Source organism: Streptomyces sp. NBC_01092 (assembly GCF_045039535.1).
Taxonomy (GTDB): Bacteria; Actinomycetota; Actinomycetes; order Streptomycetales; family Streptomycetaceae; genus Streptomyces.
On record NZ_CP108659.1, the window covers coordinates 5,522,904 to 5,579,576 of the forward strand.

Genomic DNA, 56,673 nt, shown 5'->3' on the forward strand with positions numbered 1-56,673 from the left:
GTTCGAGGGACCGTACAAGCGGAGGCACGCGCAGTCAGGTAGCCCGCGTCGTACAGGCTCCGGAGCACGCGGACATCGCCCTGCTCGTTCTGTCCGAGCGGGTCTCCGGCGCGCCGATCGAGGTCGCCGACGGCAGCCCGCAGACGCAGCAGGCGGTCCGGCTGATCGGCTGGGGCCAGGACTGCCCCCAGAAGGGCTGCTCCACAGCACCGCCCCGGCAGTTGAAACAGCTGGAGACCAAGGTGCTGCCGGCACAGGACTGCCCCGGGATCAAGGGGGGTGGGGAGTTGTGCTTCGCCGGCACCCCGACGGACACGGCCTGCTACGGGGACTCCGGCGGTCCGGCAGTGGTGAAGGACGGGGCCGGCCGGCGGCTTGTCGGGGTCACCAGCCGGGCGGGCGACGACTCCCGTCCCTCATGCGGTGACAGCAATGTGATCTACACCGATGTGACTGCCTTCCGGGACCTGATCGCCGCTCACGCCGACGACGTCGGCGGCGGACCGCCCCCGTCAGGAGCCGAATCGCCGCAGGTGCCCGGGGGGAAAACCGGCGGGACACCGGGCTTTCCCGGCCTGCCGGGTCTTCCGGGTCTTCCGGGGGTGCCAGGGGGAGCAGGAGGAGCCGGGGGCACTGGGGGCCCGGGCGGTCACGGCGGTCCGGGGCTTCCGGGGTTGCCAGGGTTGCCGGGTGGTCCTGATGGTCCGGGGTTTCCGGGCGGTCCGGGGTTCCCGGGTGGTCCCGATGGTCCGGGGTTTCCGGGCGGTCCGGGGTTCCCGGGTGGTCCCGATGGTCCGGGGTTCCCGGGCGATCCGGGATTCCCGGTAGGGCCGTTCGGCTGACCCCGGCATGGTGAAGAGCTGCTCCGGCGGATGTTCGTCTCATCCGCCGGAGCAGCTCTTCGTGCGTTTGCGGAAACCTTCCGCGTCGGCGGGACGAGTACGGGCCCGAGCAGGACGATGCCCGTCACCGAGCGACTGTGCTTGGTGACGGGCATCGTCCTGCAGCGTGTGCTCCACGGGGGTGGACGCGGGTATGGCCCGAGTCCCCTGGGCTGCCGCGGTGTCACGGGCGCCGACCGGCGGTCGCATGCCGGTAGAGACGGGCGACGCGCTGCCGGACGGCGGCATCGAACTCGGGGGTGGGCTCCACGAACGTGTGACGGACTGACTCCTCGGCGACAGCGTACGGGGGCTCGTACAGATCTCTGTCGTCGGTGTAGTCCCCGCCAGTGAGCGGTGCGTGCAGGTAGCTGTCGACCCAGGTCATGGGGGTCTCCTCAAGGGTTGGGAGTCGGAGGAACGGCCGGTGGAAGGACCTCCGGGCACACCCGCATCACACCGGCGACGGAAGTCCGACGCATCCACCTGAGGGCGGGTCGGCCCGGCCCGGAAGTTGGGCTTGGCACGAAGGAGGGGACGCCGGTCGGGAGCCCTGCTGGTTTGTCAGATTTCGACAAGACAGGGCCCAACAGGCGCAAGCAGCTGAGTGGCGTGCCGACACCGGGCGTACTCCACGCCACACACCCTCACTGGCCGTTGGAGAACACATGAGATCGAGTGCCGGGGGAGAGGCCGGGGGCGCGACCCACGGCGGCAGCGTCGCCGTGACCTGTGAAAAGGACGGGCAGTCGGCGCGTTCCGCCCGACGCCGGACGATCCGCCCCCGTGCCGAACGGCAGGGAGAAGGCCTGTCGCGGCCGCACCCCCGGCAACGGCACCGGCGGCGCCGGCCGAGCCCGCGGCCGACGAAACGCGGGCGCTTCTACGACGCCGCACTCGCCGTCGTGTCAGCCGGCTTCAACCTGCTCATGCTGCTCGTCGTCCTGCCCGTGGCGCATGCGGCCGACCCCGCGCTGGACGTGCCCACCGGTGGCCGGCTGGCCGTGATCGTCACGGTGGCGGTGCTCGGATCTCTGAGCGGAGCGGTGCGCAGGTCGAGACCGCTCGTGCCCGCCGCGCTGGCGGTGGCGGACACGACGCTGCAGGGATCCAGCATCCTCCTCCCCGCCAGCGTCTACACCCTCGTCATGCACAGTAGGCGCCGCTGGGCCGCGGTCGCCGTGGCCGCCGGGCTGGTGCTGCCCTGGCTCCCGTTGTCGCCCGTCTTCGGTAGGGTCCCCGCCGATGCGCCGTGGGTCGCGGTGCTCGTGAGCAGGACAACGCACTCCCTGATCATGGTGGGCGTTCCCCTCCTGGTCGCCTGGGCGGTGCGCGGCCATCGGCTGCACATCAGCGTGCTGCACGACCAGGCGCAGCGGCTCAAACGCGAGCAGGAGCTGCTGGCGTACAACGCGGCTCTGAAAGAGCGGGTCCGGCTGGCCCGGGACCTGCACGACGTGGTGGCCCACTACATCGGCCTCATCGTGATCCAGGCAGGGACGCTGGAAGTCGGCGCACAGGCCGCCGGAGAGCGGACCGGCGCCCTGATCGGCGGCCTGGGGCGCCGGGCCATGACGGAGCTTCGGGACCTGGTCGACGTACTGCGTGATCCGGCTGCCGACAGCCGCAGTTGCGCCGGCGAGGGGTGGTTGAGGGACATTGCGGAGCTGGTGGAACGCGTCCGCCAGGCACAGGTCGACGTTTCCTGGCGAACGACCGGAGAACTGCCGGACGCGGGCGCTGCCGCCTACAAGACGCTTTACCGAGCCGCCCAGGAGGGCCTTTCCAACGCTATGAGGCACGCTTCCGGTTCCTGGATCCGACTGGAGGTGACAGGTGACCGGAACAGGCTGGAGCTGACCGTGTGCAACGGACCACCGGCCGTGCCCACTGCGGCGGCCCGGCTGCCCAGCGGCGGGCGCGGCCTTGCCGGAGCGCTGGAGCGCGTCAACGAGCTCGGTGGCCACCTGAACTGGGCGCGCACCCCCGACGGGGGCTTCCGGATGCACGTGAGCATCCCGGCGCATGCCGAACTCCAGGAGCCTCACCCCACGACAAGGCAGACCGGTACGCATGACCGTACGGAAGAGGGGAAGGGGCCTTGATCCGAGTGCTTCTCGTGGACGACGAGACGCTGGTCCGCCAGGGGATCCGTCTGGTGCTCGAGTCCGTCGACGACATCACGGTGGTGGGCGAGGCCGCCGACGGCTCCGGCATCGGCCATCTCGCGCGACTGCACCGACCCGACGTCGTCGTCATCGACGTCAACATGCCCCGCGTCGACGGGCTCACCGCCATCCGCGGGATGGCCCGAATGCGGGGCCGGCCCCGCGTCGTGATGCTGACCGCACACGCCCTGGACGACCACCTGTACGCCGCACTGAGCGCCGGCGCCGACGGTTTCATCCTCAAGGACATCGCCCCACAGGAACTCATCGCCGCCATCCGCACCGTCGTGGCCGGAGACGCGCTGATCTCGCCCGCGATGACCCGCGGCCTCATCGAGCGCTACACCCACTCCACCAGCGCACGCGGCGGTCAGGCTCGGGAGCGGATCCGTTTTCTGACCCCCGGCCAGCGGTATCTCCTCGCGCTGATCGCACATGGCATGTCCAACGCCCGGATCGGCCAGAACCTGGGCACGACCGAGTCCCGTGTCAAAGCCGAGGTGAGCCACCTGCTGAAGGTGCTGGATCTGAGCAACCGGGTACAGGCGGCCACGCTGGCCTGCACCGCGGGCCTGCTCGACCAACCGCTCGGGCCGCCGCCCCACACAGCCTGACGGGCGCAAGCGGCGCAGCGCAGGAGCGCACGGCTACGGCGTCTGCCGTTGCCGTGCGCTCCTGGCCCAGGGGCGTTCTGGTCCCGCCGATCCGCTAGTCGGTGGGCCGGCCGGACACAATCGAGGAGATCTCGTCACCTTCCTCGGGCGTCGCGGCGAAGTTCATCCAGCCGCCCGCGCGGAGCCCGGCCCAGAAGACCGTGGCCGCGTAGGGGTGCCCCGAGGCCCTCATGTCATCCCACAGCTGGTCGTCGGCTTCGCGGCGCAGCGCGGACGGGTCCTGCTGGGTCCGGGCTGCGATGTTGGGGCCCACCGTGTACGCGAAGTCGTGCCGGATGCACGCGTCGACGATCTCCTGCGGGAGGTTCATGACCTGGCTGATCCCTGTGCAGCCGTTGGCGTAGAAGCTGTTCCTGAGACCCTGGTCCTGCGTGCTGGACGACGGCGCGCTCAGCGCGGCCTGCCGGATCTGCAGAAACTCGGACAGGGGCGCCTTCTTGAGCCTGTCGAAGAGTGCCGGGGAGAACACCGACCCGGGGTGAGCGGCATCCGGGGCCACAGCACCGTGGTTGTCGAGCCGCGGTGCCTCGTTGCCCCACAGCGCCCGCCCGCCGCGATGCTCCTGCTGCATGGCCCACTTGAGAGAGGCGTCGCGGTTCGCCCACAGCACCTCGAGGTCCGCGGTGCTCAGCGTCTTGACCCGCTCGGGCTCCCCCGCCAGCTCCTGCTGGACCTGCACGAGCCGGCTCGCAATCTCTGACGTCTCTCCCCCAGCGCCGATGCTGCTGCCCGCGCAGTCCTCGGCCACTCCCTCCGGGGAATCGGCCGGGGAACTCTCGCTGTTTCCGGCGGACTTGTGTCCCTCGGCCTGGTAGCTGCGACCGGAGCCCTCAGAACCCGGCGCGGTGTGCTCCGGGTCCGGGGCGGCCGGGCCCGGGGCAGGCAGGGGCGTGGGTGCCTCGGTTTCCGGCGCGACCGTCGCCCCGCCGACCGGTGGGGTGTGCGGCCCCGCCGAGCAGTCGACGGACACCGCACCGCCCGGGCCCGCCGAGGCCTCGGCGCTGCTTCCGGCGCCGGGCTCGTTGGCGAAGGCGCCGGGCAGCGCCAGTGCTCCTGCCGCGACCACGGCCACCGCCGAGGCCGCAATCCACTTCTTCCTGTTGACGGGTCGATACGCTCGACGACTCACTGCTTCCTCCTGCGCGTAGGTGCCCCGCCGGGCGGGGCTCGCTTTCCTGACGCAGGGAGCAAAGCGCCGACGAACGGTTCGGCTCGTCGGCCCTGAAGGGGATTCCGGTCGTGACGAAAGTGTCTTCGGGCAGTCACTGCGGCGGCTGCCGGAAACGGCGGCTGCGCAGGGCCAGTTCCAGTGCGAGGCAGATGTCCGGTTCGGACAGCGCGTGCCCGAACAGGGCATGCAGTCGGCGCATGCGGTAGCGCACTGTCTGCGGGTGAACGTTCAGCGCCCGGGCGACCTCCGGCGCAGCACGCCACTGAAGCCATGCCAACAGCGTGGCCTCCAACTGCTCCCGGCGTAGCGGAGTGCACCGGTTCAGCGGCTCCAGCAGGGCCGCGGCGAGTGAGTCCGCCACCTGCCGGTTGTTCGCGAGGATCCAGCCGGCCGGATGGTCCACGGCGCGGTGGACGCCGTGCGCATTCCGCCCCAGCTCCGTCAGCACATACTCCGCCCAGCGCAACGACGTTCCGGCGAGCGCGAGGGGGACGCTCGGGCCGACGACGGCCGGGGAGCCACGGAAGGCAGCGCCGAGCGTGGTGGCCGCGTTGCGGCCGGGGGCGGAGCCGGATTCGACGACGAGCACACGCACCCGGTTCGCCGACACCTGCCGCAGCAGGCGACAGCCGTCCGGGACATGGATGCTCGTATGGATGTCTCGGGAAACGACCGCCTGCACGGACTGGGGCAGCGGCCAGCAGGCGGCCGCCGCCAGCTGTTCCAGATCGCGACTGTGCAACCTCTGTTCACCGGTGAGAGCCGTGAACAGTCGCTGCCGGGCGGCGCACAGGCCACCACCGGAGGGCGGTTCGGGCGGATGGGGGGAGGCGTTCTCGGGGCCCTTGGACGGGCGGGTGACGCGGGGCGTGGACTCAGGGCGTGGGAACAGTGGGGGGCTCCCTGGTGAGGCTGATCTTGGGGTCGCGTCATTACCTCAGGCCTCCGGACGCCACCGCCAGAGGTGTCGGCACACCCTGTGTTGAACGTGTTGAACGTTGAACTTCTGGGTGGCTCTCAAGGAGCGCGGGGAACCGCCGTCAATGGACGTAGGGGCGCGCCGGCACCGGGCTCTGCGGCAGCAGGCCATGCGCCTGTTGCAGCAGGTCGGCGGCCGGCCTGGCCCGGCCGAAGGCGCCGACCTTGCGCAGCAACTCGCCCAGAAAGCCTGCCATGTCGGCGCTGCGGAGCCGGGAGAAGTCGGGGAGGAGCTGCTGGAGCGTGGCACATGCTTCGTCCAGGAGCCCCAGCCGGAGCTGGGCATCGGCCGTGCCCGCCACGACGGCGACGCGAAAGCGGCGGTCCTCCTGCGGGACGCGCGGCAGCGTTGTACGCAGCGCCAGCACTACGTCGGCGGGCCGGTTCTGGAAGACAAGGACCCCAGCCCGCTGCCAGTGGCATGTGTACAGCTGGGCCTCAGCGATGGCGGATGAACCCTTGCAGCGGGACAGGTTCTGCTCGGCGCTGTCCAGGCACCGCTGGGCGGCCCGCACGTCGTCGACGGCCGCGTACGCTATCGCGAACTCGCCCTGGGCGAAGGAGACCGTGTCCGCATCGCAGGCGGTGAGCAGAGCCTGGCCCGCGTCGGCCAGGTGGGCCGCCTTGCGGTACTGGCCCAGATCGCGCGCCGCCGTCGCCGCCCTGGCCAGTACCGTGACATACATCGTCCGGTCGCCCGCGTCCCGGGCCAGCTGCGCCGCGGTGCCCAGATAGCGCTGGGCGAAACCGTAGTGGCCGTCCTCGAAGTACATCAGCGCCAGCCGCAGCGTCAGTTCGGCGGCCCTGGACATGAGGGCCGTACGAACTCCGTCGGCCATGGGGGATCGCAGCCAGACGGCGACGTCGTCCGCGAGGCAGGCGGCGAGCGCGCTGGTGCCGTGGCCGCCGCCGAACGCGTCCCAGACCTCGTTGTAGAACCGGCTCGTGGCTTCCAGGGCGTCGACCTCACCCATCCCGACCCTGCAGGGCGGACCTCCGGTGGACGGCCGTTGCACCGGACCACCCAGGCCGGTGCCGCCCGCGCTGCCGTCGTCCGCCCAGTCCGGCGACGGCCAGTCGCCGGCCAGGAGGCTCCGGCGCATCGACTCCCTGAGCACGGGGTCGAGATAAGCCTCTCTGAGTTCTCCGAGCCTCACCAAGGGATCGGGGGATCCCGGCAATGCGGCCCCGGGCATGCCCGCGGGCGCCAGTCCGGTGTCCGTGACGGTGACGGTCCGGCCGAGCTTGCGCGAGAGCGCCTCTGCGGCCAACTCGGGGACGGGCGGCCGGGGACGGACGCCCCGGATCCACTGGGCAATTGCCGTCCGGTCGTAGCGCAGCCGGAGCCCAGACGAAGCGCCGAGGGTGTTGACGGCGCGGGCCAGCGCCTCGTACGTCCAGTCCGACTCGCGGATCAGCTCGCGCAGCCGGTCGTTCGGAGTGCGGTGATCGGTTCTGCCCATGGCCTGTTCTCCAGGGGTGCGAACGGCATCGGAAGCGGAGGCACGAGCGACCGCAACGCGGGACTGGGTGCCTGCCGCCCCCTCTGACGGGCTTGCGACCAGTGACGTTCCATGAATTCTGTGGTGATGTGATGCTGAAACGGCAGCGATCAGTGAGTGACAGGCCGGCGCGGGTTCTGGGCCTGGCCGAGGTCGTCGACCACAGACCTCGGACCGGCCGACGGCAAAGGCAGCAAAGACGACAAAGTGGTGTGCACCCGGTATATGGGGTGCACACCACATTTCATTGCCGACCGTACTGGAGAGCCGTAGGGGAATGCCCTCCCTCGTCACCGGCTCGCGTCCGTCACCGGCCCTCGTCCGTCACCGGCGTCACCGGCCGTCCGTCACCTGCCGTCGTCCCGACGCGCGGCCTCCTCCTCGGCCTCCTTCGCCTGGACCTCGGGGTCCAGGTCCGACTGACCGCTGCCATCCACGGACGTGAGGCGGCTCGACTCGGGCACTTCCGTCGCGGCCGGCGGCTCGACCAGCCAGTCCGGGTTGGCCTGCTTGTCCCACCACTTCCACACGGCGACGGCGCCGCCGGCGATGACACACAGCACGGCCACCATCTTCACCGCGCGGCCGGCCCTGGCACGCCGTTCGTGCTTGCGGACCAGTCGCTGGATCTCCTGCGGCGAGACCTGACCGCGCAGCGCGGCCAGTGCGGCGGCACCGCGCGCGGAAGCCTCGTCCCGCACGGGCCCGGCCGCGGCGACCGCCTGCTCGATCCTCGGCTTGGAGTAGTCGGCGGCCTGCCGTGCCGCCTTGCGCGTACGGATGGCAGCTTCGTGAGCGGCTTGGTCGACCTTCGGCGGCACATGGGTAAGGGCCTGCTCCAGCCGCGGTGCCAGATACGCGTCGTACTGGAGACGGGCTTGCGCGCGGGCCTGCTCGGTGGCCTGCGACATCATCGGCGCCAGCCGTACGCGTGCCTCGTGCGCATACAGTGCGGCCCTGTCCTTGGCGGTGTCGGCGTAGGGCGCCACCACTTCCGCGGCGTGCAGCACGCTGTCCTTCGCCGAGCCGGTCGCGGCGCGCACGCTGTCGATGCGGGTCACGGGATCCTCCTCCTCGGTGGCGTACGGTAATTCGACTTTCCACCCTTTTACGGATCATGCCTGTCGGAACGCTCCGCGGCATGTGAGGGCGAGCATATGGGTGCCGATGAGCTTGATCAAACGCAATAGCGGACCAATGCGGTGCAACGGTGGCTTGTCGTCGACAATGCCACGGTTCGCTGCCTCGCGCCCCCGCCAGGGACCCACTCGCCCACTTTTCTGCGAGAGAAGCGCCCGGTTGCGTGCCGGTGAACGAGTGCCGGGCGACGGACGCCGCAGTCCATGCGAGGATCGGGGAGTCACAAGAAGACAACGGAAGGCAGATCGTGGCTGAGCAGCTTTACGCCACCCTGAAGACCAACCACGGCGACATCGAGGTCCGGCTCCTCCCGAACCACGCGCCGATCACGGTCAAGAACTTCGTCGAACTCGCTCAGGGCGAGCGTGAGTGGACGAACCCCGCCACCGGCGAGAAGTCGACGGCCAAGCTCTACGACGGCACGGTCTTCCACCGGGTCATCAGCGGCTTCATGATCCAGGGCGGTGACCCGCTGGGCAACGGCACCGGCGGTCCCGGTTACCAGTTCCAGGACGAGTTCCACCCGGACCTCGGGTTCGACAAGCCCTACCTGCTGGCCATGGCCAACGCCGGCCCCGGTACCAATGGCTCGCAGTTCTTCATCACTGTTTCCCCGACGACGTGGCTGAACCGCAAGCACACGATCTTCGGCGAGGTCAGCGACGGCGCCAGCCAGAAGGTCATCGACGCCATCGCCACCGCGCAGACGAACCCGCGCACCGACCGTCCCCTCAAGGACGTCGTCATCGAGTCGGTCGTCGTGGAGACCCGCGAGGGCTGAGCGACACCTCCCACGGGGAACCAAACGCCCCGCTCGTCCGTAAGGATGAGCGGGGCGGTGCATGAGGACGTGCATCGCGCACGACGACCTAGGGGACCTCATGGACCAGCAGGCAGGCAGCCCGCAGGACGCCCAGAGCCTGCCCGGCTGTTACCGCCATCCGGACCGCGAGACCGGCATCCGCTGCACCCGCTGCGAGCGGCCCATCTGCCCTGAATGCATGGTCAGCGCCTCGGTCGGTTTCCAGTGCCCCGACTGCGTCCGCGGCGGCTCGGGCACCGGGCACGCCCCCACCGCCGCCCAGCCCCGCACGATCGCCGGCGGCACCATCGCCGCCGACCCGCGACTGGTCACCAAGATCCTGATCGGGATCAACCTCGCGGTCTTCATCGCCGTCCAGGCCAGCACGACGTTCCTGAACGACGTCGTCCTCATCGGCACCTGGCCGCCCGCCCCCTACAACCCCACCGAGGGTGTGGCCGAGGGCGAATGGTGGCGCCTGGTCACCTCGATGTTCACGCACGAGGCCATCTGGCACCTCGCCTTCAACATGCTCAGCCTGTGGTGGCTCGGCGGCCCTCTCGAAGCCGCCCTCGGCCGCGCCCGCTATCTCGCGGTCTACTTCTGCTCGGGCCTCGCGGGCAGCGCCCTGGCCTATTTGCTGGCCTCCCCGAACACGGCCACGCTCGGCGCCTCCGGCGCCATCTTCGGCCTCTTCGGCGCGACAGCCGTCCTCATGCGGCGCCTCAACTACGACCTGCGGCCGATCATCGCGCTGCTGGTGATCAACCTGATCTTCACCTTCAGCCCAGGATTCAACATCTCCTGGCAGGCCCACATCGGCGGCCTGGTCGCCGGCGTCGTCATCGGCTACGCGATGGTCCATGCCCCGCGTGAGCGCCGGGCACTGGTCCAGTACGGCACATGTGCGCTGGTCCTGGCCGTTGTCGTCATCCTGACCGTGCTGAGGACGGCCCAGCTCACTTGAGCCAGCACGTTATCCACGTGAGCGGCCCTGTTGTCCACAGCGTGTGGCGGATCTTGTGCGCACCGTGCGGGAACAGTCACGCCCCCTGCCTTCTACCCGCGTTACTGCAGGTCAGGCAGGGGGCGTACATGTGTTCGGAATGCCTTCGGGTGACCGGTGTGGCAGTCATACCGGCGTCAACGCCCGATGGGTTATCCACAGATCGTCGTCTTTTCCCCAGTCAGCTTGTGGAAATTGCTGCAAGGCTGTGGATAACTCAGCGGATAGTCCTGGGCAGAGCTGCGTTCACCACGACGTGGCCGAGGGTTCGGGTGCTACTTCCACTGTGTGGAGACGCCGAATCCGGCGGCGATGAAGCCGAAGCCCACCACGATGTTCCAGTTGCCCAGCGCCTCGATGGGCAGCGAACCGTCGGTCACATAGAAGACGACGATCCATGCCAGACCGAGGATGAACATGGCCAGCATCACAGGTGCGACCCAGGAGCGGCTGGTCAGCTTGATGGCGGTCGCCTGCTTCGACTGCGGCGGCGTGTAGTCGGCCTTCTTGCGGATACGTGACTTCGGCACGAGGGTCTCTCCTGTCGATGCGCTGCGTGGCCGCGCAGGGAACTTGGTCGGGCTCGGGGCAGCGTACAAGGGGACTCTGATTGCTCCCCCGGGCGTCCGTTAGCGTAGTGCTTCCGCGGCGCCGAAGGAGATAAGGGTACGTTGAGCAATTCTGCCGACTCTCCCCCTACGGGATCCAGCCCTGCCCGCGGCCGTTTCCGGCCGGTGCGGGTGCTCACCGCGGCGGTCTTCGCTCTCGCGGGGCTCATTTTCTTCACCAGTTTCAACACGGCCAAGGGCACCAATATCCGCACGGATGCCTCATTGCTGAAGCTTTCGGACCTCATTCATGAGCGTAGTCGTGGGAACGGTGAGCTGGGCGAGGCGAACGCGTCCCTGCGTGACGACGTGGAGGCACTCGCCGAGCGGGACGACGGCAGTACCAAGGCGGAGGACGAGAAGCTGGCCGGGCTGGAGCACAGTGCCGGGACCCAGAAGCTGACGGGTGAGGCCATCACGGTCACGCTCAATGACGCCCCGCCGGACGCCACCGCCAAGCTCCCGGGGTATCCCGAGCCGCAGCCGGACTACCTGGTGATCCACCAGCAGGACCTGCAGGCCGTGGTCAACGCGCTGTGGCAGAGCGGCGCCAAGGGCATCAAGGTCATGGACCAGCGGCTGATCTCCACCAGCGCCGTGCGCTGCGTGGGCAACACCCTGATCCTCCAGGGCCGGGTCTACTCACCGCCGTACAAGATCACGGCGGTCGGGGATCCGGAGAAGATGCAGCAGGCGCTCGCTGCCTCGAAGGCGATCCAGAACTACATGGTCTACGTCAATGTCTACGGCCTCGGCTGGAAAGTCACCGAGGACGGGACGGTGACTCTGCCCGGCTACTCGGGCACAGTGGATCTGCAGTACGCCAAGCCCGTGGAGTGATCTTCCCTGGAGCTGCCGGTGCGCGTCGTCGTGAGGACCGTCAGCGAACTGTGCATCACCGTCGGCGCCGTGATCGTCCTTTTCGTCGTCTACGTCCTTTTCTGGACCGGTGTGAAGGCCGACACCGTCATGGACGACCAGATCGATCAGTTGCAGGAGCAGTGGGCGCAGGGCGCCGTGGGCCCGACGGACGCGGCTCCCGGCGGTGCGGCGAGTCCGGATGCGACCGCTAGTCCGCCGAAGCCGGCGCCTTACGCGGCGGACAAGCCCTTCGCGATCATGTACATCCCACGTCTTGGTTTCACGTGGAACAAGCCGGTTCTCGAAGGCACGGCCACCAAGACCCTGAAGAAGGGCCTCGGCCACTACGCGAGCACCGCCCAGCTCGGTCAGAAGGGCAACTTCTCGGTCGCCGGTCATCGGCGCACCTATGGCGATCCGTTCAAGGACTTCCCCAGGCTGCGGCCCGGTGACGCGGTGGTGCTGACCGACGGAAGTACCTGGTTCACGTATCGGATCGACAAAGGCCCCTACAAAACCCTGCCCACGGACGTTGAGGTGATTGGCCCTGTGCCCCGTAACTCGGGGTACACGCGTGAAGGCCGGTATCTGACGCTGACCACGTGCGATCCCGAGTGGGGGCACAGTCATCGGCTCATCGTGTGGGCCCACCTGGATTCCACCCAGCCTGTGGAGGCCGGGAAACCCGAGGCGTTGCGCCGTTAGTCTGTTGGCTGTACGGCGTGAGTCTGGGTGCCGTGGTGCGACGGAAGGGACGGCATGTACGGCTGGATCTGGCGGCATCTGCCGGGGAATGCGTGGGTGAAGGCGCTGCTCTCGCTCGCGCTGGCCATGGCCGTCGTCTACGTCTTGTTCAACTACGTCTTCCCGTGGGCCGAACCGCTCCTGCCCTTCAACGATGTGACGGTGGACAACCAGTGAGCGCGCGCATTCTGGTCGTGGACAACTACGACAGCTTCGTCTTCAACCTGGTCCAGTACCTCTACCAGCTGGGCGCCGAGTGCGAGGTGCTGCGCAACGACGAGGTGTCGACGACGCACGCCCAGGACGGCTTCGACGGCGTACTGCTGTCGCCGGGCCCGGGGACGCCGGAGGAGGCGGGCGTGTGCGTGGACATGGTCCGGCACTGCGCCTCGACCGGGGTGCCGGTCTTCGGCGTCTGTCTCGGCATGCAGTCGATGCAGGTGGCGTACGGCGGTGTCGTGGACCGTGCGCCGGAGCTGCTGCACGGCAAGACCTCGCTGGTCGAGCACGAGGGCAAGGGCGTCTTCGCGGGCCTGCCGACGCCGTTCACGGCGACCCGCTACCACTCCCTGGCGGCGGAGCCGGCGACGGTCCCGGCCGATCTGGAGGTCACCGCGCGCACCCACGACGGCATCATCATGGGCCTGCGCCACCGCGAACTCCCGGTCGAGGGCGTGCAGTTCCACCCCGAATCGGTGCTGACCGAGCATGGGCACCGGATGCTGGCCAACTGGCTGGTGGAGTGCGGCGACCAGGGTGCGGTGGCGAGGTCGGCGGGGCTCGCCCCGGTGGTGGGCAGGGCCACGGCGTGACCGCCCTGCGCCCTGAGCGCGAGTCCGGCGCCGCGTACGGGGAGTCCTTCACGGACTCCTACGGCGACGCCGGCGACCAGGGAACCTCGTACGGGCAGCAGCCGTACGAGGGGTCCGATGCGCTCGGGGAGTGGTACGGCGGGGAGAACTACGGAGCCGAGGGGTACGGCAGTCAGGGCTACGGCGGCGAAGTGCCGCCCGCGGCCGCCGTCCAGGAGCCGTACGCCGAGCCGTACATACCCCCGCCGGACGACGAGACCGTAGCCCTGCGGATCGCGGATCCGCCGCCCCGTGGCGAGGCCATACGGCCCTCTCCCGCCTCTCCCGCCTCTTCCGCCACTTCCGCCTCTTCCACCCCGACGGGCGGCCGTGCGGCCCGCAGGAAGGCCGCCAAGCGGCGTCATGGGCGTCATGGCGGCTCCCGCCCGCTGTCGGAGGCCGACGAGACGGGCTCGGAGAGCTCCGGCGCCCCCCTGTCCCGCATGGAGGCCCGCCGGCAGGCCAAGGCGCGTCGGCCCAGCCCGGCAACCGTCGCCAGCCGGGCGATCGGTGAGGTATTCATCACCACCGGCGTGCTGATGCTGCTGTTCGTGAGCTACCAGCTGTGGTGGACCAACGTCCGGGCGCACGCACAGGCGGACAAGGAAGCCAGCAGCCTCCAGGACGACTGGGCGAGCGGCAAGGGCAACCCGGGGACCTTCGAGCCGGGGCAGGGCTTCGCCCTCCTGCACATCCCGAAGCTGGACGTCGTCGTCCCGATCGCGGAGGGCATCAGCAACAAGAAGGTGCTCGACCGGGGCATGGTCGGCCACTACGGCGAGGGCAAGCTGAAGACGCCGATGCCGGACGCCAAGACCGGCAACTTCGGCCTGGCCGGCCATCGCAACACCCACGGCGAACCGTTCCGCTACATCAACCGGCTCGCCCAGGGCGACGCGATCGTCGTGGAGACGCAGGACAAATACTTCGTGTACAAGATGGCGTCGATCCTGCCGGTGACGTCGCCGAGCAATGTGAGCGTGCTGGATCCGGTTCCGCCGGGGTCCGGTTTCACCGGGCCGGGCCGCTACATCACACTCACCACGTGCACGCCGGAGTTCACCAGTAAGTACAGGTTGATCGTCTGGGGCAAGATGGTCGAGGAACGGCCGCGCAGCAAGGGCAAGCCGGATGCGCTCGTAAATTAAGGGCAGATGAACGTGGCAGCGACCACCGACGGCACGGAAGAGCACACGGCCGACCCCGCGTCATGGCACCCCCCGGCTCGCCGTCGCGGCATGGGCCGGATCGCGATGGCGGTCAGCGTCTTCGGCGAACTCCTCATCACGGCGGGCCTGGTGCTGGGCCTGTTCGTCGTCTACTCACTGTGGTGGACGAACGTCATCGCCGACCGGGCGGCGGACAAACAGGCCGACAAGGTCCGTGACATCTGGGCCCACCAGGACGAGGACTCCGGCCGTCCCGCCGAGTTCGACGCCAAGAACGGCATCGGCTTCCTTCACGTCCCCGCCATGACGAAGGGCGAGATCCTCGTCGAGAAGGGCACGACGTCGACGATCCTCAACGACGGCGTCGCCGGCTACTACACCGACCCGGTCAAGGCGTCCCTGCCGATGTCGGACAAGAAGGGCAACTTCTCCCTCGCCGCGCACCGGGACGGCCACGGCGCGAAGTTCCACAACATCCACAAGCTCGAGAAGGGCGACCCGATCGTCTTCGAGACGAAGGACAAGTGGTACGTCTACAAGGTCTACGCCGTCCTCGCCGAGACCTCGAAGTACAACGTCCAGGTCCTTTCCTCGGTCCCGAAGGAATCGGGAAAGACCAAGGCGGGCCACTACATCACGCTGACGACCTGCACGCCGGTGTACACGAGCCGGTACCGGTATGTGGTGTGGGGCGAGCTGGAGCGCGTGGAGAAGGTGGACGAGGAGCGGACGCTGCCTGAGGAGTTGCGCTGAACTGACTGGCCCCCTTTGAGGGGGCCAGTCTCGTAGCATGACGGAGGCCCGAAGCCGCAACTTCCCTTTGCGACTTCGGGCCTCTTTGCGTCACGTCGTGATTACTCCAGGACCGTCAGCGGTTCCCCTGCGCTCCACACCTCAAGTACCCCACGGTGTACGGCGGTGATGCCGGCCTCGGCCGCGATGCTCAGGGCCTCGGGGGTGAAGGGGCACGTCGCCACGTAGAGCGCCACGTCCGCGCTGTGCAGAACCTTCGCCGACCCGATGAACTTCTGGACATCGGGGCTGGTGATGTTCAGGTAGGGCGCGAACCTCTTGCACTGGGCGACGAGGCGTCGGCCGTCGGGCGTGAGCGCGATGACGTCGACGCCGCGGTCGCCGCGACCGCCTTGTACGACGACGTTCGTGCAGCCGTCACGGCTCAGGAGTTTGGCGATGTGACGCTCGAACGTGTGGCCGTTCATGGCGTCCATGGCAGCCATGACTCCCACGGCGGGCCTGTCGTCTCGCACCCCTTCGAGCCTCTGCAGTCGGGCGTGGTGCTGGTGGAGCCGTCGCTCGATGCGCTGGACACCTGCGCGGAGCGCGATCAGCTCCCTGCTGTGCTCGCCGGACGTTTCGATCAGGGCGTTGAACATGGGGACGACGGTCTTGCCGAGGATGTGGGTGATGCGTTGGTCGATACGGTCGTCGAGGGAGGCGACCTCAGTCGGGGCAGGGTTATCCACAGGCTGTGTGCGGGCCTGGTACTCCATGTCGAGGAGGTACACACGTACCTGACGTGCGATTTCGCTGTCCCGGAGCAGCATGGCGATGTTGAGGACGGCTCGGCGTGGGTACAGCGCAAGGGACCGAGAGCGCGACGGAATCCCACTGACCTCCTTGAAGGAGGCCAGTTCTGTACCTGCCAATACGCGGTAGCCGTTGGCCACCAGTTCTTCTCGGTGATCGAGCACGAGTGACTCGATGGCCTTGCGGCTCACTTCGAAGTACGCCGCCACCATCGCCGTCGTCACATGCATTCCGTCCGGCAGCAGCGAGAGCGCCTTGACTCTGTCGAGCACGTCGGTTCGTTCCAGCACGCTGTCGCGCAGGCTCTTCGACTCCATCAGTGCCGATTCGTTGATCATGTTCTGCCCTTCCGTTCCCGGTGTGGCCGCATGGTCGGGGCAGAGTTGTGACTCCCCACCCCACCCGATCAACGAGTCATGAAGTGTGAAGACACGATCGATGCACGCACGTGCATACGGTGAAATGGGCGGAACGTGGGCGCCTCTCGAGCAGTCCGGCAAGAAGGGCAACCTCTCCCTCGCCGCGCACCCGGACGGCCATGGCGCGAAGTTCCACAACATCCACAAGCTCGAGAAGGGCGACCCGATCAAGGCGGGCCACGAGCGTTGTACGAGTCGGCCCCGGCACCCTGATGAGGGTGCCGGGGCCGACTCGTGATCCCGGAAACTCTTCCGTCAGCCTCAGCCTCAGCCGAAGATGCCGCCGTCGTTTCCGCCGTTGTTGTTCCCGCCGTTCTGGCCGAAGCCGACGGTGGTCAGCGTGACCTGGGTGTTCGCCGGGTCGTCGACCTGCTGGTTGCCCTTCGGGTCCTGGTCCGTGACGAAGGCCGTGTCGCTCTGGTCACTGCCGTTGGCGAACTGGATGTTGGTGAAGCCGGCTGCCGCCAGAGTCTGCTTGGCCTGGCCCACCGTCTGACCCACGACGCTCGGCACCTGGGTCTTCTGCTGGGCCTGCTTGCCGATCTGGATGGTCACCGTGGAGTTCTTGTCGGCCTCGCTGCCGGCCTGCGGCGACGTCCCGATGACCTTGCCGACCTGGTTCGGGTCCTGGGTCTCGACCTCGACGCAGTTACCGACCAGGTTGTTGGCCGTCATCTGGGCCTTGGCGGCATCGCAGGTCTGGTTGAGGACGTCCGGGACGGTGGACTTCTCCTCCGCCTTGGCGACCGTGAGGGTGACCTCCGACCCCTTCTCGACTTCCTCGCCCTTGACGGGGTCCTGGTCGAGGACGGTGTTCTCCTCGTCCGGGGACTCCCGGAACTCCGTCTTCACCTTCAGCTGGTAGTCGTCACCCTCGAGCTTGTCCTTCGCCTCGTCCAGGTCCAGGCCGATCACGCTCGGCACCGTGACCTTCGGAGCGCCCTTCGACACCACGATGTCGACCGCGGTGCCCTTGTCGACCTCGGTCTTGGGCTGGGGGTTCTGGTCGCAGATGTTGCCCTTGGGCTGGTCCTCGCACTCCTTCTGCGTGACCGTCCCCAGCTTGAGATCGCTGTTGGTCAGCAGGTCCTTCGCGCTGGCCTGGGTCTCGCCCACGAGTGACGGGACCGGCACCTGGGAGTTGCTCGCGCTCTTGCCGTCGAAGACCCACTTGCCGATCAGGATCGCGCCGACGAGGACCAGGATGGCCGCGACGGCCAGCAGGATCGTCGAGGTGTTCGACTTCTTCTGGCGGCGCCGGCCCGGGCGGTCGTCGTAGCCGTAGCCGCCGTCGTCCGGGTTCATCGGCGGCAGCATCGACGTGGCGCCGGCGTCCGCGGAGCGCAGGGCCGTGGTCGGCTGGTCGTCCGGGTAGCCGCCGTAGCCCACCGAGCCCATGGCCGCCGTGGCGGCGACGGGCTGGCCGTCGAGGCACGCCTCGATGTCGGCACGCATCTCGTCGGCCGACTGGTAGCGGTAGTTGGGGTCCTTGGTCAGCGCCTTCAGGACGATCGCGTCCATCTCGGGCGTGATCTCCGGGTCGAAGACCGAGGGGGCCTGGGGCTCTTCCCGTACGTGCTGGTACGCCACCGCGACCGGGGAGTCGCCCACGAAGGGGGGCCTCACCGTCAGCAGCTCGTAGAGCAGGCAGCCGGTCGAGTACAGGTCGGACCGGTTGTCGACCTGCTCGCCCTTCGCCTGCTCCGGCGAGAGGTACTGGGCGGTGCCGATGACCGCCGACGTCTGCGTCATCGTCATGCCGGAGTCGCCCATGGCGCGGGCGATGCCGAAGTCCATGACCTTGACCTGGCCGTTGCGCGTCAGCATGACGTTCGCGGGCTTGATGTCACGGTGCACGATGCCGCTGCGGTGGGAGTACTCCAGCGCCTGGAGGATCCCGATGGTCATCTCCAGGGAACGCTCCGGCAGCAGCTTGCGGCCGGAGTGGAGCAGCTCACGGAGCGTCGAGCCGTCGACGTACTCCATGACGATGTACGGGATCGACACGTTGTCGATGTAGTCCTCGCCCGTGTCGTAGACCGCCACGATCGCGGGATGGTTGAGCGAGGCGGCCGACTGGGCCTCCCGGCGGAAGCGGGCCTGGAAGGACGGGTCGCGCGCGAGGTCCGCGCGCAGCGTCTTCACCGCCACGGTGCGGCCGAGCCGGGTGTCATGCGCGAGGTAGACCTCCGCCATGCCACCACGACCGAGCACCTGGCCCAGCTCGTACCGGCCGCCGAGGCGACGCGGCTCTTCCATAAGCTACCTACCAGCCCTCTCCGTCGGTCCCGACCTCACCCTTGTGGGTGGGGCGGCCTGCCGTCCGGGCATACCGTACCCGGCTCATCTTGTGTGACCTGGCCAAGCCCGTAACCCGATACAGGACCGGTATCGCAACGTGCACCGATGTGAAGGGGACGTGAGCAGGTTCACTTCTTGCTGTTGATGACCGCCTCCATGACGCTCTTGGCGATGGGTGCGGCGAGACCGCCACCGGAGATGTCGTCGCGGACGGCGTTCTCGTCCTCGATCACGACGGCCACGGCCACCGGCGAGCTGCCGTCCTCGGCCTTGGCGTAGGAGATGAACCAGGCGTAGGGGTTCTCGCTGTTGTCCACACCGTGCTGGGCGGTACCGGTCTTGCCGCCCACCTTCACGCCGTCGATCTGCGCGTTCTTGCCGGTGCCGTCCTCGACGACCGTCTCCATCATGTCCTGGAGGATCTGCGCGTTGTCCGGCGACAGCGGCTTGCTCATCTCCTCGGGGTCCGTCTTCTCGATGGCGTCGAGGTTGTTGGTCTGGAGCTCGTCGACCATGTACGGCTTCATCAGGGTGCCGTTGTTGGCGACGGCCGAGGCGACCATGGCCATCTGCAGCGGGCTGGCGGCGGTGTTGAACTGGCCGATGGAGGACAGCGCGGTCTGCGAGGGGTTCATGTCGTCGGAGAAGACCGACGCGCTGGTGCGGATCGGCGTGAACTGCTCCTCGGTGAAGCCGAACTTCTTGGCCGTCTCCAGCATCTTGTCGTTGCCGAGGTCGGAGCCGACCTTGCCGAACACGGTGTTGCAGGAGTACTGGAGGGCGACCCGGAGCGTCGCGTCCTTGCAGGGGATGTTGCCCTCGTTCTTCAGCACGGTCGTGGTCTCCGGCATGGTCCACGGCAGCGGCGTCTTCGTCTTCTCGTCCGCTTCCGTGTACAGGCCGTGCTCCAGCGCCGCGGCCGCGGTGACCACCTTGAAGGTCGAGCCCGGCGGGTAGACCTCGCGCAGCGCCCGGTTGAGCATCGGGTCGTCGGGGTTGGTCTTCTTCTGGAGCTTCTGCCACGCGTCGGTGTCGGTCGTCGTGGAGTTGCCGGCGAAGGACGAGGGGTCGTACGACGGGAAGGACGCCAGCGCGAGGATCTTGCCGGTGGACGGCTCGATGGCCGCGACGGCACCCTTGCCGCCCTGGCGCTTCAGACCGTCGTAAGCGGCCTTCTGCGCGGCGCCGTTGAGGGTGGTGACCACGTTGCCGCCCTCCCTCTCCTTGCCCGTGAGCATGTCGAGGGTGTTGCGGAAGAACAGCCGGTCGTCGTTGCCGGTGAGGATGCCGTCCTCGATGGACTCCAGCTGGTTGGCGCCGAAGGCCTGGGAGGCGTATCCCGTGACGGGCGCCCACATGGGGCCGTTCGTATAGGTGCGCTTGAACTTGAAGTCGGTGCCGGAGGTTTCCTTCGAGCCGGTGATCGTCTTGCCGTCGACGATGATGTTGCCGCGGGGGGTGCCGTAGCGCTCGATGGTGACGCGGCGGTTGTCCTTGTCGGTCCTGAGCTCGTCGGCCTGGACGTACTGGATCCAGTTGTCGCGGATGAGCAGAGCCAGGACGAGCAGTCCGCAGAAGATCGCGATCCGGCGTAGGGGCTTGTTCACGGACGGACCACCTGGGTCATCTCGGCGTCGGGGTTGGGCGCGGGGGCGGGCGCGGGGCGGCGGGCCGTGTCGCTGATGCGGAGCAGGATGCCGATCAGGGCCCAGTTGGCGATGACGGACGAACCGCCGTACGCCACGAAGGGAAGCGTCATACCGGTCAGCGGGATGAGGCCCATGACACCGCCGGCCACGACGAAGACCTGGAGGGCGAAGGCGCCGGACAGGCCGACGGCCAGCAGCTTGCCGAACGGGTCGCGGGCCGCGAGGGCCGTGCGCACACCGCGTTCCACGATCAGCCCGTAGAGCAGCAGGATCGCCATGACGCCCGCCAGGCCCAGCTCCTCGCCGAACGTGGCGAGGATGAAGTCGGAGTTGGCGGCGAAGCCGATGAGGTCGGAGTTGCCCTGGCCGAGGCCGGTGCCGAGGGTGCCGCCGGAGCCGAAGGCCCACAGGGCCTGCATGGCCTGTTCGGAGTGGACGACGCCGTCACTGATACCGGAGCGGCTGAGCTGGAACTCGCGCGCCGGGTCGAGCCAGGCCTGCACACGCGTCTGGATGTGCGGCTCGAAGCTCGCCACACCGACGGCGCCGACCGCGGACATCAGCAGACCGAAGACGATCCAGCTGGTCCGCTCGGTGGCGACGTACAGCATGATGACGAACATTCCGAAGAACAGCAGGGATGTACCGAGGTCGGTCTCGAAGACCAGGATGAGGATCGAGATCGCCCAGACGACGAGGATCGGACCGAGGTCACGGCCGCGCGGCAGGTACAGGCCCATGAAGCGGCGGCTGGCCAGGGCCAGGGCGTCTCTCTTGACCATGAGGTAGCCGGCGAAGAAGACGGCGAGGACGATCTTCGCGAACTCGCCGGGCTGGACCGTGCCGAGGCCGGGGATCTTGATCCAGATCTTGGCACCGAAGACGTCCGCGCCGAGCCCGGGTACGAGCGGCAGGAGGAGCAGGAACAGCGCGGTGGCCATGGAGATGTAGGTGTAGCGCTGCAGGACGCGGTGGTCCTTGAGGAAGATCAGCACCGCTACCAGCAGGGCGACGCCCAGGGCGGAGTACAGCAACTGGCGTGGAGCCGCCTCGACGAAGGTCTTGCTCGCCTGCAGTTTCTCCGACTGGTCCAGACGCCAGATCACGACAAGGCCGATGCCGTTCAGCAGGGTGGCCAGCGGCAGCATCAGCGGGTCGGCGTACGGCGCGAATTTCCGTACGGCGAGATGGCCGATGCCCGCGAGCAGGCCGAGCCCGATGCCGTAGCCCAGCAGGCCGGCCGGTACCTGGTCATTGATCGCCAACCCCACGTTCGCGTAGGCGAAAACCGGGATGACGACCGCGAACACCAGCAGCGCGAGCTCGGTGTTGCGCCTGCTCGGCGCGCCGATCGCGCCGATCGTGGACGTGTGGTGCGTCGACGAGTTCGAAGTACTGCTCATGGTGTGACGGGGCCTCTCACGGCTTGCCTACTGCGTGCCGCAGTTCGTGACGACCTTCTGCTCTTCCTCCGAGAGCGTGGGTCCGGGGCTTGGCGTCGCAGTCGGTGTCGGGGAGGTGGAGGAGTTCGGGGGCGGGGACTTGGTGGACGCCGAGGGATTCGGTGTCGGTGACGCCTTGGACGTAAGGGAGGTACGGGTGGTTCCCGTGGTGCCTCCGGCCTCGCCCTCGCCCGTCTTGGCGTTCTGCTCGCTCTGGGCGGCCTGCTGCGCGGACCGCTTCTTGCACGCGGAGGCCTGCAGGGCCAGCTCGTCGACCTTCGCCTGGGCGTCCTTCAGACCGCCCTCGGTGATGGTCGCCTCGACCAGTTTCTGCTGGTACGGCGGAAGGTACTTGAGTTCGATCTCGGGGTGGTCCTTCTCCACCTTCGAGAGCGAGACCCAGGCGAGGTCCTGGCTGATCCCGCGGTACAGGGCGACGTGTCCCTCGTTCGTGCCGACGTAGTACTGCGTCTGCGTCCAGCGCCAGCCGCCGTACAGCCCGCCGCCGATGACGGCGAGCGCCAGGGCCGAGTAGAAGGATCTCTTCAGCCACTTGCGGCCCCTGCGGGGCTTGATGAAGTCGTCGTCGGTGTAGTCGCCGAAGCCGCCCGCCGGGGCGTAGCCGGTGGTGTCGCCGGAGCCGGGCGGGCCGAACTCGCCGCCCCCGCCGCCCTGTCCCGGCACCTGGCGGCCGAGCCCGGAGGCGCGGCCGGCCGGGGTCTGCATGATGCCGTTGTCGTGCGGGTGGTGCTGCTGGTTCTCGGCGACCGCGCCGACCACGACCGGGGTGTCGGACAGCTGCCCGGCCAGGGTGTCGCCGGTGTCCAGGTCGAGGACGTCGGCGATGATCACGGTGATGTTGTCGGGGCCGCCGCCGCGCAGCGCGAGCTGGATGAGCTCCTGGACGGTCTCCTGCGGGCCCTGGTAGCTGGCGAGGGTGTCCTCGAGGGTCTGGTGGGACACGACGCCGGAGAGGCCGTCGGAGCAGATCAAGTACCGGTCGCCGGCGCGGACTTCACGGATGGACAGGTCGGGGTCGACATGGTCGCCGCTGCCCAGCGCGCGCATCAGGAGGGACCGCTGCGGATGCGTGGTCGCCTCCTCCTCGGTGATGCGGCCCTCGTCGACGAGGCGCTGCACCCAGGTGTGGTCCTGCGTGATCTGCGTGAGGACGCCGTCGCGCAGCAGGTAGGCGCGCGAGTCGCCGACGTGCACGAGGCCGAGGCGCTGCCCGGTCCACAGCAGGGCCGTGAGCGTGGTGCCCATGCCCTCCAGCTGCGGGTCGTCGTCGACCATCGAGCGCAGCTGGTCGTTGGCACGCTGTACGGCGGTGCCGAGCGAGGTGAGGATGTCCGAGCCGGGGATGTCGTCGTCGAGGGCGACGATCGTCGAGATGGCCTCCGACGAGGCGACCTCGCCCGCGGCCGCGCCACCCATGCCGTCGGCGATGGCGAGCAGGCGCGGTCCGGCGTATCCGGAGTCCTCGTTGCCCTCCCGGATCATGCCTTTGTGCGATCCGGCGGCAAAGCGCAGTGACAGACTCATGCGCACCTCGCCCGTTGGCTCCGGGTACATCCGCACGGTGCCCACCCTCCGGTCGGGAGCGCGCCGGGGCCCGTGGTGTGGGCCGCCGCTGCGTGCTCGCTCCGCTCGCTCATTGTCGTACTACTTCCGCAGCTCGATGACGGTCTTGCCGATGCGGATCGGCGCGCCCAGCGGAATCGGTGTCGGGGTCGTGAGCCGCGTTCGGTCGAGGTACGTGCCGTTGGTGGAGCCCAGGTCCTCGACGATCCACTGGCCGTCGCGGTCCGGGTAGATCCTGGCATGCCGGCTGGAGGCGTAGTCGTCGTCCAGCACGATCGTGCTGTCGTGCGCCCGGCCCAGGGTGATGGTCTGGCCCTGGAGCGCGACGGTGGTGCCGGTCAGGGTGCCCTCGGACACGACCAGCTTGGAGGGAGCGTTACGGCGCTGGCGGCCGCCGCTCTGCTGGCCGCGCTGCTGCGGTGGCGCAGCCTGCCGCGCGGCCTGCTGCTGCTGGCGTCCGGCCTCCCGCCTGGACCCGCGCTGAGTGACGCGCGTACCGAACAGGTCGCTGCGGATGACCTGCACGGCCACGATCACGAACAGCCACAGTACGGCCAGGAAACCCAGCCGCATGACCGTGAGGGTCAGCTCTGACATTGCCCCCGCTTCACCCTTCGGCTTGCCGGTAAATGATGGTGCTGCTGCCCACGACGATCCGCGAGCCGTCGCGGAGCGTAGCGCGGGTGGTGTGCTGCCCGTCCACCACGATGCCGTTGGTGGACCCGAGATCCTGGATCGTCGAGGGCGTTCCGGTCCGGATCTCGCAGTGCCGGCGCGAGACGCCGGGGTCGTCGATCCGCACGTCGGCCTCGGTGCTGCGGCCCAGCACGAGCGTCGCGCGGGAGATCTGATGGCGGGTGCCGTTGATCTCGATCCAGTAGCGGGTGCGGCCGCCGGCCGCGGGTGCGGCGGGAGGACGCTGGCCGCCCGCGGGCTGCGGGTAGCCGTAGCCGCCGGGGCGTCCGCCGGGCGGCGGCGACGGCGGCATGGGAGGGGCGCCGGCGGGCGCGGCGGGCTGCGGGTAGCCGTAGCCGCCCTGGGCGCCGCCGGGCCGCCCGGCCGGGGCGGCGGGTGCGGAGGCCTGCTGGCTTTGCTGGTCCGTGGAGCCGGCGAGCGTACGGCTGCGCACGCGGTACAGGCCGGTGTCGAGATCGTCGGCCTTCTCCAGGTGGACCTTGATCGGGCCCATGAAGGTGTAGCGCTGCTGCTTGGCGTAGTCGCGGACCATGCCGGCGAGCTCGTCGCCGAGCTGGCCGGAGTACGGGCTGAGCCGCTCGAAGTCCGGTGTGCTCAGCTCCACGATGAAGTCATTGGGGACGACGGTCCGGTCGCGGTTCCAGATCGTCGCGTTGTTGTCGCACTCGCGCTGAAGCGCGCCGGCGATCTCCACGGGCTGGACCTCGGACTTGAACACCTTGGCGAAGGTGCCGTTGACCAGACCTTCGAGGCGCTGCTCGAACTTCTTCAGGACTCCCATGGGGCACCTCCTCCGTAGCCTGCTTCGTCCTGCATCCCGCCGGGCGGGTACTGCCTTACCTGGTACTGCTTACTGATCGTATCCACGCGCCGGTAAATCGGCTGGTTCCCCCTGTCGGCCCGGTCGACGGGTGTCGACGCCCTCGAAGTTCCCTTCGGAGCTCCCCTTCGAACTCCTCACGGGCACAGTCTTGCCATGGATCGTAGAGGCGGCCGCAAACCAGTGTCCCGCACCTGACTGTGGACCCCGACCTGCTCCTGGGGAGATGCCCAGGACCGGTACGAGGTTGATACGTGAACAGGTACTCCTTGATACGGAGCGGGCGGCGGCGCGGATCGGTCACTTCAGGACGGCTCGCGCGACTGCGCTGGTGGGCGGCTGCACAGCGGCTGCCTGGGGATAAGGGATGTGAACCCACCCTGACCGCCGTGCTAATGTTCTGGGTGTCGGAAGGCGCCGGACCGCAAGAGAAGGCCCCGAGGACACACCCAATGCGCGGGTGGCGGAATAGGCAGACGCGCTGGATTCAGGTTCCAGTGCCCGCAAGGGCGTGGGGGTTCAACTCCCCCCTCGCGCACGCTCGAAGAGGCGGCATCGTTGACACGATGCCGCCTCTTCTGTTGTGTTCGCCACGTTGTGCCGTCCATCACCGTCACGTGCACCGTCTTGGGTGCCGTGACCTGTGATGAAGCTCTCAGGTCACGGCACGGGCCGAGGGCGTCAGCCTGCCGCGACGACCGTGGCGAGCGTCACGGCGGCGGGGAGGGCCTGGGCGAAGAGGATGCGGCGGTTGGCGGTGGCCGCGCCGTAGACGCCGGCGACGACGATGCAGGACAGGAAGAAGATCTGGACCTGGTGACCGGTCGGGTCGTCGGCGATCAGACCCCAGACCAGGCCCGCGGCCAGGAAGCCGTTGTAGAGACCCTGGTTGGCGGCCAGCGGCGCGGTGGCGCGGGCCATCTCGGCGTCGAAGCCGGAGAAGCCGCGGCCCGGGCCGCGCTGCCACAGGAACATCTCCAGCACCAGGATGTACACGTGCAGCAGCGCCATGAGGGCGACGAGGACGACAGAGATCGCATGCATGCGGTGATTGTGCCGGGGGGTTGCGGGGCGGGGGAGGCGGGTGGCCTGTTGGGCCTCGGGCGGCTTGATGGGGCGGGTGGTTTGTAGGCCTTTGGCCTCTTGTGGGGCTCAGGAGGGCGTGGGCTGCCGTGGGCGGTCGGTCAGTCGGTCTTTCGGCTGAGCCCGTGGTTTCGGGGGCGGGAAGCGTGGCCGTTCGGCCGAGGTGGCTGTGGGGGCCTCGGCAAGAGATTGGAGCTTCCCTTCCCCGGGAGCCCACCGATGCCCGCCGAACCCCTTTCCTACGTCGCCCCCGAGTCCGTTTCCCACGTCGCCGGAGTTCGGCCCAGTGGTGCCGTCCTCGCCCCTGAACGTCCGGAACCCCGACGGGGCGGCCGTGCTCGCCCGTCGGGCGCCGCGCCCCTGGAGCGGGCGTAGTGCGCTCGCCGCGGTGCTCGGGGCGGTCGTGGTGCCGCTGGCGCTGATGGTGGCCGCGGGGGCCGCGCAGTCGGAGGTGCACGTCGTCGAGCACTCCGGCGACCTGCTGCTGAACTCCGGCAGGCCGTACGTGCCGCATCCGGCCGGCGTCGACGACTACAACCTCTATCTGCCCGGGATGGCGCTGTTCGGGATAGCCCACGCGCTGTTCGGCGGTACGGCGTTCGCGGATGCGCGGGTGTGGTTCTGCGCGGTGTTCCTGGTGAGCATGCTGGTCGCCGGGTGGCGGTCGGGGCGTAACTCGCCTGGGCCGGGCGGGGGTTCGGGTGGGCGAGCCGTGGTGTTGCCCGCGGCGTTCCCCGCGGTGGCGCTGCCGCTGGTCGTCGGTGGGGTCGATCTGCCGGTGATCGGGCTGATGTGTCTGGGGCTGGCTCTGGCGGGCCGGGGCGGGACCGGTACGGCGGCCGGGCCGGCGATGGGCGCCGCGGCGGCGCTGAAGTGGACGGCCTGGCCGCTGCTGCCGGTGGGGCTGGTCCTGCTCGCGGTCACGGCGGGGCGGCGGGCGGCCGTGCGGGCCGGAGTCGTCGCCGTACTGGTGGCCGCGTCGGCCGTGGTGCCGGCGGCCCTGGCCGATCCGCACGCCTTCGTCGAGCACGTGGTGCTCTTCCCGCTCGGTGAGGCGGGGTGCGCTCTCCTGTGGCGAGCCCGCTGCCCGGGCATCTGCTGGCGACGTACGTGCCCGGCGGTTCCGCCCTCGCCGTGGCCGCGCTCGTGGCCGCCGCCGGCGGTGTGGGGGTGTCGTTGGCGGTACGGCCGCCCTGGACCGTTCTCGCGGCGGCGGACCGGCTGGCGCTCGGGTTGGGGCTGGCGATGTGCCTGATGCCTGCGACGCGGTTCGGGTACCTGGTCCATCCGCTGGTCCTGGCCGTCTGGTTCCGGCGGGCGGAGCTGGTGAGAGCTGCTCCTCGGGTCGGGCGGTTGGTGGGGGTCGGCCGTGGGTGAGGGGCGGGGTGTGGGACTCGGGGGAGGGTGGGGGGTGGCTGGGTGTGGGGGTGCGACGAGGGCTCGGTGGCCCGACGCCTTGACCACCCGACCGTCCGACCGTCCGCCACGCGTGCGTGGAGCCCCGAAGTTTCGGAGGGGCTCCACGCGTGCGTGCTGCTCGCGTGCGTGCCGCTCGTGCCGCTGTTGATCCGCGCTACGCCGCGAGCTTCTGGGCCAGCTGCTTCGCCTTCGTGGCGGCCTCGCCGAGGGCGCGCTCGCGGGAGGCCTCGAAGAGGGGGACCAGGTCGGACATCTGCGGGTTGGCCGGGGCCATCGTGAGCTCGGGGACGATGAAGTCGAGGTCGGTGCCGAGGAAGTCGGCCAGGACCGCCGACAGGTAGTTCTGCACGTACTCGTAACCCTCGCGCGGGGTGCCCGGACCGTACGCGCCGCCGCGGCTGGCGACGACGGTGACCGGGGTGCCCTTGACCGACTGGACGTCGCCCGCGGTGCGGCCCATCAGGACCACGTTGTCCAGCCAGGCCTTCAGGGTCGACGGGATCGTCAGGTTGTACATCGGGGCGCCGATCAGCACGGCGTCCGCGCTCTCCAGCTCCTCGATCAGCTTCACGCGCTCGGCGAAGGCGGCGGCCTGCTCCGGGGTGTGCGTCGCCGGATCGGAGAAGCCGGCGGTGTGGGCGTGGGCGCTGATGTGCGGCACGGGGTGCGCGGCCAGGTCGCGGTGGATCACCGTGCCCTCGGGGTGCTGTTCCTGCCAGGTGCGGCGGAAGGCGTCGGTGACGGCGCGGGAGGAGGAGGCGTCGGTCGAGAAGACCGAGGAGTCGATGTGCAGCAGCGTTGCCATGGGGGTCTCTCCGGAAGGGACGGGAGCGGGCAGGGGGCATCTGCGTCCAGGGACGTACCTGTTCGCAGGAACTGAATGTTCGTACCCAACTATGGATAGCACAGTCACTTACTTTTTTTCATCCCCGTACCGCAGGGCAGTACCCTGAAGGGCATGGCGGGTGAGCAGAGTCACGACGTGGCAACGTGCAAACAGGTCGACGAGGGGATCAGCCGCGTCTTTCAGCTGCTCGGAAAGCGCTGGACCGGCCCGATCGTGTCCGTCCTGACCTCGGGTCCCGCGTATTTCGTCGCCCTGCGCCGGGCCGTCCCCGGCATCAGCGAGCGCATGCTCTCCGACCGGCTCACCGAACTCGCCACGGCGGGACTGGTGGTGCGCGAGGTCTATGAAGGGCCGCCGCTGCGGGTGATGTACCGGCTGACGGAGGCGGGGGCCGCGCTGGAGCCCGCGCTGAAGGAGCTGGGCGGGTGGGCGAAGCAGTACCTGCCGGACGGGGAGCGGCCGGAGGGCTGCTGAGGGTCGTTGTTGTTCGGGCGGGGCGCCCGCATGTCGCGTCGGGGTTGTTGGGGCGGGGCGCCTGCATGTCGCGTCGGGGTTGTTCGGACGGGCCGCCCGCTGTCACGTCGGCTGCCTGCTGACTCCATCCGGGTTTTCCACAACCGCGGAGTTGTCCACAGGGTCTGACGAGTTCCGGCCACCGGTTGTAACGTCGGCACGAGTTGATGTTCGTGCGTGAGCGGGGGAGGCGGTCGGGATGACCGAGGTCGGTGCCGAGGCTGTGGCGGCGGAGGCGGAGGCCGCCGTGGTGGCGTCGGAGTCCGGGGCGCGCCCCGCGTCGCGTCGGCTCCCCCGTGTGCAGGGGTTCGCCGAGTGGCCCGGCGGTGGGTCGCCGAAGGAGGAGGGCAAGGCGCTGCGCAGGCGGGTGCCGCGCGCTGAGCACGCGGTGTTCGATCTGGACGCCTCCCGCCCCGGCGCGGTGGCCGCCGTCGAGGAGTCCAACCTGGGCCGGATCCCCGAGCTCACCCCGATAAGGGTCGGCCGGATGGCGGCGACACCCTTCGCGTTCCTGCGCGGCTCGGCGGGGCTCATGGCCTACGACCTCGCCCGCACCCCCATGACCCGGATCCGCGCCCAGATCTGCGGCGACGCGCACGCGGCGAACTTCGGCCTGTACGCCGACGCCCGCGGCGGCCTGGTCATCGATCTGAACGACTTCGACGAGACGCTGTACGGCCCCTGGGAGTGGGACCTCAAGCGGCTCGCCACCTCGCTCGTGCTCGCGGGGCGGGAGGCGGGCGCCGACGAGGACAAGTGCCGCAAGGCGGCGCACGACACCGTCGGTTCCTACCGTCGCACCATGCGGCTGCTGGCCAAGCTCCCGGTGCTGGACGCGTGGAACGCGATCGCGGACGAGGAGCTGGTCTCCCACACCGACGCCCATGACCTGCTCGGCACGCTGGAGCGGGTCGCGGAGAAGGCGCGGGCCAACACCAGCGGGCGCTTCGCCGCCAAGTCGACGGCACCGACCGAGGACGGCGGCCGCAGCTTCGTCGACGCGCCGCCGGTGCTGCGCCGGGTGCCGGACGAGGAGGCGGCGGCGGTGGCGGCGTCGCTGGAGGGTTACGTCACGACCCTCTCCGAGGACCGCCACCCGCTCCTCTCCCGGCACGCGGTGCACGACGTGGCGTTCCGCGTGGTGGGCACCGGCAGCGTGGGCACCCGCTCCTACGTGGTCCTGCTCCTGGACCACCGTGGCGAGTCGCTGGTCCTCCAGGTCAAGGAGACCCGCCCCTCGGCCCTGGTCCCCCACCTGGTGACCGCCGGCTTCGAGGCGCCGGACGCGGACCACGAGGGCCGGCGCGTGGTCCTCGGCCAGAAGCGCATGCAGGTCGTCAGCGACATCCTGCTGGGCTGGACGACGGTCGACGGACTCCCGTTCCAGGTGCGCCAGTTCCGCAACCGCAAGGGCAGTGTCGACCCGGCCGCGCTGGCCGCCGACCAGATAGACGACTACGCCCGCATGACCGGTGCCCTCCTGGCCCGCGCCCACTCCCACAGCGTCGACCCCCGCCTGATCTCCGGCTACTGCGGCAAGAACGAGGAGCTGGACGAGGCGATCGCCGCGTTCGCCGTCACCTACGCCGACCGCACGGAGGCGGACCACGCCGAGCTCGTGGCGGCGGTGCGGGCGGGGCGGATCGAGGCGGAGATGGGGGTGTGACGGACGCCTCCCCCGAGGGAGCGGCCGGTGGACGGGCCCGTGTCGTCGGCCCGGTGCCCGCGGTGGCGTCGGTCATCGAGGGGCCGGGCCCGGTGTGGCCTACGCTGGGCGGGTGATGACGCCGGAAGCTGAGCAGTCCCAGGCCGAGCCCGCTGGTGCGGGGGCGCCGGATGGTGCCGAGGAGCCCGTCGGTGGAGCTGAGCAGGGTGGTGAGGCACGGGTGACGGCCGAGGACGACGAGGGTCGCCCCTCCTCCGGCGAAGCCGAGAGCTCGCGGGAGGAGCGGCCCGAGGCGCGGTTGGAGCGGGCCGTGCGGGCCGCCGAGCAGGCGTTGATCGAGTACGAGATCGCGGTGGAGACCTTCCGCGTCGAGGTGGACAACTTCTCCCGGCTGCACCACCAGAAGCTGGGCCCGATGTACACCCGCCTCGACGAGCTGGACGCCCGGATCGCCGAGGCCGTCGCCGCCCGCACCGGCGACCCCGAGGACATCCGCAAGGCCGACGAGGCCCGCGCCCGGGTGATGCCGATGCCCGCCGTGGAGGAGCTGTTCCACGGCTGGATGGACGGCGACGGGCTGTTCCCCGAGGCCGCGGCGATGCTCACGGACCAGCCGGTACGGCCCCCGCAGCGGGTGCGCCCCAGCGACGAGGCCCGCAAGCTCTATCGCGAGCTGGCCCGCAAGGCCCACCCCGACCTCGCCCAGGAAGAGGCCGAGCGGGCCCGGCGCGAGGAGTTCATCACCCGTGTCAACGCCGCCTACGCCCGTGGTGACGAGGCGCTGCTGCGGGAGCTGGCCGAGGAGTGGGCCGCGGGACCGGTGCTCAAGGAGCAGGGCCCGACTCCCAGCGAGGAGCTCTACGCCCGCCTCGAATGGCTCGCCCGGCGCAAGGAGATGCTCACCCTGGTCGCGAAGGACCTGGAGGAGAGCGCGATCGGCGGGATGCTCCGCATCGCCCCCGACGACCCCGACCGCCTCCTCGACGAGATCGCCGACCAGCTCCTGGCCCAGGTCGCGCAGCGCGAAGCGGAGCTGGCCGCACTGCTCGGCTAGCGGGTCGAGAACATCCCGGAAGGGGTGCGGGGCCTGAACGCCTCCGCACCCGTCAGGTAGCGTCAGTGGCATGCATTTCGGATCAGGCGTACCCACCGTCGAGGTCACCGACCTCAAGGACGACGACTTCCTCCTCGACGTCCGCGAGGCCGACGAATGGCAGGCCGGTCACGCCGAGGGCGCCCTGCACATCCCCATCAGCGATTTCGTGGCCCGCTACGGCGAGCTGACCGAGGCCACCCCGCAGGACGCCCGCGTCCATGTGATCTGCCGCTCCGGCGGCCGCTCGGCGCAGGTCGCGATGTACCTCGTCCAGCAGGGCATCGACGCCGTGAACGTCGACGGCGGCATGCAGGTGTGGGCGGCGGTCGGACGTCCTGTGGTGAACGACGAGGGGCAGCCGGGCTTCGTCCTGTAAGGGCACCCGGCATCCGCGGGTCAGCCCAGCGGGTGCGCGGCCAGCAGGTCCCCCAGAGCCTCCTCGTGAGCCGCAGCCGGGCCGAGCGCCAGCTCCAGGTGCTTGGCCCAGGCGTGGTACCGGTGCAGCGGATAGTCGACGTCGGCTCCGAAGCCGCCGTGCAGATGCTGGGCCGTCTGCACGATCCGCCGTACGCCCTCCGAGGCCCAGATCTTGGCCACGGCCACGTCCCCGGCGGCGGGCAGCGCACCCGAGGCGCCCGAGGCGATCCGCCACGCGGCCTGCCACAGCGCGACCTCCATCGCGCGCAGGTCGATGTAGCGGTCGGCGCACTGCACCGCGACCGCCTGAAACGTGGCGATCGGATGCCCGAACTGCTCCCGCTTGCTCGCGTACTCGGACGTCATCCCCAGCACCCGCTCCCCCAGCCCGAGCGCCAGCGCGCACGTCCCCGTGGCCAGCAGCTCCCGTAGCCACTCCCATGCGCCCTCGGTGTCGATGACGTCCCGCGCCGCCGGCCGCACCGACTCCAGCCGCAGCTCCCCGAGCCGCTCCCCGCTGGTCGAGAACTGCTCGGCGAGCGAGACCCCCTCCACGTCGCGCCGCACCAGCGCGAGGATCGTCCGGTCGGCGTCGGTACGGGCCGGCACGACGACGAGATCGGCGTCGTACGCCCAGGGCACCGCGGTCTGCACCCCGTCCAGCACCCACCCGGAGCCGTCCCGCCGGGCCGTCACGGCGAGCTCGGCCGGGTCGTGGCCGGTGCGGCCGTGCGCGGCGACCGTCAGCACGACCTCGCCGCGTCCCGCGCGCGCCAGCAGCTCCGCCTTCAGCTCCGGGGCGCCGTAAGCCTGGACGGCCGCCGTCGCCGCGCTGCTCTCCAGCAGCGGGACCCGGGCGAGGACCTTCGCCGACTCGCGCAGCACCAGGCACAGTGCGACGGCGTCGAGGCCCGCGCCGCCGTACTCGTCCGCGAGCAGCAGGCTCAGCAGGTCGGCGTCCGCGAGCCGGCTCCACAGCGGGCGGTCGAAGGTGTCGGCGACGGCGCCCGGGGTGAGCGCGGGCGAGGGCACGGCGTCCGGCGCGACCCCGGCGAACACCCCGCGCGCCGCCTCGGCCGCCGCCTGCTGCTCCTCGGTGAAGGTGAAGTCCACGATCCCTGCCCTTCCACACGCACGGCGATCTGACGGTGCGTCAAGATAGAACAGGTTCTAGAAGAAGGGAATGCTCCCGTCACGACCCCCGTACGGTCCGTCTCGGCCCCCGTAAGGTGTGGGCAACGGCCGCCCGACAGGGGCTGTGCCCGGCGGGTGTGCCTGAGTACCGTTCCCGTGCGAGTGCTGAGGCAGGACGAACCGGAATCGGGAAACGGGGCAGGATGGACGCGTACGACGCAGGCTCGGCCGCCCGGCACGGGCCGGACGAGGAGCCGCCCCCCGTGCCGCAGCCCGCCCCGCCCGCCGACGCGCACCTCATCGCCCCGCCGCCCGACGAACCCGAACCGGAACCCCGTACCGGCGTGGCCGCCCTCTCCCTGCGGTACCAGATCTGCGCCGCGCTCGCGGTCGCGGTCGTGGCGATCGCCGTATGCGTCCACATCGGGATGGTCTTTCTGCACGTCGCCCCGCCGAACACGGTCACCAAGAAGCACGGCCAGGCGATCGACGACTGGATATACCCGGAGTTCGAGCAGAACTGGAAGCTGTTCGCCCCCAACCCGCTCCAGCAGAACATCGCGGTGCAGGTCAGGGCCCAGGTCGCCACGGCCGGGGGCGGAGCGCGCACGACCGGCTGGTACGACCTGTCGGCCCAGGACGGCCGGGCCATCGACGGCAATCTGCTGCCCAGCCACACCCAGCAGAACGAGCTGCGCCGGGCCTGGGACTTCTTCGTCGCCACGCACGACGCCGAGAACCGTCCCGTGGGACTGCGGGGCGCCCTGTCCGAGACCTATCTGCGGCGCATAGTGGAGCTGCGGCTCGACCGCGCGGGCGCGGCCGGCGAGGGCGGCGTCGTCGAACGCGTCCAGGTCCGCTCCCGCACCACGAATGTGCCGCCGCCGAAGTGGAGCGACGAACAGATCTCGAACAAGCCGAGCCTCCGCGTGCTGCCCTGGTGGTCGGTCCCGGAGGACCAGGCCGCCGCCGACGCGGCCGGGACCGGCACGGGAGGCGCGCGGTGAACCGCTTCGCCCTCGCCGTCTCCACGGCTATCGCCCGCGTCACGGTGACCGCCCTCGGCCCCTACCAGACGGCCGTCATCCGCATCGGCTTCACCGCGACCTGGCTGCTGTTCCTGCTGCGCGAGTTTCCGCACCGCCAGGAGCTGTACGGCCCGGACGGGCCCTGGGACATCGACCTCGCCCAGCAGCTGATCGGGACGAACGGCTCCTTCACCGCGCTGATCTGGTCCGGCGGCGGGATCTGGTTCGAGACGGTCTACGTCTTCGCCGGCCTGACCAGCGTGCTGCTGCTGCTCGGCTGGCGCACCCGCACGATGTCCGTGCTGTTCATGGTCGGCGTGCTCTCGCTGCAGAACCGCTCCATCTTCATGGGCGACGGCGGCGACAACGTCCTGCACCTGATGTGTGTCTACCTCGTGTTCACGCGCTGCGGTCAGGTCTGGTCGCTGGACGGGCGCCGGGCGCGACGGGAGCGGGCGGCACGCGCGCGTGGCGAGCGGGTGGCGCCGGACCGGGTGGGCCCGGCCCTGTGGGGCGTGCTCGGGTTCGCGCTGGTCGCGGTGACCGCGGCGGGCCGTCTCGACGGCGACGTCACCGTGCCGGTGATCCTGTGGGGCGTCTGGCTGGCCCTGGCCGTGTGGTGGATCGTGGACCGCCGCGCCCGGACCGCCCAGCCGCGCGTCCTGCTGGACGTCATCGGCAACGTCGTGCACAACGGCGCCCTGCTGGTGATCATGGCCGAGGCGTGCCTGATCTACGCGACCGCCGGCTGGTACAAGATCCAGGGTTCACGCTGGCAGGACGGCACCGCCGTCTACTACCCGCTGCACCTCGATTACTTCTCGCCCTGGCCCGCGCTCGCCGACGTGCTGTCCTCCAGCGGCACGATGGTGATGCTCATCACCTACGGCACGGTCATCGTGCAGGTCGCCTTCCCGTTCACGCTGTTCAACCGGCGGGTCAAGAACGTCCTGCTCGCCGCGATGATCACCGAGCACGCCGTGATCGCGATCGTCCTCGGGCTGCCCTTCTTCTCGCTGGCGATGATCGCGGCGGACGCGGTCTTCCTGCCGACGTCGTTCCTGCGCCGCCTGGGCGACCGGGCGGCACGCACGCGTGCCCGGCTGGCCGGTCTGGTGCGGCGCGACGACGACCCGATGAAGCCCCCGGCACCGCGCACCCCCGAGAACCCCGAGCACGCGCACGTAGGCTCTTCGGCATGACCGTGACCTCCTGGAACCGGCTCGCCGCGACCGCAGTCCTGCTCGACGGCTTCCACGCCCTCAAGCACGCCGTGCGCTTCGGAGCCGAGGTCCCGGTCGCGGTGGCCGTGGACCGGGAAGCCGCGCTGGCCCTCGCCGACGAGCTGGCGCCGGACGTACGGGACGCCCTGGACGCGCTCCTGGCCGAGGTCCCGGAGTCGACGTACACGTCCCTGGTGCCGCGCCCGCACCCCACCGCGGTGGCCGCCCTGGCCGTACGGCCGCCGCGCGCCGCCAACCTCGAAACGCTGGCGCACACCCCCCGCACCGCCCCGGTCGTGGTCCTCGACAACCCACGCAACCTCGGCAACGCGGGCGCCGTGATCCGCCTGGCCGCCGGGTTCGGCGCGACCGGAGTGGTCACCACCGGCACACTGGACCCCTGGCATCCGACGGCCGTACGCGGCGGGGCGGGCCTGCACTTCGCGACGGTCGTGGAGCGGCTGACGGTGGCCGAGCTGCCCCCCGGCCCCCTGTTCGCCCTCGACCCGGAGGGCGACGACATCCGGGGCGTGAAGCTCCCGGACGACGCCGTCCTCGCTTTCGGTTCGGAGCGCAGTGGACTGTCGGCCGAACTACGCGCGCGCACCGACCACTTGCTGTCCCTGCCGATGCGCCCCCAGGTCTCCAGCTACAACTTGGCGACGAGCGTGGCGATGACGCTGTACCACTGGAGTCTCACCGGGGGCGCTTTGCGGGCCTAGTTCCTAGGCCTCCCGACGCACCTCGACAACCCGGAACCGGTTCGCCACGAACGCCCCGTCGCACAGCGCCGAGTTGGCCGCCGGGTTGCCGCCCGACCCATGGAAGTCCGAGAACGCGGCCGTCTGATTCACGTACACCCCACCCGTGAGGTTCAGCGACAGCTGCGCCGCCTCCTCCAGGCAGACCTCCTGAATCGCAGCCTCGACCTCGCCGTCGGTGGTGTACGCCCCGACCGTCATCGCGCCCTTCTCCCGCACGGTTCGCCGCAGCAGCTCCGCCGCGTCGGCGGCCGAGTCCATCGCTACGGCGAACGACACCGGCCCGAAGCACTCGCTCATGTACGCGGCCTCGTCGTCCGGCTTGGCCCCGTCCAGCTTCACGATCACCGGCGTACGGACCACCGCGTCCGGGAACTCGGGGTTCGCGATCTCCCGTGAGGCGAGGGCGACTTCGCCCAGCCCGGCCGCGGCCTCCAGCCGTGCCTTGACGTCGGGGTTGACGATCGCGCCGAGCAGCGCGTTCGCGCGGGCGTCGTCGCCGAGGAGGCCGTCGACCGCGCGGGCGAGGTCGGCGACGACCTCGTCGAAGGTCTTGGGCCCCTCATCGGTGCGGATGCCGTCGCGGGGGACGAGCAGGTTCTGCGGGGTGGTGCACATCTGGCCGCTGTACAGGGACAGCGAGAAGGCCAGGTTGGACAGCATCCCCTTGTAGTTGTCGGTGGAGTCGACGATCACCGTGTTGACGCCGGCCTTCTCCGTGTAGACCTGCGCCTGGCGGGCGTTGGCCTCCAGCCAGTCACCGAAGGCGGTCGAGCCGGTGTAGTCGATGATCCGGATCTCCGGGCGGGTGGCCAGGGTCTTGGCGATGCCCTCGCCGGGGCGCTCGGCGGCCAGCGCGACCAGGTTCGCGTCGAAGCCCGCCTCGGTGAGGACCTGGCGCGCGACCTGCACGGTGAGCGCGAGCGGCAGCACCGCGCGCGGGTGGGGCTTGACCAGGACCGCGTTGCCGGTGGCGAGGGAGGCGAACAGGCCCGGGTAGCCGTTCCAGGTCGGGAAGGTGTTGCAGCCGATGACCATCGCGATGCCGCGCGGGACCGGCGTGAACTGCTTGTTCAGCGCGAGCGGGTCGCGCTTGCCCTGCGGCTTGGTCCACTCCGCGGTGTCGGGGGTGCGGACCTGCTCGACATACGCGTAGGCCACCGCCTCCAGGCCGCGGTCCTGCGCGTGCGGGCCGCCCGCCTGGAACGCCATCATGAAGGCCTGGCCGGACGTGTGCATGACGGCATGGGCGAACTCGTGCGTCCGGTCGCTGATCCGCTTGAGGATCTCCACACACACCACCGCGCGCATCTCCGCGCCCGCGTCGCGCCACGCGCGCTGTCCGGACTTCATGGCCGGCAGGAGCGTGTCGATGTCCGCGTGCGGGTACTCCACGCCCAGCTCGATGCCGTACGGCGACGTCTCGCCTGCCACCCAGCCGTCGGTGCCGGGCTGGCCGAGGTCGAGACGGGCGCCCAGGAGGGCGTCGAAAGCGGCCTTGCCCGCTGCCGCGTCCAGGCTGCCCGCCTCGCCGTAGGCCTTGGGGTGCTCGGGGTGCGGGGACCAGTACGCGCGGGTGCGGATGGCCTCCAGCGCCTGGTCGAGGGTGGGCCGGTGCTTGGCGATCAGCTCGTGGGCGGTCAGTTCGGCGGCCATGCGGGACCAACTCCTCGTTTCCAGAGCTCTCCGTCGAGCTCATGACCTGGGCACAAACATGGGCAGGAACAGCCAGACAGAGTTAGAGTAACCGAACGATCGGTCGGTTCAAGGGGGTCCGCCGCATCTGTGGAAAACCCCGTGCGGGAGGATCGCGCACATGACAGCACTCGACCTCAGCAGCCCCGTGGCCGTCGTCGGCACCGGCACGATGGGCCAGGGCATCGCCCAGGTCGCGTTGGTCGCCGGCCATTGCGTACGGCTGTACGACGCCGCGCCCGGGCGGGCCCAGGACGCGGCCGACGCGATCGGCGCGCGTCTCGACCGGCTCGTGGCGAAGGACCGGCTCGCCGCCGCCGACCGCGACGCGGCCCGCGCGCGGCTGCTGCCCGCCGAGACCCTCGCCGAGCTCGCGGACTGCGCCCTGGTCGTCGAGGCCGTCCTGGAGCGCCTCGACGTCAAACAGGAGCTGCTGCGCGAGCTGGAGGGCATCGTCGGCGAGGACTGCCTGCTCGCCACCAACACCTCCTCCCTGTCCGTCACGGCCATCGGCGGCGCCCTGGCCAACCCCGGCCGCTTCGTGGGCCTGCACTTCTTCAACCCCGCGCCGCTGCTGCCGCTGGTCGAGGTCGTCTCCGGGTTCGCCACCGACGTCACGTCGGCCACGCGCGCGTACGAGATGGCACGCGCCTGGGGCAAGACGCCGGTCGCCTGCGCCGACACCCCCGGCTTCATCGTCAACCGCATCGCCCGGCCCTTCTACGCCGAGGCCTTCGCGGTCTACGAGGCGCAAGGAGGGGACCCGGCCACCATCGACGCGGTGCTGCGCGAGTGCGGCGGCTTCAAGATGGGCGCCTTCGAGCTCACCGACCTCATCGGGCAGGACGTCAACGAGTCCGTCACGCAGTCCGTGTGGCAGGCCTTCTTCAACGACGTGCGCTTCACGCCCTCGCTCGCCCAGCGCCGCCTGGTCGAGTCGGGCCGGCTGGGCCGCAAGAGCGGGCACGGCTGGTACGACTACGCCGAGGACGCCGAGCGGGACGAGCCGCACACCGCGGACAAGCAGCCGCAGCCCTCCTACGTCGTCGCCGAGGGCGACCTGGGCCCCGCCTCCGAGCTGCTCACCCTGATCCGCGAGGCGGGCATCCCGGTGCGCGAGGAGGAAGAGGACCACGGCACCCGCCTGGTGCTGCCCAGCGGGGGCCAGCTGGCGCTCGCCGACGGACAGACGTCGGTGGAGTTCCGGGACGTCGTCTACTTCGACCTCGCCCTCGACTACCGCCGCGCCACCCGGATCGCCCTGTCCGCCTCCCAGGACACCTCGCAGCAGACCCTCACCGAGGCGATCGGCCTCTTCCAGGCGCTCGGCAAGGACGTCAGCGTCCTCGGCGACGTCCCCGGCATGATCGTCGCCCGCACGGTCGCCCGGATCGTCGACTTGGCGCACGACGCCGTCGCCAAGGGCGTGGCCACCGAGGAGGACATCGACACCGCGATGCGGCTCGGCGTGAACTACCCTATGGGGCCGTTCGAATGGAGCCGCAGGCTCGGCCGCGGCTGGGCGTACGACGTCCTGGAGGAACTGCACGTCCGCGAGCCCTCCGGCCGCTACGCGCCCTCCCTCGCGCTGTACCGCCACGCGTACGCCTCCGACAAGCGGGAGGGCAGCACCTCATGACCACCGCCAAGCGCGACACGTACACCCCGGAGACGCTGCTCTCGGTCGCCGTGCAGGTCTTCAACGACCGTGGCTACGACGGCACCTCCATGGAGCACCTGTCCAGGGCGGCCGGAATCTCCAAGTCGTCGATCTACCACCACGTCACGGGCAAGGAGGAGCTGCTGCGCCGCGCCGTCAGCCGCGCCCTCGACGGGCTCTTCGGCATCCTCGACGAGGAGCACGCACGCGTGGGGCACGCCGCCGACCGCCTGGAGTACGTCGTGCGGCGCATGGTCGAGGTGCTCATAGCCGACCTGCCCTACGTGACGCTGCTGCTGCGCGTACGCGGCAACACCGGCACCGAGCGCTGGGCCCTGGAGCGGCGCCGCGACTTCGACCACCAGGTCGCCGCACTGCTCAAGGCGGCCGCCGCCGACGGCGAGGTCCGTGCCGACGTGGAGGTGCGCCTGGCGACCCGGCTCGTCTTCGGCATGGTCAACTCGATCGTGGAGTGGTACCGCCCGGACGGCCGGGGCATGAACGAACGCGAGGTCGCCGAGACCGTGGTGCGGCTGGTCTTCGGGGGCCTGCGCCAGGCCGGCTGACCGCCACGGTGCCCGGGTTGCCGATCCTCGTGTGGGAGTACGTCTTCCTCGGGTGCTTCCGCTGCTGTTGGTGATGCTGATGGCCGTGGTGATGGCCTCGGGCTGAGGAACGGCGCGGACGATCAGCCCTGCGGCTCCAGGTCCTCCTCCTCGAACACCAGCAGCGTGCGGCTGCTGAGCACCTCGGGGATCGACTGGAGGCGGGTGAGGACCAGTTCGCGCAGGGCGCGGTTGTCGGGGGTGTGCACCAGGAGCAGGACGTCGAAGTCGCCGCCGACCAGGGCGATGTGGGAGGCGCCGGGGAGCTGGCGGAGCTGTTCGCGGACCGTGCGCCAGGAGTTCTGGACGATCTTCAGGGTGATGTACGCGGACGTGCCCTGGCCTGCGCGTTCGTGGTTGACGCGGGCGCCGAATCCACGGATGACACCGTCCTCGATGAGGCGGTTGATGCGGGCGTAGGCGTTGGCGCGCGAGACATGGACCCGCTCGGCCACGGACCGTATCGACGCGCGGCCGTCCGTCTGGAGCATCTGGAGGATGTCCTGATCGATGGCGTCGAGCGGACGGGCCGGCGGCAGGAGGACGCCGTCTTCCGGGCTTTCGGCCATTTGTTCAGGCGCCATGTCCCCCCACCTTCCTTCCGTGGACGTACTGCGTTCATTGGAGGCTGTGGAGAACCGTTTGTCCACAGCCTGAGGGGGCCTGTAGCCAAAATGTGCCGACGACCGAACAATCGGTAGGTGAGGCGCCTCACAGGAGCTGCGCCTCCCGTAGCCACTCCCACGAGGAGGTGCCGTCATGACGGTCATGGAGCAGCGAGGCGCGTACCGGCCATCGCCGCCGCCCGCCTGGCAGCCCCGTATGGACCCCGCGCCGCTGCTGCCCGACGCCGAGCCCTACCGCGTCCTCGGCACCGAGGCCGCGGCGAAGGCCGACCCGGACCTGCTGCGACGGCTCTACGCCGAGCTGGTGCGGGGCCGCCGGTACAACACGCAGGCGACCGCGCTCACGAAGCAGGGTCGTCTCGCGGTGTACCCGTCCAGCACGGGCCAGGAGGCCTGCGAGGTCGCCGCCGCGCTCGCCCTTGAGGAGCGCGACTGGCTCTTCCCGAGCTACCGCGACACGCTCGCGGCCGTCGCACGGGGGGTGGACCCCGTCGAGGCCCTGACCCTGCTGCGCGGCGACTGGCACACCGGCTACGACCCTCACGAGCACCGCGTGGCCCCCCTGTGCACGCCGCTCGCCACCCAGCTCCCGCACGCCGTCGGCCTCGCGCACGCCGCCCGCCTCAAGGGCGACGACGTGGTCGCGCTCGCCATGGTCGGCGACGGCGGCACCAGCGAGGGCGACTTCCACGAGGCGCTGAACTTCGCCGCCGTCTGGCAGGCGCCGGTCGTCTTCCTGGTCCAGAACAACGGCTTCGCCATCTCCGTCCCGCTCGCCAAGCAGACCGCCGCCCCGTCGCTGGCCCACAAGGCCGTCGGCTACGGCATGCCCGGCCGCCTGGTCGACGGCAACGACGCGGCGGCCATGCACGAGGTGATCGGCGACGCCGTACGGCACGCCCGTGCGGGCGGCGGCCCCACCCTGATCGAGGCGATCACCTACCGCATCGACGCCCACACCAACGCCGACGACGCGACCCGCTACCGCGGCGACTCCGAGGTGGAGACCTGGCGCGGGCACGACCCGATCGCCCTCCTGGAGCACGAGCTGACCGAGCGGGGTCTGATCGACGACGCCGGCAAGCAGGCCGCGCGGGACGCCGCCGAGACGATGGCCGCCGACCTGCGCGAACGCATGAATCAGGACCCGGTGCTGGACCCGATGGACCTGTTCGACCACGTCTACGCCGAGCCCACGCAGCAACTGCGCGAACAGCGCGCCCAGCTGCAGGCGGAGCTCCACGCCGAGTCGGAAGGGTCGCACCGATGACCACCGTCGCCGTCAAGCCGGCCACCATGGCGCAGGCCCTCACGCGCGCGCTGCGCGACGCCATGGCGGAAGACCCGGCCGTCCATGTGATGGGCGAGGACGTCGGCGCCCTCGGCGGTGTCTTCCGCGTCACCGACGGGCTCGCCAAGGAGTTCGGCGAGGACCGCTGCACCGACACACCGCTGGCCGAGGCGGGCATTCTCGGCACGGCCGTCGGCATGGCCATGTACGGACTGCGCCCGGTCGTGGAGATGCAGTTCGACGCCTTCGCGTACCCGGCGTTCGAGCAGCTGATCTCGCACGTCGCGCGCATGCGCAACCGCACCCGCGGCAGGATGCCGCTCCCGATCACCATCCGCGTCCCCTACGGCGGCGGCATCGGCGGCGTCGAGCACCACAGCGACTCCTCCGAGGCGTACTACATGGCGACTCCGGGGCTCCATGTCGTCACGCCCGCGACCGTCGCCGACGCCTACGGGCTGCTGCGCGCCTCCATCGCCTCCGACGACCCGGTCGTCTTCCTGGAGCCCAAGCGTCTGTACTGGTCGAAGGACTCCTGGAACCCTGAGGACCCGCAGACCGTTGAACCGATCGGCCGCGCGGTGGTGCGGCGCTCCGGCCGGAGCGCCACGCTCATCACGTACGGACCGTCCGTGCCCGTCTGCCTCGAAGCCGCCGAGGCGGCTCGGGAGGAGGGCTGGGACCTGGAGGTCGTCGACCTGCGCTCACTGGTGCCGTTCGACGACGAGACGGTCACCGCCTCGGTACGGCGGACCGGGCGGGCAGTTGTCGTACACGAGTCGGGCGGGTTCGGCGGACCGGGAGGGGAGATCGCGGCCAGGGTCACGGAGCGCTGCTTCCACCACCTGGAGGCGCCGGTGCTGCGCGTGGCCGGGTTCGACATCCCCTATCCGCCGCCGATGGTGGAGCGTCACCACCTGCCCGGCGTGGACCGGATCCTGGACGCCGTGGGGCGTCTGCAGTGGGAGGCCGAGAGCTGATGGCACAGGTGCTGGAGTTCAAGCTCCCCGACCTCGGGGAGGGGCTCACCGGGGCGGAGATCGTCCGCTGGCTGGTGGAGATCGGTGACGTCGTCGCCGTCGACCAGCCGGTCGTCGAGGTCGAGACGGCCAAGGCGATGGTCGACATCCCCTGCCCCTACGGCGGCGTCGTCACGGCCCGCTTCGGCGAGGAGGGCACCGAGCTGCCCGTCGGGGCACCGCTGATCACCGTGGCGGTGGGGGCGCCCGCAGCCGACGGCGAGACCGAGGGCTCCGGGAACGTCCTGGTGGGCTACGGCACCTCGGAGGCACCGGCCCGGCGCAGAAGGGTACGGCCGGGGGATCCCGTGCCCGCGGCCCCGGCGGAACCGGTGTCGGCCAATGGGGCAGCGGCAGTGAAGGAGGCGCCGGAGGGACCCGTACCGGTCATCTCCCCGCTCGTGCGCCGCCTCGCCCGCGAGAACGGCCTTGACCTGCGTGAGCTGCACGGCTCGGGACCGGACGGGCTCATCCTGCGGGCCGACGTCGAGTACGCGCTGCGGGCGGCCCAGGCACACGGGCGCACCGCCCAGCCGGTGGCCGAGCCGCACCCGCGCGTGGTGGCCGCGGCCCCGTCCACCGCCGTCCCGCCCGCGCCGCAGACACCGGTCCGCTCCTCCGCCCCCGTCGGCGGCATCCGCACCCCCCTCAAGGGCGTCCGCGGCGCTGTGGCCGACAAGCTCTCCCGCAGCCGGCGCGAGATCCCGGACGCGACCTGCTGGGTGGACGCCGACGCGACGGAGCTCATGCGGGCGCGGACCGCGATGAACGCCGCGGGGGGACCGAAGATCTCCCTCCTCGCCCTGCTGGCCCGCATCTGCACCGCGGCCCTGGCCCGGTTCCCCGAGCTCAACTCCACGGTCGACATGGAGGCCAGGGAGGTCGTCCAGCTCGACCAGGTGCACCTCGGATTCGCCGCGCAGACCGCCCGGGGACTCGTCGTCCCGGTGGTGCGGGACGCGCACGCGCGGGACGCGGAGTCGCTGACCGCGGAGTTCGCCCGGCTCACCGAGGCGGGCCGCGGGGGCACCCTCACCCCCGCGGAACTGACCGGCGGGACCTTCACGTTGAACAACTACGGCGTGTTCGGCGTCGACGGCTCCACACCGATCATCAACCACCCCGAGGCCGCCATGCTCGGCGTCGGCCGCATCATCCCCAAGCCGTGGGTGCACGAGGGCGAGCTGGCGGTGCGCCAGCTCGTCGAGCTCTCGCTCACCTTCGACCACCGGGTCTGCGACGGCGGCACGGCGGGCGGCTTCCTGCGGTACGTGGCGGACTGCGTGGAACAGCCGGCGGTGCTGCTGCGCACCCTGTGACACAGCCGTCGCGGCCGGTTGCATCCGCCACGTTCCCTGTGATCGCCGAGGCACGCATACTCGGGGGATGACCGCCGAGGAACCGACGGGCGCGCAGGGCGCCGCCGATGCCGGACAGGACGTCGCGTACGACGCCGTCGTCCTCGCCGGCGGCGCCGCGCGACGGCTCGGCGGCGTGGACAAACCCGGCGTGCGCGTCGGCGGGCGTGCGCTGCTCGACCGGGTGCTCGCCGCCTGCGCCGACGCGCGCACCACCGTCGTCGTCGCCGACCCCCGACCCACCGCTCGGCCGGTGACCTGGGCGCGCGAGGACCCGCCCGGCGGCGGCCCGCCGGCCGCCCTCGACGCCGGGATCCGCCACACCACGGCCGAGTCGGTCGTCGTCCTCTCCGCCGATCTGCCGTTCCTCGACGAGGGCACGGTGCGGCGGCTGCTGGCCGCCCTGCACACCGCCGGAGCCGACGGCGCGCTGCTCACCGACGCCGACGGCCGTGACCAGCCCCTCGTCGCCGCGTACCGCGCGACCGCGCTGCGCCGCGAACTGGCCGCGCTCGCCCAGGAGCACGACGGCCTCACCGGCCTCCCCCTGCGCCGGCTGACCGGTGCGCTCGACCTCACCCGCGTCCCCGACCCCGTCGCGTCCTTCGACTGCGACACCTGGGACGACATCGCCACCGCCAGGGCACGCATCAGGGAGCATGGGCACGTGTTGGATGAATGGATTTCCGCAGTCAAGGACGAACTGGGCATCGACCTCGACGTCGACACCAAGGTGCTGCTGGACCTCGCCCGCGACGCCGCCCACGGCGTGGCGCGGCCCGCGGCCCCTCTGACCACCTTCCTCGTCGGTTATGCGGCAGCGCAGGCCAAGAGCGGCTCAGGAGGCCCCGAAGCCGTCGCCGAGGCCGCCCGCAAGGCCGCCGCGCTCGCCCTGCGCTGGGCCGACGAGGCAGCCGCCAAGTCCGACGCGGCCCCCGACGCCACGCCCGGCACCCGCCCGGACGCCGGATGACCGCCCGCGGCATCCGGGCGGACGGGGACGCCGAGGACCTCGATGTCGAGGAGGTGCTCGCCCTCGTGAACGAAGACAACGGTCACCGCACCCCCGGCGACAAGGTGCCCGCACCTCTCCCGCACACCCAGGGCGCCCGCAAGCCGGACCCCGACCACTCCGGCCGCCACCACAAGGCCACTCCCTGGCCGGAAGCCCGTGAGATCGCCGCCCACGCCGCCCGCCCCCAGAGCCTCAAGGGCACGGCCGCCCGCCGCGCTCCCGTCTCCGTAAGCCTCGACGCCGCGCTCGGCCTCACCCTGGCCGCTCCTCTCACCGCTCTCACCGACCTGCCCTCCTTCGACACCTCGGCGATGGACGGCTGGGCCGTCGCGGGCCCCGGCCCCTGGGCCGTACGGGAAGAAGGCGTCCTGGCCGGGCACGGCCGGCCCGAGCCGCTCACCGACGGCGAGGCCGTCCGTATCGCGACCGGCGCCCGTATCCCCCTGGACACCACCGCCGTCCTGCGCAGCGAGCACGGCCGCACGGACAGCAAGGGCCAGCTGCACGCCACCCGGGAGATCCAGCCCGGCCAGGACATCCGCCCGCGCGGCCAGGAGTGCCGTAACGGCGACCAGCTGCTTGCCGTCGGCACCCTCGTGACCCCGGCCGTGCTCGGCCTGGCGGCGGCCGCCGGATACGACACCGTCACCGCCGTACCCCGCCCCCGCGTCGAAGTCCTCGTCCTCGGCGACGAGTTGCTCACCGAAGGGCTCCCGCACGACGGGCTCATCCGTGATGCCCTCGGCCCGATGCTGCCGCCCTGGCTGCGCGCGCTCGGCGCCGATGTCACCGCCGTGCGCCGGCTCGGCGACGACGCCAAGGCCCTGCACAAGGCCCTCAAGAAGTCCGACGCCGACCTCATCGTCACCACCGGCGGCACCGCGGCCGGCCCCCGCGACCATGTCCACCCCACGCTGCACCGGATCGACGCGGAACTCCTGGTGGACGGCGTCAAGGTGCGGCCCGGGCACCCCATGCTGCTGGCCCGCGTCAAGGAGGACCAGCACCTCGTCGGCCTGCCCGGCAACCCCCTCGCCGCCGTCTCCGGCCTGCTCACGCTCGCCGAACCGCTGCTGCGCACCCTCGCGGCGCGCTCCGCCCCGGAGTCGTACACGCTGCCCCTGAAGGAGGCGGTGCACGGGCATCCGTACGACACCCGGCTCGTCCCCGTCGTGCTGCGCGGCGACCATGCCGTGCCGCTGCACTACCAGGGGCCGGCCATGCTGCGGGGGATGGCGGCGGCCGATGCCGTGGCCGTCGTACCGCCGGGCGGTGCGCGGGCGGGGCAGGAGACCGAACTGCTCGATCTGCCCTGGGCGTCCGCAGGCATCGAGGTGTGTTTCACGTGAAACTTCCGGGCCAGGACGCCATAGCCCGTGAGGCGGACGAGAGGGTCGCGACCTATCGGGTGAAGCTCCCGAAGAAGATCGTGGAGCATCCGTTCCGTCAGGTGGCCAAGCGAGTCATGATCGCCCTGTCGCTGCTCGTGGCGGCCGCCCTCATCGTCTACGCCGACCATGACGGCTACAACGACAACTCCGACGGTTCCGTCGATCTCCTCGACGCCTTCTACTACGCGACCGTCAGCCTCTCCACCACCGGATACGGCGACATCACCCCGGTCAGTGACGCCGCCCGGCTCACCAATATCTTCGTCATCACGCCCATGCGTGTGCTGTTTCTGATCATCCTGGTCGGCACCACCCTTGAGGTCCTCACCGAACGGACCCGGGAGGAATGGCGGCTGACCCGCTGGAGGTCCACCTTGCGTGACCACACCGTCGTCGTCGGCTTCGGCACGAAGGGGCGTTCGGCGATCCAGACCGTCTGCGCGACGGGCCTGAGGAAAGACCAGGTCATCGTCGTCGACTCAAGTTCCAAGGTGATCGAGGCGGCCGTCGCGGACGGGTACGCCGGGGTCACCGGGGACGCGACGCGCAGCGAGGTCCTGAAGCGGGCCGAGGTGCACAAGGCCCGGAAGGTCATCATCGCCACCCAGCGGGACGACACGGCCGTGCTGGTGACGCTGACGGCCCGGCAGCTCAATCGCGGCGCGAAGATCGTGGCCGCGGTCCGCGAGGAGGAGAACGCCCCGCTGCTGAAGCAGTCCGGCGCCGACGCGGTCATCACCAGCGCCAGCGCGGCCGGACGGCTGCTCGGCCTGTCCGTGCTCAGCCCCGCCGCCGGCATGGTGCTGGAGGATCTGATCCACCAGGGCAGCGGGCTCGACATCGTCGAACGGCCGGTCATAAAGGCCGAGGTGGGCAAGACCCCGCGGCAGACCGATGACCTGGTGGTCAGCGTGATCCGTGGGCACCGGGTGCTCGGATACGACGATCAGGCCGTCGGGACACTGGAGTTGACGGACCGGCTCATCACCATCGTGCGGGCGACGCCGGGCACTCAGGTCGCACCCGATACCCGGCGTCTGCAGCAGGACTGAAGCCCCCCGCTGTGCTCGTAGGCACTACTTGCGGTTGTACAGCCGCATCGTGATCGGCCCGAAGACCAGCACGAACAGGCCCGCCCAGCCCACCGACCAGGCGACCTCGGCCGCCGGCCAGTCGCCCGCCATCAACCCACGCACGGCCGAGGCCAGATGAGTGATCGGGCTGTTGTTCACGAACGCCTGGAGCCAGCCCGGCATGGTCTTCGGGTCCACGAAGACGTTGGACAGGAAGGTCAGCGGGAAGATCACCATCATGCTGACGCCCATCACCGACTTCTCGGAGCGCAGCATCAGCCCGAACATCGTCCAGATCCACGAGAACGCGAACGAGAAGGCCACCAGCAGCGCGATCCCGGCGAGCACTCCGGCCACGCCGCCGTCCGGGCGGTAGCCCAGGATGATCCCGACGGTGAGCATCACGACGGACGCGATGGTGTAGCGCAGGGCGTCGCCCAGCAGATAGCCGACCATGGTCGACGGCCGCCAGATCGGCAGCGAGCGGAACCGGTCGAAGACGCCCTTCTCGATGTCGGTGTTCACCGAGACGCCCGTGTACATCGTGATCATCACGACCGACATCACCAGGATGCCCGGCAGCAGGAACTGGATGTACTCCTTCGGGGACCCGGCCAGGGCGCCCCCGAACAGGTACGTGTACATCAGCACCATCATGATCGGGAACGCGGTGACGTCGAAGAGCTGCTCCGGCACATGCTTGATCTTCAGGATCGACCGCCAGCCGAACGTCATGGAGGCCGACCAGGCGCTCGGCCGCGGCGGGCGCTCCTTCGCGACCAGCAGCGCGGCGAGCGACTCGGCGCTGACGGGGGCGAGGTCCTTGCTCTCGGTCTGCGTCACGGTGCTCATGCCGTCACCTCGTCCTTGGTGGCATCCGTCTTGTGGGTGTCGTGTCCGGTGAGGGCGAGGAACACCTCGTCCAGGCTGGGCTGCCCCAGCGAGAAGTTGTCGACGATGACGCCGCTGCGGGCCAGCTCGGCGAGCGCGCGGCCGGCCTGTTCCGCCGCGCCCTGACCATTGGCCACCCCGGACCCGACGCGCGCGGTGAGGGCCACGGGGTCGGGCTCCAGCTTCACGTCCGCGTCCAGGACCAGCCGCAGCACCCGCTCGGCCTCGGGCCGCTGCTCCGCGTCGCGCAGCCGCAGATGGACGGACCCGGCGCCGACGGACGCCTTGAGCTCGCCCTTGGTCCCCTCGGCGATCACCTTGCCGCGGTCGATGACGGCGATCCGGGACGCCAGCTGGTCGGCCTCGTCGAGGTACTGCGTGGTCAGCAGCACGGTGGTGCCCTGGGAGACGACCGCGCGCACGATGTCCCACACCTGGTTGCGGCTGCGCGGGTCGAGGCCGGTCGTCGGCTCGTCGAGGAAGAGCAGGTCGGGGGTGTTCAGGATGGACGCGGCGATGTCGATACGGCGCCGCATGCCGCCGGAGTAGTTCTTGACCTGCTTGGCGGCCGCGTCCGTCAGCCCGAAGGCCTCCAGCAGCTGCCCGGCGCGCTCGCGCGCGGCTTGCTTGCCATGCCCGAGGAGCCGGCCCAGCAGGACCAGGTTCTCGGTGCCGGTGAGGTCCTCGTCCACGGAGGCGTACTGCCCGGTGAGGCTCACCCGGCCGCGTACGGCGTCGGCCTCGCGGACGACGTCGTGGCCGAAGACATGGGCCTCGCCGCCGTCGGGCCGTAGCAGGGTGGCGAGCATCTTCACCGTGGTGGTCTTGCCGGCGCCGTTCGGGCCGAGGACGCCGTAGACCGTGTCGGCCGGAACCGCGAGGTCCACGCCGTCGACGGCCCGTGTCTCACCGAATGTCTTCACCAGGCCGGCGGTCTCGATGGCGAGACCGGACGTCGTCTGCGTGCTCATGCTGTCGGGGTCCTTCCGGGTGGTCCTTCCACGTTCTTGGGCTACGCATGGGGAGACGTTTACGGTCGCGCAAACTCATCGGTGGCGCACGGGGATTTTCGAAGGACCCGTCCAAGGACCGAGGGAACGGGCGAAAGGACCTGGCGAAACGAGGACAAGGACCTGGCGGACACGAGGCCAAGGACCTGGGGACATGGGCGTGGGACCGAGGGGTAGCGTCCGTCCCATGCATGCGATCACGATTCCCGAACCTGGTGGGCCCGAGGCGCTCGTGTGGGACGAGGTCCCCGATCCGGTGGCCGGTGAGGGCGAGGTGCTGGTCGAGGTGGCGGCCGGCGCCGTCAACCGCGCCGACATCCTGCAACGGCAGGGCTTCTACAACCCGCCGCCCGGCACCTCCCCCTACCCCGGCCTGGAGTGCTCCGGTCGGATCACCGAGGTCGGCCCCGGCGTCTCCGGCTGGGCCGTCGGCGACGAGGTGTGCGCGCTGCTGGCGGGCGGCGGTTACGCCGAGAAGGTCGCCGTGCCGGCCGGTCAGCTGCTGCCCGTGCCCAAGGGTGTGAGCCTGACGCAGGCCGCCGCGCTGCCCGAGGTGGTCTGCACGGTGTGGTCCAACGTCTTCATGATCGCCCACCTGCGCCCCGGCGAGACGCTGCTCGTGCACGGCGGTTCCAGCGGCATCGGCACCATGGCCATCCAGCTCGCCAAGGCCGTCGGCGCCAAGGTCGCCGTCACCGCGGGCAGCAGGGAGAAGCTGGACCGGTGCGCCGAGCTGGGCGCCGAGATCCTGGTCAACTACCGGGAGCAGGACTTCGTCGCCGAGGTCAAGAAGGCCACCGACGGGGCGGGAGCCGACGTCATCCTCGACAACATGGGCGCCAAGTACCTCGACCGCAACGTCCAGACCCTCGCCGTCAACGGCCGGCTCGCCATCATCGGCATGCAGGGCGGCATCAAGGGCGAGCTCAACATCGGCGCGCTCCTGGGCAAGCGCGGCGCCATCAGCGCGACCTCGCTGCGGGCCCGCCCGCTCGCCGAGAAGGCGGCGATCGTCGCGGCCGTACGCGAACACGTCTGGCCCCTGCTGGACGCCGGTCAGGTACGCCCGGTCGTCGACCGTGAGCTGCCGATGAGCGAGGCGGCCGAGGCCCACCGGGTGGTCGAGGAGAGCGGACACGTGGGCAAGGTGCTGCTCGTCGCGCCGTAGGGCAGCCGCACCACAAGGCGTGACGGCCTCCAGGTCGCCCACCGGACCGGCCCCGGCCCGGAGGACACCCGCTAGCCGCGCCGCAGCCGGAGACCCACGAAGGCGAGGCCCAGGCCCAGCCCGATCAGCACGAGCCCGGCACCGAGGGGCAGTACTTCGAGCACGGGCTCGGCAGGGCCGTCGGCATGCGGGGCGGGGTGCAGTGCGGGGCGGTTCGGTGGGATGGAGGGCACCGGGTCCTGGGTGGCGGCGTCGGCGGCGTCCGAGCTCTCGGGCACGCCGCCCCCGTCGTCGTCCCCCTCCCCTTCATCCTCCCCCTCCGGCCGCCCGGAGCCGTGCCCCTCGTCGGCCCGCTCGCCGCCGTCCGGCCTGTCCCGTGCCGCCTCCTCGTCCTCCAGCGGCCCCTTCTCGCGCCCGGGCCGCTCCCGTCCCGCTCCCGCCCGGCTCCCCGCCCGCGAGGGCTTGTCGGAGGGGTCGGGAGAGGACGCGGCGGGCCCATGAGCGGTGGGCGAGGCCGACGCCCTGGGCCGCTTCACCGCCGTCTCGGAACGCTCGTCGGACGGCTCCTGTGACGACTGCTCCGCGGACTCTCCGGACTCTCCGGATTCCCTGGATTGCCCGGACGTCTGCGCAGGCGAGGCCGTGGAGCCGGACGGCTTCTCGTCCTGCCCCGGAGGAACGGAGGAAGGCTCGCCCTCTGCCTCGCCCATGCCGTCGCCCATGCCGTCGCCCTCGGCCGCGGCGCTCGGCGGCGACGTCCCGGAGGCAGCCGTCGGCGAACCCCCGGCCTCCCAGGGAAACCCGGACGACCAGCCCACGCCCGCGGAACCGGAGGACGACTCGGACGGGGCCGCACCATGCGGGTCATCGAGCCCGTACGACACCCCGGCCCCCCACAGCCCGACGGCCAGCCCGGTCACCACCACGGTCAGCGTCCCCGCCGGCCACGACGCGGCGCGCGGCCCACGCGCAGCCGCTCGCGCACGCCCCCGCACCACCCCCAGCCAAGAAGTCATGGAACAACCCTCACAGCACCTGGCGCACCCGGCATTTCGGACTCCGCCACCCGACTCAATCAGTGGGGACGTAAACGGTGGATCACCCCACACCGGGGGCACCACGATGATGAGCTGTGCGGGTGCGAGAGAATGGCGGCATGGAGATGCCGAGGAACGAAAGGTCGCCCGAGAACCCCCAGATCCTGGTCGTGGGCCAGGACGGGATGGCGCTCACCGGCGGCACCGGAGACGAGGACTCCCGCGAGATCCCGGTGACGGAGCAGGTCGAGCAGCCGGCGAAGGTCATGCGGATCGGAAGCATGATCAAGCAGCTGCTGGAGGAGGTGCGCGCGGCTCCTCTCGACGAGGCCAGCCGCGTCCGGCTCAAGGAGATCCACGCCAGCTCCGTGAAGGAGCTGGAGGACGGCCTGGCCCCGGAGCTCGTCGAGGAGCTGGAGCGGCTCTCCCTGCCGTTCACCCACGACGCGACCCCGTCCGACGCGGAACTGCGCATCGCGCAGGCCCAGTTGGTGGGCTGGCTGGAGGGCCTTTTCCACGGCATCCAGACCACGCTCTTCGCCCAGCAGATGGCCGCGCGCGCCCAGCTGGAGCAGATGCGCCGGGCCCTCCCGCCGGGAGTCGGCGGCCACGAGGACGGTGAACAGCACCCGGGCGGCCGCGCGGGCGGACCGTACCTGTAAACACCCTCCCCGATACGCGAAGAGCCCAAATACGCGAAGAGCCCAGATACGCGAAGGGCCCGGCAGCCAGATGCTGCCGGGCCCTTTCAATGCGCTGGGATCACTCCGGATTGCCCGTCGAGACCTGGAACTCCATCTCCGGCGGGTCGTCCGGGTCGAAGTCCTTCCCCGCCGTGGGCGACTGCCGCATCACGGTGCCGTCACCGAAGGTGTTCTCGTCGACGGCGACCTTCTTGTACTCCCACCCCGCGGCTTTGAGGCACGCCTCGACCGACGTCCAGTGCTTGAACGCAAAGCTCGGCATCGTCACCTTGTCGGGGTCGAGGTACGACTCGCTCGGCTCGGTGCAATCGCTCGTCTCGACCGTGTTCTCGGTGTCCCCCGCCCGGTACCCCGCCTCCTTCGTCGTCGACGTCGTCGGGGTCTCACCGCCCCCGCCCCCGTCGTCCTCGGAGCCGCCGCCGCCGTTCAGCGACAGCGCCGCGATCAGGCCGACCACCGCGACGACGGACACCACGATCGAGCCGATGATCACCGACCGGTTGTTCTTGCCGCCGCTCGAAGTGGGCCGAGTCTGGGGCGACATGGTGTACGGCGGCGGTGTCGCGTGGCCCGGCTGCGGGGAGTACGCCGCCGGCGGGGGCGTCTGGAAACCGGGCTGCTGCTGCGGGTAGCCGTAGGCCGGGGAGGGCGGCGGGGTGCCGTACGGGTTCGGCGCCGGGGTCGGCTGGTACGGCATCTGGACCGGGCCCCCGGGCGGCGGCGTCTGGCCGACCGGCGGGAACACCGAGGCGCCGACGCCCTGGCCGCTCTGCGTGTTCGCGCCCGGCACGATGCTCGGCGGGGCCGCCTGGAAGGACGCGGCCACGCGCAGGCACTCGTCGCGCATGGCCTCGGCGCTCGGGAAGCGCTCGTTCGGGTTCTTCTTCAGCGCGCGGGCGACCAGCGCGTCCACGGCCGGCGGCAGCGCGCGGTTGATCGAGGACGGAGCAACCGGCTCCTCCTGCACATGCGCATATGCGATCGCCAGCGGGGAGTCCGCGTCGAACGGCAGCCGCCCGGTGACGAGTTGGAACAGCATGATGCCGACCGAGTACAGGTCGGAGCGGGCGTCCACGGCCCGGCCCAGCGCCTGTTCCGGCGAGAGGTACTGCGGGGTGCCGACCACCATGCCGGTCTGTGTCATCGAGGTCACACCGGACTGCATGGCGCGCGCGATGCCGAAGTCCATCACCTTGACCACGCCACGCTTGTTCAGCATCACGTTGCCCGGCTTGATGTCGCGGTGGACCAGCCCCATCTCGTGGCTGATCTCCAGGGCGGCGAGGACGTCCGCGGTGATCTTCAGCGCCTTGTCGGCGGGCACCGCCCCCAACTGCCGTACGTCCTCGTCGAAGACGGAACTGAGCGGGCGGCCCTCGATGTACTCCATGACGATGTACGGCGTCGTCATGCCCTCGACGGTGTCCTCGCCCGTGTCGAAGACCGAGACGATATTGGTGTGCGTGAGCTTGGCCACGGCCTGGGCCTCGCGGCGGAAGCGCTCGCGGAAGGCCTGCTCGCGGCCGAGTTCGGTGTGCAGGGTCTTGACCGCGACCTGTCGGTCGAGCACGGAGTCGTAGGCGAGGTGCACCGCGGCCATGCCGCCCTGCCCGAGCAGGTCACGCAGCTGATAGCGGCCGCCGGCCAGCGACCGCCCCGCGGATGCGCCCTGTGCGCCGTCCTGGCTCATGTTCTGCGTCCCCCGTGCCTCTCGGGCGCCTGCCACCCTGTGGACCGCGCGATCCCGAGTGATCCAATGTGCTATTCCCGGCCAAGTCTGCCCCACGGCACTGACAGGTCAAGCGCGGTGCCCGTTCCGTGACCGTACGAGAAGGGAGCGTCGCGGAAGCGTTACAGGGGCCGTACGGTCGGTGCACAGAATTTGCACGAGCGGACCGGGTACCGGTTTGATGACCGGTCCGTCTCCGTCCGGCTGGGGCGACCGTCCGGGACCGACGGCTTGCGCCGAGGCTGTAGCGTGGCCGACGGAGACCGTAACAACACCGCGCGCACCGCGGGCAGAAACGACGGCGAGGACTGATGGCACAGCAGCAGCGCGCTCAGGGCCCGTCCGACCCCGAGGCGGCTGGCGGCGGTATGTCAGACGCGCCGGAAATGTGGGGTAATGGCGGACTTGTCGGGGATGGCCGTTACAGGCTGACCCGCAGACTCGGCCGGGGCGGCATGGCCGAGGTGTTCGCGGCCGAGGACGTGCGCCTCGGGCGCACCGTGGCGGTCAAGCTGCTGCGTTCCGACCTCGCCGAGGACCCGGTGTCCAAGGCCCGCTTCACGCGCGAGGCCCAGTCGGTGGCCGGCCTCAACCACCACGCGATCGTCGCCGTGTACGACTCCGGCGAGGATGTCGTGGGCGCCCACAGCGTGCCGTACATCGTGATGGAGATCGTCGAGGGCCGCACGATCCGCGACCTCCTTCTCAACGCCGAGGCACCCGGCCCCGAGCAGGCGCTGATCATCGTCTCCGGCGTCCTGGAGGCCCTCGCCTACTCGCACCAGCACGGCATCGTGCACCGCGACATCAAGCCCGCCAACGTCATCATCACCGACAACGGCGCCGTGAAGGTGATGGACTTCGGCATCGCCCGCGCCCTGCACGGCGCGCAGTCGACGATGACGCAGACCGGCATGGTCATGGGCACCCCGCAGTACCTCTCGCCCGAGCAGGCGCTCGGCAAGGCGGTCGACCACCGCTCCGACCTGTACGCGACGGGCTGCCTCCTCTACGAACTGCTCGCGCTGCGCCCGCCGTTCACCGGCGAGACCCCGCTGTCGGTGGTCTACCAGCACGTCCAGGACATCCCGACCCCGCCGTCCGAGGTCTCCGACGCCACGCCGCCGGAGCTCGACGGCCTGGTCATGCGCTCGCTCGCCAAGGAGCCGGACGACCGGTTCCAGACGGCCGAGGAGATGCGCGGCCTCGTCCAGTACGGCCTTCAGATGCTGTACGACCAGGGCGGCCACACCGGCACCTGGAACACCGGCCCGGTGTCCATGCACGAGGGCCGGCACACCCCGGCTGCGGGCTTCGCGAACACCACCGTCATGGGGCACCCGGGCGACCCGGCCTCCGGCACGACGCAGATCCCGCAGCAGATCCTGCCCTCCGGCTACGGCGGCGGGGACGACGGCGGCTTCGAGGGGCACGGCAACAGGGGCGGCGGCCGCGGCAAGCTGTGGATCCTCGCCGTCCTCGCGGTGATCGCCATCGCGGCGGGTGTGGCGCTGGCGCTGAACAAGGACGGCGGCGACGGCGGCGGCGGGGGCACCACGCAGACGCCGACCACGTCGCAGACCACCGACGAGAACAAGGCGACCGACGAGCCCACGGACGAGCCGACCGACGAGCCCACCGAGGACTACACGGACGACGGCACCGGCACGGGCACCGACCCGGACTACACGCCGACCGAGGAGCCGACGGAGGAGCCCACCGAGGAGCCCACGCAGGAGCCGACGGAGGAGCCGACCACCGCCGAGCCCACCGAGGAGCCGACGGAGGAGCCCACCGAGGAGCCGACGGAGGAGCCCACCGAGGAGCCGACACTCCCGACCACCCCGCCGGACGGCACCGCGGGCTGACCGCTGCGCCGACAACGTCCTTCACGCGCGCGTGAAGCCCGGGAACGGGCTCCACGCGCGCGTGCCGTTCACCGGGACCCGGGGCAGGGGTCAGTCCGTGAAGGCGTCGCGGACCGCGTCGTACTCCCGGGTCCACCACACCGCGAGCGCCGAGACGGCCGGGAACTGCGGGTCCGCGCGGGTGTCGCCGCGCTCGTAGTGCCAGCGCAGCATCCAGAAGTCGTTGAGCCGCTCCCACCACACGCGGTGCACGGCCGCCGCGAGCTCGCCAGGGGTGGCGCCGGCCGTACGCCGGTACGCGCGCGTGTAGGCCCGCACCTTCGGGAGGTCGA

The 56,673-nt window shown here is 70.5% G+C and carries 52 protein-coding genes, 1 tRNA gene and 2 pseudogenes (2 of these 55 running past the window's edge); 32 read left to right on the forward strand and 23 right to left on the reverse strand.

Annotation, left to right across the window (positions count from 1 at the left end; translation table 11 throughout):
• Positions 1–842, forward strand: the 3' portion of a protein-coding gene (locus OG254_RS25060) for a S1 family peptidase (protein ID WP_405585641.1). Its footprint begins 298 nt before the window's first position; the window shows 842 of its 1,140 coding nt (coding positions 299–1,140); its start codon lies off the left edge, out of view; it ends in the stop codon at positions 840–842.
• 223 nt (positions 843–1,065) lie between these two features.
• On the opposite strand, the gene OG254_RS25065 is transcribed toward OG254_RS25060, so the two are convergent.
• Complete coding sequence (locus OG254_RS25065; protein WP_351195454.1) at positions 1,066–1,269, reverse strand: hypothetical protein; 204 nt, start codon at positions 1,267–1,269, stop codon at positions 1,066–1,068.
• 280 nt (positions 1,270–1,549) lie between these two features.
• On the opposite strand from OG254_RS25065, the gene OG254_RS25070 reads away from it, so the two are divergent.
• Positions 1,550–2,986: a sensor histidine kinase gene (locus OG254_RS25070; RefSeq protein WP_405585644.1), complete on the forward strand. Its 1,437-nt coding sequence runs from the start codon at positions 1,550–1,552 to the stop codon at positions 2,984–2,986.
• Between the two features lie 5 nt (positions 2,987–2,991).
• Positions 2,992–3,663, forward strand: a complete 672-nt coding sequence (locus tag OG254_RS25075; RefSeq protein ID WP_405595175.1) for a response regulator — start codon at positions 2,992–2,994, stop codon at positions 3,661–3,663.
• Between the two features lie 94 nt (positions 3,664–3,757).
• Here OG254_RS25075 and OG254_RS25080 read toward each other — a convergent pair whose 3' ends face one another.
• The 4 genes from OG254_RS25080 to OG254_RS25095 all read right to left on the reverse strand — a co-directional run bounded on the left by OG254_RS25080 (position 3,758) and on the right by OG254_RS25095 (position 8,435).
• On the reverse strand, positions 3,758–4,852 hold the full coding sequence (locus OG254_RS25080; protein WP_405585647.1) for a hypothetical protein: 1,095 nt from the start codon (positions 4,850–4,852) through the stop codon (positions 3,758–3,760).
• A 133-nt stretch (positions 4,853–4,985) separates the two neighbouring features.
• Positions 4,986–5,636 carry a helix-turn-helix domain-containing protein gene (locus tag OG254_RS25085; RefSeq protein WP_405585649.1) on the reverse strand — a complete coding sequence of 217 codons (651 nt, stop codon included), beginning with the start codon at positions 5,634–5,636 and terminating at the stop codon, positions 4,986–4,988.
• Between the two features lie 298 nt (positions 5,637–5,934).
• On the reverse strand, positions 5,935–7,335 hold the full coding sequence (locus tag OG254_RS25090; RefSeq protein WP_405585652.1) for a hypothetical protein: 1,401 nt from the start codon (positions 7,333–7,335) through the stop codon (positions 5,935–5,937).
• Positions 7,336–7,721: 386 nt separating this feature from the next.
• Positions 7,722–8,435 (reverse strand): DUF5324 family protein, encoded by a 714-nt coding sequence (locus tag OG254_RS25095; RefSeq protein ID WP_405585655.1) that lies wholly within the window; start codon positions 8,433–8,435, stop codon positions 7,722–7,724.
• Positions 8,436–8,761: 326 nt separating this feature from the next.
• On the opposite strand from OG254_RS25095, the gene OG254_RS25100 reads away from it, so the two are divergent.
• Both OG254_RS25100 and OG254_RS25105 read left to right on the forward strand, forming a co-directional pair.
• Positions 8,762–9,295: a peptidylprolyl isomerase gene (locus OG254_RS25100; RefSeq protein ID WP_148000358.1), complete on the forward strand. Its 534-nt coding sequence runs from the start codon at positions 8,762–8,764 to the stop codon at positions 9,293–9,295.
• A gap of 100 nt (positions 9,296–9,395) precedes the next feature.
• Positions 9,396–10,283 carry a rhomboid family intramembrane serine protease gene (locus OG254_RS25105; protein WP_405595177.1) on the forward strand — a complete coding sequence of 296 codons (888 nt, stop codon included), beginning with the start codon at positions 9,396–9,398 and terminating at the stop codon, positions 10,281–10,283.
• A 314-nt stretch (positions 10,284–10,597) separates the two neighbouring features.
• Here OG254_RS25105 and crgA read toward each other — a convergent pair whose 3' ends face one another.
• Positions 10,598–10,852 (reverse strand): cell division protein CrgA, encoded by a 255-nt coding sequence (gene crgA / locus OG254_RS25110; RefSeq protein WP_405585658.1) that lies wholly within the window; start codon positions 10,850–10,852, stop codon positions 10,598–10,600.
• A 141-nt stretch (positions 10,853–10,993) separates the two neighbouring features.
• Here crgA and OG254_RS25115 point away from each other — a divergent pair, with 141 nt between their 5' ends.
• From OG254_RS25115 to OG254_RS25140, 6 genes are read left to right on the forward strand one after another with little or no spacing between them, the layout of a single operon-like run.
• Positions 10,994–11,770 (forward strand): DUF881 domain-containing protein, encoded by a 777-nt coding sequence (locus OG254_RS25115; protein ID WP_148000361.1) that lies wholly within the window; start codon positions 10,994–10,996, stop codon positions 11,768–11,770.
• A gap of 18 nt (positions 11,771–11,788) precedes the next feature.
• Positions 11,789–12,496, forward strand: a complete 708-nt coding sequence (locus tag OG254_RS25120) for a class E sortase (protein ID WP_405585662.1) — start codon at positions 11,789–11,791, stop codon at positions 12,494–12,496.
• Between the two features lie 54 nt (positions 12,497–12,550).
• Positions 12,551–12,712, forward strand: a complete 162-nt coding sequence (locus OG254_RS25125; RefSeq protein WP_030945481.1) for a hypothetical protein — start codon at positions 12,551–12,553, stop codon at positions 12,710–12,712.
• On the forward strand, positions 12,709–13,347 hold the full coding sequence (locus OG254_RS25130; RefSeq protein WP_351195434.1) for an aminodeoxychorismate/anthranilate synthase component II: 639 nt from the start codon (positions 12,709–12,711) through the stop codon (positions 13,345–13,347). Before OG254_RS25125 ends, OG254_RS25130 begins: the two co-directional genes overlap by 4 nt.
• Positions 13,344–14,534 carry a class E sortase gene (locus OG254_RS25135; protein WP_405585665.1) on the forward strand — a complete coding sequence of 397 codons (1,191 nt, stop codon included), beginning with the start codon at positions 13,344–13,346 and terminating at the stop codon, positions 14,532–14,534. Before OG254_RS25130 ends, OG254_RS25135 begins: the two co-directional genes overlap by 4 nt.
• Before the next feature lie 6 nt (positions 14,535–14,540).
• The gene (locus OG254_RS25140) at positions 14,541–15,308 is read left to right on the forward strand and encodes a class E sortase (RefSeq protein ID WP_405585667.1); all 768 of its coding nucleotides are present in this window, start codon (positions 14,541–14,543) and stop codon (positions 15,306–15,308) included.
• Positions 15,309–15,409: 101 nt separating this feature from the next.
• Here OG254_RS25140 and OG254_RS25145 read toward each other — a convergent pair whose 3' ends face one another.
• On the reverse strand, positions 15,410–16,441 hold the full coding sequence (locus OG254_RS25145) for a restriction endonuclease (RefSeq protein ID WP_405585670.1): 1,032 nt from the start codon (positions 16,439–16,441) through the stop codon (positions 15,410–15,412).
• Between the two features lie 139 nt (positions 16,442–16,580).
• Here OG254_RS25145 and OG254_RS25150 point away from each other — a divergent pair.
• A pseudogene (locus tag OG254_RS25150) lies at positions 16,581–16,691 on the forward strand (class E sortase); the annotation flags it as partial.
• 98 nt (positions 16,692–16,789) lie between these two features.
• Here the strand turns inward: OG254_RS25150 and pknB are convergent.
• From pknB to OG254_RS25180, 6 genes are all read right to left on the reverse strand, one after another.
• Positions 16,790–18,781: a Stk1 family PASTA domain-containing Ser/Thr kinase gene (pknB, locus tag OG254_RS25155; protein ID WP_405585673.1), complete on the reverse strand. Its 1,992-nt coding sequence runs from the start codon at positions 18,779–18,781 to the stop codon at positions 16,790–16,792.
• A 170-nt stretch (positions 18,782–18,951) separates the two neighbouring features.
• A complete protein-coding gene (locus OG254_RS25160; RefSeq protein WP_405585676.1) occupies positions 18,952–20,430 on the reverse strand; it encodes a peptidoglycan D,D-transpeptidase FtsI family protein in 1,479 nt (492 codons plus the stop codon).
• The gene (locus OG254_RS25165; RefSeq protein ID WP_405585679.1) at positions 20,427–21,875 is read right to left on the reverse strand and encodes an FtsW/RodA/SpoVE family cell cycle protein; all 1,449 of its coding nucleotides are present in this window, start codon (positions 21,873–21,875) and stop codon (positions 20,427–20,429) included. Before OG254_RS25165 ends, OG254_RS25160 begins: the two co-directional genes overlap by 4 nt.
• Positions 21,876–21,902: 27 nt before the next feature.
• Positions 21,903–23,489, reverse strand: a complete 1,587-nt coding sequence (locus tag OG254_RS25170; protein WP_405595179.1) for a Stp1/IreP family PP2C-type Ser/Thr phosphatase — start codon at positions 23,487–23,489, stop codon at positions 21,903–21,905.
• A gap of 90 nt (positions 23,490–23,579) precedes the next feature.
• Positions 23,580–24,095, reverse strand: a complete 516-nt coding sequence (locus OG254_RS25175; protein WP_405585682.1) for an FHA domain-containing protein — start codon at positions 24,093–24,095, stop codon at positions 23,580–23,582.
• 10 nt (positions 24,096–24,105) lie between these two features.
• Positions 24,106–24,975 (reverse strand): FhaA domain-containing protein, encoded by an 870-nt coding sequence (locus tag OG254_RS25180; protein WP_405585685.1) that lies wholly within the window; start codon positions 24,973–24,975, stop codon positions 24,106–24,108.
• Between the two features lie 493 nt (positions 24,976–25,468).
• On the opposite strand from OG254_RS25180, the gene OG254_RS25185 reads away from it, so the two are divergent.
• Positions 25,469–25,552, forward strand: a tRNA-Leu gene (locus tag OG254_RS25185).
• A gap of 143 nt (positions 25,553–25,695) precedes the next feature.
• Here OG254_RS25185 and OG254_RS25190 read toward each other — a convergent pair.
• Positions 25,696–26,058: a DUF1304 domain-containing protein gene (locus OG254_RS25190; RefSeq protein WP_351195423.1), complete on the reverse strand. Its 363-nt coding sequence runs from the start codon at positions 26,056–26,058 to the stop codon at positions 25,696–25,698.
• A gap of 367 nt (positions 26,059–26,425) precedes the next feature.
• On the opposite strand from OG254_RS25190, the pseudogene OG254_RS25195 reads away from it, so the two are divergent.
• Positions 26,426–27,474: pseudogene (locus tag OG254_RS25195) on the forward strand (glycosyltransferase 87 family protein); the annotation flags it as partial.
• Between the two features lie 196 nt (positions 27,475–27,670).
• Here the strand turns inward: OG254_RS25195 and OG254_RS25200 are convergent.
• Positions 27,671–28,321, reverse strand: coding sequence for an FMN-dependent NADH-azoreductase (locus OG254_RS25200; RefSeq protein ID WP_405585688.1), 651 nt, complete (start codon positions 28,319–28,321; stop codon positions 27,671–27,673).
• 153 nt (positions 28,322–28,474) lie between these two features.
• Here OG254_RS25200 and OG254_RS25205 point away from each other — a divergent pair, with 153 nt between their 5' ends.
• From OG254_RS25205 to OG254_RS25220, 4 genes are all read left to right on the forward strand, one after another.
• Complete coding sequence (locus tag OG254_RS25205; RefSeq protein ID WP_351195419.1) at positions 28,475–28,837, forward strand: helix-turn-helix domain-containing protein; 363 nt, start codon at positions 28,475–28,477, stop codon at positions 28,835–28,837.
• A 238-nt stretch (positions 28,838–29,075) separates the two neighbouring features.
• Positions 29,076–30,542, forward strand: coding sequence for a DUF2252 domain-containing protein (locus OG254_RS25210; protein WP_405585691.1), 1,467 nt, complete (start codon positions 29,076–29,078; stop codon positions 30,540–30,542).
• Positions 30,543–30,654: 112 nt separating this feature from the next.
• Positions 30,655–31,596 (forward strand): hypothetical protein, encoded by a 942-nt coding sequence (locus OG254_RS25215; RefSeq protein WP_351195416.1) that lies wholly within the window; start codon positions 30,655–30,657, stop codon positions 31,594–31,596.
• A 70-nt stretch (positions 31,597–31,666) separates the two neighbouring features.
• Positions 31,667–32,014, forward strand: coding sequence for a rhodanese-like domain-containing protein (locus tag OG254_RS25220; RefSeq protein ID WP_405585694.1), 348 nt, complete (start codon positions 31,667–31,669; stop codon positions 32,012–32,014).
• A gap of 20 nt (positions 32,015–32,034) precedes the next feature.
• Here OG254_RS25220 and OG254_RS25225 read toward each other — a convergent pair whose 3' ends face one another.
• On the reverse strand, positions 32,035–33,168 hold the full coding sequence (locus OG254_RS25225) for an acyl-CoA dehydrogenase family protein (RefSeq protein ID WP_405585696.1): 1,134 nt from the start codon (positions 33,166–33,168) through the stop codon (positions 32,035–32,037).
• Positions 33,169–33,392: 224 nt separating this feature from the next.
• Between OG254_RS25225 and OG254_RS25230 the strand changes: the two genes are divergently transcribed.
• From OG254_RS25230 to OG254_RS25240, 3 genes are read left to right on the forward strand one after another with little or no spacing between them, the layout of a single operon-like run.
• Positions 33,393–34,196 (forward strand): DUF5819 family protein, encoded by an 804-nt coding sequence (locus OG254_RS25230; RefSeq protein ID WP_405585699.1) that lies wholly within the window; start codon positions 33,393–33,395, stop codon positions 34,194–34,196.
• Positions 34,193–35,419 (forward strand): HTTM domain-containing protein, encoded by a 1,227-nt coding sequence (locus OG254_RS25235; RefSeq protein WP_405585702.1) that lies wholly within the window; start codon positions 34,193–34,195, stop codon positions 35,417–35,419. The genes OG254_RS25230 and OG254_RS25235 overlap by 4 nt, the downstream gene beginning before the upstream one ends.
• Positions 35,416–36,162 carry a TrmH family RNA methyltransferase gene (locus OG254_RS25240; protein WP_405585705.1) on the forward strand — a complete coding sequence of 249 codons (747 nt, stop codon included), beginning with the start codon at positions 35,416–35,418 and terminating at the stop codon, positions 36,160–36,162. Before OG254_RS25235 ends, OG254_RS25240 begins: the two co-directional genes overlap by 4 nt.
• Positions 36,163–36,165: 3 nt before the next feature.
• Here the strand turns inward: OG254_RS25240 and paaN are convergent, their stop codons facing one another.
• Positions 36,166–37,857 carry a phenylacetic acid degradation protein PaaN gene (gene paaN, locus OG254_RS25245; protein WP_405585708.1) on the reverse strand — a complete coding sequence of 564 codons (1,692 nt, stop codon included), beginning with the start codon at positions 37,855–37,857 and terminating at the stop codon, positions 36,166–36,168.
• 160 nt (positions 37,858–38,017) lie between these two features.
• Between paaN and OG254_RS25250 the strand changes: the two genes are divergently transcribed.
• Positions 38,018–39,535, forward strand: coding sequence for a 3-hydroxyacyl-CoA dehydrogenase (locus tag OG254_RS25250; protein WP_405585711.1), 1,518 nt, complete (start codon positions 38,018–38,020; stop codon positions 39,533–39,535).
• Positions 39,532–40,122 carry a TetR/AcrR family transcriptional regulator gene (locus OG254_RS25255; protein ID WP_405585712.1) on the forward strand — a complete coding sequence of 197 codons (591 nt, stop codon included), beginning with the start codon at positions 39,532–39,534 and terminating at the stop codon, positions 40,120–40,122. The genes OG254_RS25250 and OG254_RS25255 overlap by 4 nt, the downstream gene beginning before the upstream one ends.
• A gap of 122 nt (positions 40,123–40,244) precedes the next feature.
• Here OG254_RS25255 and OG254_RS25260 read toward each other — a convergent pair whose 3' ends face one another.
• A complete protein-coding gene (locus tag OG254_RS25260) occupies positions 40,245–40,730 on the reverse strand; it encodes an Lrp/AsnC family transcriptional regulator (RefSeq protein WP_405595181.1) in 486 nt (161 codons plus the stop codon).
• A gap of 190 nt (positions 40,731–40,920) precedes the next feature.
• Between OG254_RS25260 and pdhA the strand changes: the two genes are divergently transcribed.
• The 6 genes from pdhA to OG254_RS25290 all read left to right on the forward strand — a co-directional run bounded on the left by pdhA (position 40,921) and on the right by OG254_RS25290 (position 47,913).
• Positions 40,921–42,057: a pyruvate dehydrogenase (acetyl-transferring) E1 component subunit alpha gene (pdhA, locus tag OG254_RS25265; RefSeq protein ID WP_405585715.1), complete on the forward strand. Its 1,137-nt coding sequence runs from the start codon at positions 40,921–40,923 to the stop codon at positions 42,055–42,057.
• Entirely contained in the window at positions 42,054–43,058 is a 1,005-nt protein-coding gene (locus tag OG254_RS25270; RefSeq protein WP_351195401.1) for an alpha-ketoacid dehydrogenase subunit beta, read from the forward strand. Before pdhA ends, OG254_RS25270 begins: the two co-directional genes overlap by 4 nt.
• Complete coding sequence (locus OG254_RS25275) at positions 43,058–44,416, forward strand: dihydrolipoamide acetyltransferase family protein (RefSeq protein ID WP_405585718.1); 1,359 nt, start codon at positions 43,058–43,060, stop codon at positions 44,414–44,416. The genes OG254_RS25270 and OG254_RS25275 overlap by 1 nt, the downstream gene beginning before the upstream one ends.
• Before the next feature lie 67 nt (positions 44,417–44,483).
• Positions 44,484–45,428, forward strand: a complete 945-nt coding sequence (locus tag OG254_RS25280) for an NTP transferase domain-containing protein (protein ID WP_405585720.1) — start codon at positions 44,484–44,486, stop codon at positions 45,426–45,428.
• Positions 45,425–46,819, forward strand: a complete 1,395-nt coding sequence (locus tag OG254_RS25285; protein WP_405585722.1) for a molybdopterin molybdotransferase MoeA — start codon at positions 45,425–45,427, stop codon at positions 46,817–46,819. The genes OG254_RS25280 and OG254_RS25285 overlap by 4 nt, the downstream gene beginning before the upstream one ends.
• Positions 46,816–47,913, forward strand: coding sequence for a potassium channel family protein (locus OG254_RS25290; protein WP_405585725.1), 1,098 nt, complete (start codon positions 46,816–46,818; stop codon positions 47,911–47,913). The genes OG254_RS25285 and OG254_RS25290 overlap by 4 nt, the downstream gene beginning before the upstream one ends.
• Positions 47,914–47,937: 24 nt before the next feature.
• Here OG254_RS25290 and OG254_RS25295 read toward each other — a convergent pair whose 3' ends face one another.
• On the reverse strand, positions 47,938–48,786 hold the full coding sequence (locus OG254_RS25295) for an ABC transporter permease (protein ID WP_405585728.1): 849 nt from the start codon (positions 48,784–48,786) through the stop codon (positions 47,938–47,940).
• Positions 48,783–49,796 carry an ATP-binding cassette domain-containing protein gene (locus tag OG254_RS25300; RefSeq protein WP_405585731.1) on the reverse strand — a complete coding sequence of 338 codons (1,014 nt, stop codon included), beginning with the start codon at positions 49,794–49,796 and terminating at the stop codon, positions 48,783–48,785. Before OG254_RS25300 ends, OG254_RS25295 begins: the two co-directional genes overlap by 4 nt.
• 226 nt (positions 49,797–50,022) lie before the next feature.
• Between OG254_RS25300 and OG254_RS25305 the strand changes: the two genes are divergently transcribed.
• Positions 50,023–51,003 (forward strand): NAD(P)H-quinone oxidoreductase, encoded by a 981-nt coding sequence (locus OG254_RS25305; RefSeq protein ID WP_405585734.1) that lies wholly within the window; start codon positions 50,023–50,025, stop codon positions 51,001–51,003.
• A 71-nt stretch (positions 51,004–51,074) separates the two neighbouring features.
• Here the strand turns inward: OG254_RS25305 and OG254_RS25310 are convergent, their stop codons facing one another.
• On the reverse strand, positions 51,075–52,019 hold the full coding sequence (locus tag OG254_RS25310) for a hypothetical protein (RefSeq protein ID WP_405585737.1): 945 nt from the start codon (positions 52,017–52,019) through the stop codon (positions 51,075–51,077).
• Between the two features lie 140 nt (positions 52,020–52,159).
• Here OG254_RS25310 and OG254_RS25315 point away from each other — a divergent pair, with 140 nt between their 5' ends.
• Positions 52,160–52,702, forward strand: a complete 543-nt coding sequence (locus OG254_RS25315) for a bacterial proteasome activator family protein (RefSeq protein WP_351195386.1) — start codon at positions 52,160–52,162, stop codon at positions 52,700–52,702.
• Between the two features lie 100 nt (positions 52,703–52,802).
• On the opposite strand, the gene OG254_RS25320 is transcribed toward OG254_RS25315, so the two are convergent.
• Positions 52,803–54,434, reverse strand: coding sequence for a protein kinase domain-containing protein (locus OG254_RS25320; protein WP_405585740.1), 1,632 nt, complete (start codon positions 54,432–54,434; stop codon positions 52,803–52,805).
• 350 nt (positions 54,435–54,784) lie between these two features.
• On the opposite strand from OG254_RS25320, the gene OG254_RS25325 reads away from it, so the two are divergent.
• Entirely contained in the window at positions 54,785–56,341 is a 1,557-nt protein-coding gene (locus tag OG254_RS25325; RefSeq protein WP_405585743.1) for a protein kinase domain-containing protein, read from the forward strand.
• 90 nt (positions 56,342–56,431) lie between these two features.
• Here OG254_RS25325 and OG254_RS25330 read toward each other — a convergent pair whose 3' ends face one another.
• A protein-coding gene (locus tag OG254_RS25330; RefSeq protein ID WP_405585746.1) for a phosphotransferase crosses the window boundary here: on the reverse strand, positions 56,432–56,673 show its end. It continues 754 nt past the right edge of the window; 242 of the gene's 996 nt are visible here — the last part of the coding sequence; its start codon lies beyond the right edge, outside the window; the stop codon is at positions 56,432–56,434.

Coding starts and splice junctions, on each gene's coding strand:
- OG254_RS25065 (WP_351195454.1), bottom strand. CDS start 1,269: ATGACCTGGGTCGACAGCTACCTGCACGCACCGCTCACTGGCGGGGAC.
- OG254_RS25070 (WP_405585644.1), top strand. CDS start 1,550: ATGAGATCGAGTGCCGGGGGAGAGGCCGGGGGCGCGACCCACGGCGGC.
- OG254_RS25090 (WP_405585652.1), bottom strand. CDS start 7,335: ATGGGCAGAACCGATCACCGCACTCCGAACGACCGGCTGCGCGAGCTG.
- OG254_RS25105 (WP_405595177.1), top strand. CDS start 9,396: ATGGACCAGCAGGCAGGCAGCCCGCAGGACGCCCAGAGCCTGCCCGGC.
- OG254_RS25125 (WP_030945481.1), top strand. CDS start 12,551: ATGTACGGCTGGATCTGGCGGCATCTGCCGGGGAATGCGTGGGTGAAG.
- OG254_RS25140 (WP_405585667.1), top strand. CDS start 14,541: ATGAACGTGGCAGCGACCACCGACGGCACGGAAGAGCACACGGCCGAC.
- OG254_RS25145 (WP_405585670.1), bottom strand. CDS start 16,441: ATGATCAACGAATCGGCACTGATGGAGTCGAAGAGCCTGCGCGACAGC.
- pknB (WP_405585673.1), bottom strand. CDS start 18,781: ATGGAAGAGCCGCGTCGCCTCGGCGGCCGGTACGAGCTGGGCCAGGTG.
- OG254_RS25165 (WP_405585679.1), bottom strand. CDS start 21,875: ATGAGCAGTACTTCGAACTCGTCGACGCACCACACGTCCACGATCGGC.
- OG254_RS25170 (WP_405595179.1), bottom strand. CDS start 23,489: ATGTACCCGGAGCCAACGGGCGAGGTGCGCATGAGTCTGTCACTGCGC.
- OG254_RS25175 (WP_405585682.1), bottom strand. CDS start 24,095: ATGTCAGAGCTGACCCTCACGGTCATGCGGCTGGGTTTCCTGGCCGTA.
- OG254_RS25180 (WP_405585685.1), bottom strand. CDS start 24,975: ATGGGAGTCCTGAAGAAGTTCGAGCAGCGCCTCGAAGGTCTGGTCAAC.
- OG254_RS25190 (WP_351195423.1), bottom strand. CDS start 26,058: ATGCATGCGATCTCTGTCGTCCTCGTCGCCCTCATGGCGCTGCTGCAC.
- OG254_RS25200 (WP_405585688.1), bottom strand. CDS start 28,321: ATGGCAACGCTGCTGCACATCGACTCCTCGGTCTTCTCGACCGACGCC.
- OG254_RS25205 (WP_351195419.1), top strand. CDS start 28,475: ATGGCGGGTGAGCAGAGTCACGACGTGGCAACGTGCAAACAGGTCGAC.
- OG254_RS25210 (WP_405585691.1), top strand. CDS start 29,076: ATGACCGAGGTCGGTGCCGAGGCTGTGGCGGCGGAGGCGGAGGCCGCC.
- OG254_RS25220 (WP_405585694.1), top strand. CDS start 31,667: ATGCATTTCGGATCAGGCGTACCCACCGTCGAGGTCACCGACCTCAAG.
- OG254_RS25230 (WP_405585699.1), top strand. CDS start 33,393: ATGGACGCGTACGACGCAGGCTCGGCCGCCCGGCACGGGCCGGACGAG.
- OG254_RS25240 (WP_405585705.1), top strand. CDS start 35,416: ATGACCGTGACCTCCTGGAACCGGCTCGCCGCGACCGCAGTCCTGCTC.
- paaN (WP_405585708.1), bottom strand. CDS start 37,857: ATGGCCGCCGAACTGACCGCCCACGAGCTGATCGCCAAGCACCGGCCC.
- OG254_RS25250 (WP_405585711.1), top strand. CDS start 38,018: ATGACAGCACTCGACCTCAGCAGCCCCGTGGCCGTCGTCGGCACCGGC.
- OG254_RS25255 (WP_405585712.1), top strand. CDS start 39,532: ATGACCACCGCCAAGCGCGACACGTACACCCCGGAGACGCTGCTCTCG.
- OG254_RS25260 (WP_405595181.1), bottom strand. CDS start 40,730: ATGGCCGAAAGCCCGGAAGACGGCGTCCTCCTGCCGCCGGCCCGTCCG.
- pdhA (WP_405585715.1), top strand. CDS start 40,921: ATGACGGTCATGGAGCAGCGAGGCGCGTACCGGCCATCGCCGCCGCCC.
- OG254_RS25270 (WP_351195401.1), top strand. CDS start 42,054: ATGACCACCGTCGCCGTCAAGCCGGCCACCATGGCGCAGGCCCTCACG.
- OG254_RS25275 (WP_405585718.1), top strand. CDS start 43,058: ATGGCACAGGTGCTGGAGTTCAAGCTCCCCGACCTCGGGGAGGGGCTC.
- OG254_RS25280 (WP_405585720.1), top strand. CDS start 44,484: ATGACCGCCGAGGAACCGACGGGCGCGCAGGGCGCCGCCGATGCCGGA.
- OG254_RS25285 (WP_405585722.1), top strand. CDS start 45,425: ATGACCGCCCGCGGCATCCGGGCGGACGGGGACGCCGAGGACCTCGAT.
- OG254_RS25295 (WP_405585728.1), bottom strand. CDS start 48,786: ATGAGCACCGTGACGCAGACCGAGAGCAAGGACCTCGCCCCCGTCAGC.
- OG254_RS25300 (WP_405585731.1), bottom strand. CDS start 49,796: ATGAGCACGCAGACGACGTCCGGTCTCGCCATCGAGACCGCCGGCCTG.
- OG254_RS25305 (WP_405585734.1), top strand. CDS start 50,023: ATGCATGCGATCACGATTCCCGAACCTGGTGGGCCCGAGGCGCTCGTG.
- OG254_RS25310 (WP_405585737.1), bottom strand. CDS start 52,019: ATGACTTCTTGGCTGGGGGTGGTGCGGGGGCGTGCGCGAGCGGCTGCG.
- OG254_RS25315 (WP_351195386.1), top strand. CDS start 52,160: ATGGAGATGCCGAGGAACGAAAGGTCGCCCGAGAACCCCCAGATCCTG.
- OG254_RS25320 (WP_405585740.1), bottom strand. CDS start 54,434: ATGAGCCAGGACGGCGCACAGGGCGCATCCGCGGGGCGGTCGCTGGCC.
- OG254_RS25325 (WP_405585743.1), top strand. CDS start 54,785: ATGGCACAGCAGCAGCGCGCTCAGGGCCCGTCCGACCCCGAGGCGGCT.